This window comes from Mesorhizobium subarcticum, from assembly GCF_055456085.1.
This window is the reverse complement of the sequence record NZ_CM144237.1, coordinates 395,655-452,441: the sequence shown is the minus strand read 5'-3', so window position 1 is coordinate 452,441 and position 56,787 is coordinate 395,655. Positions and strand designations below refer to the sequence as shown.

Here is a 56,787-nt window from a genome sequence, read left to right as displayed (position 1 = left end):
TCGCTACGGGTACCGAAATCGCCACGCGGGCCCGGGTCGCTACGCGAACTTGGATCGTTGCCCAATATGGCGGCGGCGCGGCCGTCGAGATCGGCCATGTCTCCGGTCAGCGGCATGGGTTCGTCGATATCCATCGACGGCGCCTCGACGGCCATCTTGGGCCGCTTTGCGCCGCGCCAGGCATTCGGCTCCGGCGGTGCTGTGTCCAGGAGTTCGCTTATCGCCTCGGACGGTTCGCTGGTTTCCAGCGAACCCAGCCTGTCGACGATCTTCAGCAGCGTGTCATGGATGGCTTCAAACGTTCTCGAATTGCGCTCATCGGAGCGCCGCGTCAGTGTTTCCAGGGTCTTCAGGTCCTGGGCGAGGCCGGAGACGGCCGTCGCGTTGGCGGTCGAACCGGCCAGCGAACGCACCGCGCTCTCCGCTGCCTCGCGTGCCGCGCCGAGGATGGAATCGCGGGTCCCGGCCAGCGCCTTCTCGATCTCGTCGAGGCGCGGGCTGATGTCCTCGAATTCCGGCAGCGGCGTGCTGGGCTTGGAAAGATGGGCGGACAGGCCGGCGACCTGCGCCTCGAGGCTGCGGATCAATGCGGGATCGATGCCGGCCACCTGGGCCGCCGATGCGTCAAGCCGGCTGGAAATGTCCTCGAGCCGGCTTTCCAGCCCACGGATCGCCGCTTCACCGGCCGGATCGGGAGCGCGCGTCTCGATGCGCGTGGCAAGCGCGGTGAAGCGGGCGTCGATGGCATCCATGATGCCGGCGCTGTCGACCTGCGGCATCCGCTGGTCCAGCCGGTCGGCAACTTCGTCCAGCCGGCGCTCGAGATCGCGAAACAGCATGTTGCCCTGCTCGATGGCGTCGCCCTGGCGGCGTTCCATCATGCCGGACAGCACGTCGAAGCGCTGCTCGAGGCCCTGGAAGATGTAATCGGCATCGGGCATGGCCGGTGCCTGGTCGATCTTGTCGGCGATGAGCGTGATCTGCTTGGCCAGCCGTTCCATCGCCTGTTCAGGCAGGTTGGCGCGGCCGGCGAGTTCGTCAACCCGGCTCGACAGCGTGCTCAGGCGATCCATGACCGCATTGCCGGGGTGGTCCTGCGCCACTTCCTCGATCTGCCGGGCGAGCGAATCGATCCGCTTCTCGATGCGCTCAAAGGCTTCATGATCGACCGAATTGGCCTGTGCCGCGACGGTTGAGGCGACGATGGCTCGGGAAATCTCGTCCAGCCGCTCGTCGATCATGCCAAGCGTATCGCTGCCGCGATTGTCCTGCTGGCTGGCGAAGTGCTCGACGGCGCCGGCCAGCGTGCGTACCTTCTCCTCCAGCGAGCGCAGCGACAGCGATTCCGGCAAATTGTTGACGGCGTTGCTGATCTGCTCCAGCCGGTCGGTCAGCGCCGCAAGGCCGGGATCGTCGGAACGCTTGCGCTGGTCGGCGTCGACGCGGTCCTCGAAAGCCGACCAGCGGCGATCGAAATCGTCCCAGCGGCGGTCGACCTTCTGGACGCTTTCCTCACGTGCCAGCGTGTCGAGCGCTGATTTGACCTGCTCAAGCTCCAGTCGCAGCAGATTGACGCTTCTGTCGTCACTCTTCTCCGACAGCGACTTGATGGCGCCGGAAAGTCGTTCAAATTCGACGCCAAGTTCAGCGCTGCCCTTGCCTGACACGCCGGGCTGGGCGTTCGCCTGGAAGGCGCGGTCGATATCCTTGCGCAGCGCATCGAATTCGCGCTGCAGCCCTGATGTCATCTGGTGGCGCAGTTCTTCCCGCATGCCGCGCAGTTCGCCGGCGATCTTGCCGACCATGGCGACGCCGTCTTCCTGGCCGCGCACGCGGTCAATGTCGCGGGCGATGGCCTGGTAATTCTGGTCGAATGAAGGGGCTGGCGCCTGGTTCTGCGGGCGTGGTGCCGGCTGCGGATCCTCGTACCAGCGCTGCTGGCCGGTTGGCTGCGCGGCGGGAGAGCGCGGGTCCGTGGCGGGAGAGCGCGGATCGGTGGCTGGATAACGCGGGTCAGCTGCGGGATAGCGTGGGTCGGCGCCGTATAGGCGCGGAGCGGGACGTGCCGTGACCTCCTCGCGGGTCTGCCCCAGTCGCTGCTCCAGCGTTTCCAGCGAGCGGTTCAACTGCTCGAGCGTGGTCTGCGGCCTGCGCTGCCTGCCGGCGTTGAGTGTGTCGAGATAGGACCGCTTGTTGTTCATTGGTGCGTCCGTCTTTCAGATAGGCCAGCTTGCGGCCAGCTCCCCAAGTCCCCTGCCGGAACGAAGGCGACCGCGCTTCCATGCTACGGTGAAAGACAAGCTTCCCGGGGGTTTCACCCGCGCTCCGAAAAACCGTGAAAAATTCGATACAGGATAAACACGGGTAGCCGACGCGCCCACATTTCCCCCAACGTGGTAAACAACGCGTTAACCAAGCTTAAGAAGTTGCAAGGAAGTTGGCTGGACAGCCTCCGGTGCGGCATAAAGCACATCAAACAGAACGCCCTTGCGTCATGAGGCGGCTATCGGTATAGAATTGACGTAAACGTAAAGGGCGCCTTGAAGCGTGCCGTTTTGCGATTTTGTTTGTCGAAACCACGACTGAAGGCACGCCCCCGCCTTCAGTCCGGCGATGCTGGTGCAAGACCGCGACGCCACAAATGGGGAAAGCCAGTGACCATGAAGCTTATCTCGGCCGGCGAGACCGCGGCCAACACCAACAATATACCTGTCGAAGCCGGCGAGGACCTCGCCCGCATCGGCGAAATGGCCAAGAAATACGGCGTGACGCTGCGCACGCTGCGTTTCTACGAAGACAAGGGCCTGCTCAACCCGCAGCGTGACGGTTCGACCCGTCTCTACACGCGCCGCGACAAGGCCCGGCTGAAACTGATCCTGCTCGGCCGCAAGGTCGGGTTCTCGCTGCGCGACGTCAAGCAGATGATGGATCTCTATGATCCGACCGGTTCGAACACCAAGCAACTGCGGCTGGCGTTGGACAAGTCGGAAAAGCAGCTTGCCCGCCTGCAGAAGCAGCGGGCGCTGATCGACGACGCCATCAATGAGTTGAGTGGCTCGATGTCGGCCGTGCGCCAGATGCTGACCGAACGTTCGGCAACGCAGGCCAGCGTCGCCAGCTAAGCCAGCCTATCTGGTACCAATCGAATTAAGCCGCGTGGCCGCCGCCACGCGGCTTTTTCCGTCTGTTGTGGTGAAAACAACCGAGTGCTCGCAAAATCCCACGCTCATCAAAAGCCTGGCAAATTTTTTTGCGACACAAAGAATTGACGTTTACGCAAACGTCAATATTTGCTATGCGGCTTCGACATTGGCCCGCTTGCCGCGCACGGCTTGATTTCGGGGCCTAATCCGCATGGTGGAGGAAAAGCATGCCGATCTACAGGGCTCCGGTCCAGGACACGCTGTTCGTGCTCAACGAGGTGCTGGGCTATCAGCGCTACTCGAACCTTCCCGGATTTGCCGACGCCACGCCGGATGTGCTTGAGGCGATCCTCGCCGAAGGCGCCAAGCTCGCTGAAAATGTCATGCATCCGCTCAATCGTGTCGGCGACATGGAAGGCTGCGTCCGTCACGACGATGGTTCGGTGACGACGCCGAAGGGTTTCAAGGAAGCCTACGACCAGTATCGTGAAGGCGGCTGGATGGGACTGGCCGCACCGGTCGAGTTCGGCGGCCAGGGCCTGCCCTATGCCGTGCACACGGCGGTCGCCGAATACATGGTGTCGGCCAACATGTCGCTGATGATGTATCCAGGCCTGACGCAGGGCGCGATCGCGGCGATCATCACCCACGGCACTGACGAGCAGAAGGCAATTTGGCTGCCAAAAATGATCGAAGGCGCCTGGACCGGCACCATGAACCTGACCGAGCCGCATTGCGGCACCGATCTCGGCCTGCTGCGCACGAAGGCGGTGCCGAACGGCGACGGTACTTACAAGATATCAGGCCAGAAGATCTTCATCTCGGCCGGCGAGCACGACATGTCGGACAACATCGTCCATCTGGTGCTGGCCCGAATCGAGGGCGCGCCGGAAGGCGTCAAGGGCATCTCGCTGTTCATCGTGCCGAAGCTCAAGCTCGACGCATCGGGCAATCCTGGCGAACGCAACACGCTCTCCTGTGGCTCGATCGAGGAGAAGATGGGCATCCATGGCAATTCGACCTGCGTCATGAACTATGACGAGGCGCAAGGCACGCTGCTGGGCGAGGCCAATGGCGGCCTCAAGGCGATGTTCACGATGATGAACGAGGCGCGGCTCGGCGTCGGCCTGCAAGGCCTGTCGCTGTCGGAGATCGCCTACCAGAACGCTGTCGCCTATGCCAAGGACCGCTTGCAGGGCCGCTCGCTGTCAGGCGCCAAGGCGCCGGACAAGAAGGCCGACCCGATCATCGTTCACCCCGACATCCGCCGCTCGCTGATGACCATGAGGGCCTTCAATGAGGCTGGCCGAGCACTGGCATTGTGGACGGCGATCAAGTCCGACATCGCCCACCGCTCCGGTGACGAAAAGGATCGCCAGGCGGCCGACGACTACACCGGCCTGATGACGCCGGTGGTCAAGGGCGTGCTCACCGACAAGGGTTTTGATCACGCCGTCATGGCGCAGCAGGTGTTCGGCGGTCACGGCTACATCGAAGAGCACGGCATGAGCCAGTTCGTGCGCGATGCCCGCATCGCCATGATCTATGAGGGCGCCAACGGCATCCAGGCGCTCGACCTCGTCGGCCGCAAGCTCGGCCTGAATGGTGGCCGCGCCGTGCAGGCGTTCTTCAAGGAGGTCGGCGAGTTCTGCGAGGAGAACCGCGCCGACGAGAAGATGGCGCCCTTCACCAAGGGTTTGAAGAAGGGCCTCAACGATCTGCAGGCGGCGACCATGTGGCTGGTGCAGAACGGCATGGCCAACCCCGACAATGCCGGTGCCGCCTCGACCGACTACATGCATCTCTTTGGCCTTGTGGCGCTGGGCTACATGTGGGCGCAGATGGCCAAGGCGGCGCAGGGCAAGACCGGCGCCAACGGCTCCCAATCCTTCTACGACAACAAGGTGGTGACGGCACGCTTCTTCATGGAGCGGATCATGCCGGAGACCTCGGCGCACCTCGCCCGCATTTCCAATGGCGCGGACACGCTCATGGCGCTGCCTGCGGAAGCGTTCTAGGTTCGGTGGGCCGGCAGCGCCGGCCCACACTGTCGGAACGCGGAGGAAATCGTGGCGACAAATCCAGCCGAAGTGCTCTCTTTGCCGAAGCCCGCCTGGGCGGCGGACGAGGTCGGCATGCTCTACGACATGGCGACCCGCTTCATGGCGGAGGAGATCGCGCCGCGTTACGACGAGTTCGAGAAGAACGAGATGGTTGACCGCGAAAGCTGGCTGAAGGCAGGTTCCGCCGGCCTGCTTTGCGCTTCGATGCCGGAGGAATATGGCGGTTCCGGCGGCACCTTCGCGCATGAGAGCGCCATCATCGAGGCCATCGGCCATGTCGGCGTCGACGGCTTTGGCATCGGCCTGCACAACGCGATCGTCGCCCCCTACATCCTCCACTACGGCTCGGAAGAGCAAAAGAAGAAATGGCTGCCGAGGTTGGCCACTGGCGAACTGATCGGCGCCATTGCCATGACCGAGCCCGGCGCCGGATCCGACCTGCAGGGCGTCAAGACGCGGGCTGAGAAGGATGGCAACCAGTACAAGATCAACGGCTCCAAGACCTTCATCACCAACGGCCAGCTGGCCAATCTCATTATCGTCGTCACCAAGACCGATCCGGCCAAAGGCGCCAAGGGCACTTCGCTTGTTGTCGTCGAGACCGATGAGGTCGAAGGGTTCGAGCGCGGTCGCAACCTCGACAAGATCGGCTTGAAGGCCAACGACACGTCGGAACTGTTCTTCAACGACGTGCGCGTGCCGACCTCGAACCTGCTTGGCCATGAAGAGGGACAGGGCTTCATCCAGCTGATGCAGCAATTGCCGCAGGAACGGTTGCAGATCGGCACCGGTGCGATCGCCATGATCGAGCGCGCGCTGGCGCTGACCATCGACTACGTCAAGGAGCGCAAGGCCTTCGGCAAGGCGATCATCGAGTTCCAGAACACCCAGTTCAAGCTGGCTGAGCTGAAGACCGAGGCGACCATCGGCCGTGTCTTCTACAATGATTGCGTCTCTCGCCACGTCAATGGTGGCCTCGATCCGGTGACGGCGTCGATGGCCAAATACTGGCTCAGCGACCTGCAGGGAAAAGTGGTCGACGAATGCCTTCAATTGCATGGTGGCTATGGCTACATGAATGAATATCCGATCGCCCGCATGTTCCGCGACGCCCGCGTCCAGCGCATTTACGGCGGCACCAACGAGATCATGAAATTGCTGATCGGCCGCTCTCTCTGAGAGCGACATCAGGCGAACCAAGGAGCAAGAAAATGGCTGACGCTTATGTCTATGACGCCGTGCGCACGCCGCGCGGCAAGGGCAAGAAGGACGGATCGCTGCACGAAGTGCCGGCGGTGCGGCTCGCCGCCAAGACGCTTGAGGCGCTGCGTGACCGCAATGGGCTCGATACCGGCACCGTCGACGACATCATTTTCGGCTGCGTCGATCCGGTCGGCGAGGCGGGTTCGGTTATTCCGCGCGCGGCCGCCTTCGAGGCCGGCTACGACAACAAGGCGCCCGGGATGCAGATATCGCGCTTCTGCGCCTCTGGTCTCGACGCCATCAATTTCGGCGCCGCCAAGATCGCGCAGGGCGCCGACGAGATCGTCATCGCCGGTGGTGTCGAATCCATGTCACGCGTCGGCATGGGCGCCTCGGGTGGCGCCTGGTTCATGGATCCTTCGGTCGGCCTGCCCGGCTGGTTCGTGCCGCAAGGCATTTCGGCCGATCTGATCGCCACCAAATACGGTTTCTCACGTGACGATGTCGACGCCTATGCCGTCGAGAGCCAGAAGCGGGCGGCAAAATCCTGGGCCGACGGTCGCTTCAAGAACTCCGTCATTCCGATCAAGGACCAGAACGGCCTGACCATCCTCGACCATGACGAGCATATGCGGCCGTCGACCGACATGCAGTCGCTGGCCTCGCTCAACCCGTCCTTCATCATGCCGGGCGAAATGGGCGGCTTCGATGCGGTTGCGGTGCAGAAGCACCCCGAGGTGGAAGAGGTCAACCACGTCCACCACGCCGGCAATTCATCCGGCATCGTCGATGGCGCGGCGGCCGTGCTGCTCGGCTCCAAGAAGGCCGGCAAGGCGATGGGCCTGAAGCCGCGCGCGCGCATCCGCACCTTCGCCAATATCGGCTCCGAGCCGGTGCTGATGCTGACCGGTCCGGTCGACGTCACCGAAAAGCTGTTGAAGCGCGCGAAGATGAAGCTGTCGGACATCGACCTGTTCGAGCTCAACGAAGCCTTCGCCTCGGTGGTGCTGCGCTACATGCAGGCCTTCGACATTCCGCATGACAAGATCAACGTCAATGGCGGTGCCATTGCCATGGGCCATCCGCTTGGCGCCACCGGCGCCATGATCTTCGGCACGGTGCTGGACGAACTTGAACGCCGCGATCTCAACACCGCCCTGGTGACGCTCTGCATCGGCGCTGGCATGGGCACCGCAACGATCATCGAACGCGTCTGAAGGGGAGAGAAATCATGAGCTACACCAATTTCACCCTCGACACCGACGCCGACGGCATCGCGCTGGTCACCTGGAATATGCCCGACCGCTCGATGAACGTGTTCACCGAAGAGGTGATGAACGAGCTCGACAGGATCATCGACCAGGTGGTGGCCGACGCCGGTATCAAGGGCGCGGTGATCACCTCGGGCAAGGACAGCTTCTCCGGTGGCGCCGATCTCACCATGCTGCAGAAGATGCTGACGGTGTTTGCTACGGAAAAGACCAAGGATCCGGAGAAGGCGGCGAAGCTTTTGTTCGACAATGCCGGCCGCATGGGCGGCCTGTGGCGCAAGCTCGAAACATCGGGCAAGCCTTGGGTGTCGGCGATCAACGGCACCTGCATGGGCGGCGCCTTCGAATTGTCGCTGGCCTGCCACGGCCGCGTCGCCGCTGACTCAGACAAGGTCAAGATGGCCTTGCCGGAAGTCAAGGTCGGCATCTTCCCCGGCGCCGGCGGCACCCAGCGCGTGCCACGGCTGACCGATCAGCAGCAGGCGCTGCAGATGCTGACCTCGGGCCAGAACCTGTCGCCGCAGAAGGCGAAGGCCATGGGCCTGATCCACGAGATTGCTGAACCGACCAAGCTGATCGAGACCGCCAAGGCGATGATCAAAAATGGCCTGAAAGCCGTCCAGCCCTGGGACGAGAAGGGCTTCAAGCTGCCCGGCGGCCAGATCTATTCGCCGGCCGGCTTCAATCTGTGGCCGCCGGCCATCGCCATCCTGCGCCGCGAAACCCATGGCAATTATCCGGCCGCCGCCGCGATCCTGAAATCCGTCTATGAAGGTCTGCTGGTGCCGTTCGACACCGGCCTGCGGATCGAGCAGCGCTATTTCACCGAGATCATGCAGACCAAGGAAGCGGCGGCGATGATCCGCTCGCTGTTCGTTTCCCTGCAGGAGCTGAACAAGGGCGCGCGCCGTCCGGCCGGCGTGCCGGAAACCAAATTCAAGAAGATCGGCATTCTCGGCGCTGGCTTCATGGGCGCCGGCATCGCCTATGTCACCGCCAAGGCTGGCATCCCGGTGGTTCTGCTCGACCGCGACCTGGAGTCGGCTCAGAAGGGCAAAGCACATTCCGACAGCCTGGTCTCGGATCAGGTCAAGAAGGGCCGCGCCAAGCCCGAGGAGAAGGACAAGCTGCTGTCGTTGATCACGCCAACGGCCGACTATGCCGATCTCGCCGGCTGCGACCTCGTGGTCGAGGCCGTGTTCGAGGATTCGGCCGTCAAGAAGGCCGCCACCGAACAGGCTGAGGCCGTGCTGAAGTCGTCGGCGATCTTCGCGTCGAACACCTCGACCATTCCGATCACCGGCCTGGCCAAGAACTCGGTGCGACCGAAGAATTTTGTCGGCATCCACTTCTTTTCGCCGGTCGACAAGATGATGCTGGTCGAGATCATCCTCGGCAAGAAGACCGGCGACAAGGCGCTGGCGACCGCCATCGACTTCGTCCGCGCCATCAAGAAGACGCCAATCGTCGTCAACGACACGCGCGGCTTCTACGTCAACCGCTGCGTGCTGCGCTACATGTCGGAAGCCTATAAAATGCTGATCGAAGGCGTGCCCGCGCCGATGATCGAGAATGCGGCCAAAGCTGCCGGCATGCCGGTTGGTCCCCTGGCGCTGACCGACGAGACGGCGATCGACCTTGCCCAGAAGATCATGAAGCAGACCATCAGGGATCTCGGCGACAAGGCTGTCGACGCCAAGCAGATGGCGCTGATCAACACCATGGTCGATGACCATGGCCGCTTCGGCCGCAAGAACGGCAAGGGTTTTTACGACTACCCTGCCAAGCCGGCCAGGAAGAAGCTGTGGCCAGGGTTGAAGGAGCTCTATCCGCAGCTCGCACCCGAGAAGGTCGATTACGAGGAACTGCAGCAGCGGCTGCTCGTCACCATCGCGCTGGAAGCGGCACGGGTGATGGAAGAGGGCATCGTCACCGATCCGCGCGAGGCCGACGTCGGCTCGATCCTGGCCTTCGGCTTTGCGCCCTATACCGGCGGTGCGTTGTCCTACATCGACGGCATCGGCGCCAAGCGCTTCGTCAAGATCGCCAAGGGCTTGCAGAAGAAATACGGCGCCGAGTTCAAGGCACCCAAGCTGCTGCTCGATATGGCCGAGAAGGGCGAAACTTTCTACGAACGCTTCGACCCCTACGCCAAGCGCGATGTGAAGCAGGCCGCCTGACGCCAGATTATGTATGTCTGGGCGCGCATGGCGCGCATGCTGGCCACGGCGCGCAGCCGTGGCCCCTATGTGATGGGCGGCGAAAGCCGGCTGGCCTTTCGCTGCCTGCCGACCGACATCGATTTCAACGTCCATCTCAACAATGCGCGCTACATGATGCTGGCCGATCTCGGCCGCATCGACCTCTTCGTCCGCGCCGGCCTGATCACGCTGGCGCGGAAGAATGGCTGGGCGCCGATGATGGGCGGGTTGCAGGCCGTCTATGCGCGCGAGATCAGGCTGTGGCGCCGCTTCGAAGTGGTGTCCTCGATCGAGACCTGGGAAGGCAGCCAGGTCATCGGCAAGCACCGTTTCGTCCTCGACAATGGCGAGACGGCCGCGTTGATCCTGACAACCGCCGGCGTCTACGACCGCAAGGCGCGCCGCTTTGTCGATATTGACGAGGTTGTCGCCGCACTTGGCCGCGCGGTCGCCCCGCGACCGCCGACGCAGGAGGAACGGATTTTCATGACGTCGCATCAGGGTTTGCGCACCCTCGCCAAGGCGGCCGATTGATCCTGGGAATCTCTATGTCCACGGTCGACACGAATGTGTGTCGTGTGAGCGGTGCCGGTGGACAAACCGGTGTTCGCGGACTAGAAGGAAAAGGCATTTTTTCCTGTCTCGAAGGAGAGCACGACATGCTCTCGCACGACCGCGTTTGGGCCGCCATCGATGCTCTTGCCGAGCGTTATTCGCTTTCGGCGTCAGGTCTGGCAAGGCGCGCGGGCCTCGATTCAACTGCCTTCAACAAGTCGAAGCGCCTGTCCTCGGACGGCCGGCCTCGCTGGCCTTCGACCGAATCACTGGCCAAGATCATCGAGGCAACGGGCGCTTCGCTCGACGAGTTCACCGGGCTGATCGAAGGCCGCATCGGCGTCGCATCGGCTCGCAGGAGTTCCGTGCCGTTGCTCGGCTTTGCCCAGGCCGGCGCCGGCGGTTTTTTCGACGATGCCGGCTTTCCGGCGGGGCAGGGCTGGGATCTGGTCGAACTGCCCGCGCAATCAACCGAAAGCTCCTATGCCTTGCAGGTGCAAGGCGATTCCATGCTGCCGCTCTACCGCAATGGCGACGTGCTCATCGTCGAGCCGGGCGCGGTCACCCGCAAGGGCGATCGCGTCGTGGTCAAGACCACCGCGGGCGAGGTGATGGCTAAGGTGCTCGAGCGCCAGACCGTCAAGGCGATCGCGCTGGTGTCGCTCAATCCCGATCATCCAGACCGCGACATCCCCATGCGCGATGTCGAATGGGTGGCGCGGATTGTCTGGGCAAGTCAGTAGGTCCGGCTGGTGCGGGTTCTTCATCTTGCCCTGTCGGTTGTGATGGTCCTGGCGATGGCGGCTTTGGTCGTCGCCGGCGGCCGCACGCTGAAGGGAAGCGGAAGCACTGTTGCGGTGGATCAGATCGATCCCGGCGCTGACACGATCCCTCAAGCAAGCGCCGATGCCGGACTTGAAGAGCCGGCCACATCAGCCATTCCCGCGCCGCAGCCGCCAAAGCCGGCGATGCATTCGCGAGCCATCGACCCAGACGTCATTGCGCCACCGGAGCTGCCCACGGGAGAGCTCGAGCGGATCGAGCCGCGCGAACCGCTGAGCAAGCTGGCGCTGGCCATGCCGCCGAAGCCAAAGATGCCCGACGACTGGAACGGCACGAAGCTGTTCCAGCCGGTCGCGACGGCCGCCGGCCTGATCGAGGCGAAGGGCTATTCGGTCGCGGTTTCCGGCATAGACATCGTGCCGCAGGACGAGACCTGCACCACCGACGGCAAGTCCTGGCCGTGCGGCATTCGTGCGCGCACGGCGTTCCGTGCCTTCCTGCGCGGTCGCGCGGTCGTCTGCACCGTGCCGCCCGAAGGCGGACGCGACCGGATCGCCGCGCAATGCCGGATCGGCAAGCAGGACGTTGGTCAATGGCTGGTCGACAACGGCTGGGCGCGCGCCACCAAGGGCGGCCCCTATGTCGAGGCCGGCGATAAGGCGCTAACAGCAAAGAAGGGCATCTTCGGATCGGCGCCGAACCTGGCCGGCATGCCGGCAGAGCCTGCCGCGCCCGCCCAGGCGCCTCAGGCGCCGGGCTCGATCCTGCAAGAGGGCTCAATCCTAACAGAGGAGGGCGGCGCCCTCAAACCAGCTGACCAGCCAGCGCCTGCTGAATGAGCGCGCGGGTCTCGGCGACGCCGTAGAGGGCTGCGAACGAGCCGAAGCGCGGGCCGCGCTCCTGGCCGATCAGCACCTGGTAGATCATCTGGAAGAAGGCGCCCGAAACGCCCGGGCCGCCTTCCGGGCTCTGCTTGGAATGATCCTGGTAGCGTTCGATCTTGCGCGCCACGTTGAGCGAAGCGTTCTGGATCGCCTCGCCGCTGGCATCAGCCGGCAGCGCGCCGAGCGCCTTGTCGAGGGATTGCAGTGCTTCGCGCTCGACCTCGTCGGCCGGGCGGAAGGTTTTCGTCGGCCTCACGAAATCGTCGAAATAGCGGATCGCATGGCCGACCAACTGGTCGAGCTCCGGGTGGGTCTTCGGCGTCACGTTGGTCGCGTGGCGCGAGATGAAGCCCCACAGCACATCCTTGTTCTGAGCGTTGGAAGCGCTGACCAGGTTGAGCAGCAGCGAGAAAGGCACCGGCATGTCGACATGCGGCGGGTTGCCGTCATGCATATGCCAGACCGGATTGCCCAGCCGCTCCTTCCAGTCCTGCCTGGGGTAGGCCGCGAGGAAGGTGTAATATTCGTCGACGGCCCGCGGAATGACGTCGAAATAGAGTTTTTTGGCCTGCCGCGGCCGCTGGTACATATAGAGCCCGAGGCTTTCGGTCGGCGCATAGGTCAGCCAATCGTCGATGGTCAGGCCGTTGCCCTTCGACTTCGAGATCTTCTGGCCGTTCTCGTCGAGGAACAGCTCGTAGACGAAATGCTCCGGCGCGCGCCCGCCCAGGATGTTGCAGATGCGGTCATAGACCACCGCATTGGTCTGGTGGTCCTTGCCGAACATTTCGAAATCGACGCCAAGTGCCGCCCAGCGCATACCGAAATCCGGCTTCCACTGCAGCTTCACCCGGCCGCCGGTGACCGAAAGCGTGGTCTCGGTGCCGTCATCGTCGAAGGTGATGGTGCCGGCTTTGGCGTCGACATGCTTCATCGGCACGTAGAGCACGCGGCCGCTCTTCGGTGAAATCGGCAGGAACGGGCTGTAGGTCGCCTGCCGCTCGGGCCCCAGCGTCGGCAGCATCACCGCCATGATCTTGTCGTAGCGTTCGGCGGCACGCAGCAGCATCGCGTCGAAGCGCCCCGACTTGTAGTATTGCGTCGCGCTGGCGAATTCGTAGTCGAAGCCGAACGTATCCAGGAAGCGGCAGAGCATCGCGTTGTTGTGGTCGGCGAAGCTCGCATAATCGCCACCGAACGGATTGGGAACCGACGACAGCGGCATATGCAGATACGGCTCGAGCGCTGCGCGATCCGGCACGCTGTCAGGTATCTTGCGCATGCCGTCCATGTCGTCGGAGAAGCACAGCAGCTTGGTCGCGACCTTGTCCTGCGTCAGGACACGGAATGCATGGCGCACCATCGATGTGCGCGCCACCTCGCCGAACGTGCCGATATGCGGCAGGCCCGACGGTCCATAGCCGGTTTCTAACAGGATCGTTTCGGGAAAGTCAGTGCCCTTGTAGCGCTCGATGATCTTTTTGGCTTCCTCGAACGGCCATGCCTTGCTCTCGGTCGCGGCCGCCAGCAGCTCGGGGTTGAGATCGATGATGTTTGATCCCGCCATGTCATTATCTTCCAAATTATTCGCCGACCCGATCCCACGAGGACGGGGCCGGAGCAGGGTTTTTTCAAACCGGTCTCTAGGCGTACGACGCCGGAGCGTCAACGAGCGCAGCGCTTTTTCCTTGCGGGCCTCGAGCCCCGTTCCTACCTTCGAAGCCCGTTCAAGGAGCAAAGAATGCCATCGCCGACCCCGCATGAAGCCCTGATCTACCTGATGGTCATCACCTCGGCCTCCGATCGTGACATGACCGATGTCGAGCTGGCGCGGATCGGCGACGTCGTCCGCTCATGGCCGGTGTTCGAGGATTTCAAGCACGACCGGCTGGTCGGGGTTGCCCAGGCCTGCCAGCAGATGCTGCATGAAAAGGATGGTCTTGAAGGCGTTCTCGCACGCGTTGGTGAGGCCTTGCCGGAGCGCTTGCGCGACACGGCCTATGCCGCCGCCTTCGAAGTGGCTGCCGTCGATCTCGAAATGCGCATGGAGGAAGTGCGGGTGCTACAGCTGATCCGCCGCCAGCTCGATCTCGACACGCTGACCGTCGCCGCCATCGGCCGTGCGGCCAAGGCTCGGTTACGCACGCTCACCTGAATATCAGCAGCCCGTAGAAAGAGCCGACCGGACCGGATCAGAAGAAACTGACCGGAAAGTAGCGCAGGTAGAATTCGGCGAAGGTGCCTTTCATCGAAATCTCCTGCAGCGCGTAGTCGAGTGCTGCAGCCAGCGCCGGATTGTCCGCCCGTGTGGCGATGGTCATGCCCGTGCCCAGATACTCGGGCGCCAGATACGGACCGCCGGCAAAACGGCAGCAGCCGGCCGCGTCAGAGCCGCCCAGCCAGAAGGCGAAGCGCATGCCGTCGCCGAAGGCCGCGTCAATCTTGCTCGCCTTGAGATCGCCGTAGAGAGCTTCAGGCCCGTCGAAGGGGACGATTTGGACCGTCTTGAAATAGTCGCGCAGCATGCGCTCATGCGCCGAGCCTGATATCACGCCGACGCGCTTGCCGCGCAATTCGTCGAAAATCGGTTCCGTCAGTGCCTTGCCCTTCGGCATGATGAAGCGTGCCGGAAACTGCAGATAGGCGCGCGAGAAGGCGTATGTCTGGCGCGATTGCGGCGTCGCGGCAATGCCGGCGATGATCGCTTCGCCTTCGCCTTTCTCGAGCGCCCCTTCGAGCTCGGCCCAGGGCAACGCCTGGATCTGGCATTTGTCGACGATGCTGAGTTCGGCGCAGATGGCGCGCGCCAGGTCGATGTGGAAACCGGACAGCTTTCCCGCGCCATCGAGGAAATTGAAGGGTGGAAAGTCCGTGGTGGTCAGGAATCGCAGCCGTGGCAGTGCCGAAAGGTCGGGCTTGGGCAACCGTTCCTTGGCGTCCCACAACACCGGCACCTGCGGTTCGGCCGCGCGCGCGCCAAAGGTCGATGACAGCGCCGCGATCAGCAGCGACGCCAGGACCAGCGACCTCATTGGAACACCACGATAGAACTCCGCCGCACGCGTGCTTGCGTCGTTTTTGGTACGAAAATGGTACAGGCACAATGGTTTTTGATTTCAACGCGCCGATTTCAGGATATGGTTTGGTGCGTTTGCAAACAGCGGTGGCTGCCTTGGTCGGGGGACCAGGGCCGAGAACCACAACCGGAAATGAGCGCGTTGCAATCGGCGGTCGGTGGCAAAGTGCGGATAACGCATGGACCATCGATCTCAACGGATGAGGCAACATGGGGTTGATGTTGCGATGGGTCAATTCGATCGTACGCTGGGATACATAGACCAACTGCAGCACGCCGGAACGGCGGCGGTGGTCTGCGAAAAGCTGTTGGGCATAACGTCGGATTTCGGTCTGACCGCGCTGATGGCCGGAACCGTTCCGCAGCCGGGCACGCCGACCGGGCAGCAAAAACAGCATGTGCTGCTTTGCGACTGGCCTGTCGAATGGCTGGAGCGCTACGTGGCGCGCAACTATGTCGATCACGATCCCGTGGTCAGCCACATGAAGCAGCTGCAGGCGCCGTTTCAATGGCGCGAAGCCGCTCAAGGCGTTCGCATCGACAAGAGCAGCGGCGAAGTGATGGGCGACGCCGGCGCTTTCAAGCTGCGCGATGGCCTCGCCTTCCCGCTGATCACGCTCGATGGCCAGATCGTCATGGTGTCGCTCGGTGGCGAGGCCGTGCAACTGTCGGCGGCCGAGTTCGGCCTGGTGTCGCTTGTCGCGACCTATGCCGTTGGCCGCGCCATGCAACTCCACACCATGGCGACGAAGACCATCGACCATATCGAATTGACGCCGCGCGAACGCGAATGCCTGAAATGGGCCGCCGTCGGCAAGTCCGAATGGGAGATTTCGCAAATCCTCGGCATCTCCGAGCACACCTCGGAGAAACATCTTCTTAACGCCAAAAGCAAACTCGGTGCGGTCAACCGGGTCCAGGCCGTCGCGGAAGCGATACGGCGCGGCTACATTAGTTAGGTCGGCCGTGCCGGCCTAGAACTTCTCGCCTACGTGATCACGCAATTTTCTCATCAAAGCACGGCCGTATCTTCCTCTTAAACCCAGGAGACGACGGAATGCTTTTTTGTCTTACAACCCAAGAACTGATGGAACGTCCCGACCTTTGGGAGGCCGTCCATCGACTGCGCTACCAGATATTTGTCGAGGAGATGGGATGGGAGGACTTGCGGCGCCCGGACGGATTCGAAGTCGACCAGTTCGACCATGACGAGGCGGTGCATCAGATCGTCATCAGAGGCAACGAAGTCGCGGGCTATCAAAGGATGCTGCCGACCACGCGGCCCCATCTGCTGACCGAGGTCTTGACCGAACTGGCCGAAGGAACGCCGCCTTCCGGTCCCAACATCTGGGAGTTGACCCGTTACGCGGTGGCTGCCGGCTATCGTGATGGCCGTCGCGGCGTCTCGACCGTCGGCACCGAATTGATCGCTGGCTTCGTCGAGTGGGGGCTGAAGCGCGGCGTCGACAAGGTGATCATCGAGATCGAGCCGATGTGGGTGTTGCGTGCCTTGCAACTGCATTTCCTGGCTACGCCGCTGGGCTATCAGCGCACCTACGGCAAGCAACAGGTCGTGGCGACCTTGCTCTCCTTCAACGAGCACACGCTGGACGTGGTGCGTGAGCGTCGCAATCATCATGCCCCCGTTCTGGCCAGGGGGTATCCTGACATGTTCGGGCAAAGGCGGGCGTCATGAGAGCGGAGATCACCATGCATCACCCGCAACCCGAACTGCGCAACCACACACTGATCGTTACTGTATCGTCGGCCGACGGCCGGCCGGTGCTCGACAGAAGGGCCTATGAAAGCCTTGCCAGGACGTTCCATGAAGCCGCCGACAATGACGAGGTGCGTGTCGTCGTGCTGCGTGGCCTGGCAGGCTGCTTCTGTCTTGGCGGTGACTTTTCCGAGTTCCTCGACGCCAGCAAGCACCAGAAGCTGATTGCCGCCGTCACCGATATGTTCCGCACGCTGGCGACGTTCCCCAAGCCCATCCTGGCCTGTGTCGACGGCGATGCCGTCGGCGTCGGCTGCACCATCCTGTTCCACTGCGACATGGTGATCGCTTCCAATGAAAGCACGTTCCGGGTGCCGTTCGTCGATTTCGGCCTCGTGCCGGACGCGGCGACCAGCATCCTGGCGCCACAGAAGCTCGGCTATGCCGGCGCCTTCCGCTTCTTCTGCCTCGGCGACACGCTTCGCGCCGAGGACGCCAGGGCGCTCGGCCTCGTCGCCGAGATCGTGCATGACGGCGTGGAGGACGCGACGCTTGGCCGGGCAAGGCAGCTCGCCAAGAAGCCGGTAGCCGCCCTGCTGCAGACGCGCGGCCTGCTCAAGGGAAACACCGGCGCGCTGTGCGACCGCATCGACCAGGAGATATCGCTGTTCCAGCAGGCGCTGCAGGACGACACCACGCTTCGTCGCCTGCAGCGTATCGCCAGGCTGGCTGCCTGAGCGACGGAAAACTGCACCGCGCGGCTCAATGGCCGCGCGGTGCAGAAGCATCAGCCTTCCTTGCCGAGGAATGATGGCCCGTCGCCAATGATCTTCTTGTCTTCCTTGCCGATGATATCGAGATCGCGACCGTCATAGGGCAGTGACAACAGGATGCGCCGCATCACCGCCAGCCGCGAGCGCCGCTTGTCGTTGGCCCGCACGATGATCCACGGCGCGAACTCCTTGTGGGTGCGCTCGAACATGGTGTCGCGCGCCTTGGTGTAATCGCCCCATTTGGTGATGCCGGCGACATCCATCGGCGAGAACTTCCAGCTCTTCAACGGGCTGTAGCGGCGATCGTGAAAGCGCTCGAGCTGTGTTTCCTGGCCAATGTTCAGCCAGAATTTGAAGAAGTGGATGTCGTCGTTGACGATCATCCGTTCGAAATGCGGCGTCTCATCGAGAAACTTTTCGTGCTGCTCAGGCGTGCAGAAACCCATCACCGGCTCGACACCGGCGCGGTTGTACCAGGAGCGGTCGAAGGTGACGAATTCTCCCGACGTCGGGAACTGGTCGACATAGCGCTGGTAGTACCATTGTCCCACTTCGGTCGGGGTCGGCTTGGTCAGCGCCACGTTGCGTGCCGTGCGTGGGTTGAGATACTGGCGCAGCACGAAGATCGTGCCGCCTTTGCCGGCGGCGTCGCGCCCCTCGAACAGTGCCATCACTCGCTTGCCGGTCGCCTGCAGCCACGCCTGCGCCTTGACCAGCTCGATCTGCAATTTCTCGAGCGTCTGGTCATACTCTTCGCTTTTCATCTTCTTGTCGTAGGGGTAGCCGCCCGCGGTCAGCTTGTTGTCCTCGACCCAGTCCGGAAGCTCGGGATTTTCGATGTCGAACTCCCGTTCCTTGCCGTCGATCCTGATCTTCAGCGGACCTGACGTCGGCGTTGCGGGAGTTTCCTTGGCTTTTTTCATCGAGACGAACCCTTTTAAGCTTGTGGACTCATGCTATTGGGAGCCTCCACGCCGGTCTAGCAGGAAGTTGCCATACGGCCGGACAGCGCCCGAGAGGGCTATAGGACGCGCGGATGGCTGAGCAAAGCGCAGAGCAGGCAAGTGTGGCGCAAGCCATGGCCATCCGGCTGTGGAACAGTCGCTGGCTGCTCGTTGCCGGCGTTATAGGTATCCTGATCGCTTTTGCCTTCGCGGGGATCTCCGCCTATGTGCTGGTCCCGGCGCTGCTTCTGCTGCTCGCTGCCGCACTGTTGCCGACGACCGGCACCCGCCAATCGGCCGATGGAGCGGCTGCAATCGAAGCGATCGGCCTGCAGCGCCTGTCGGGTGAATATCTGGCTGCGGCCGTCGCCGACCCGCTCATCATCTTCGACCATGCCGCAACCATCGTCCATGCCAATGCCGCCGCCTTTGCCGCCTTTGGCGGGATCGCACCTGGCCTGTCGCTGCCGCTGAAATTCCGGGCGCCGGAAATGCAGGCCCTGCTCGACAGCGTGCTTTCGGGCACTATCGCCTCCGATGTCGTCGACTATACCGAGAAGCTGCCGGTCGAACGGGCCTACCGGGTCAGCGCATCCTCGGTCGGACACGCCACCGACCTCTATGTGCTGGTGTTCAAGGACCAGAGTGAGGCGCGGCGCATCGATCGCATGCGGGCCGACTTCATCGCCAACGCAAGCCACGAATTGCGCACGCCGCTCGCGTCCATCGCCGGCTTCATCGAAACCCTGCGCGGACCCGCCCGCAACGACCCGGCGGCGCGCGACCAATTCCTGCAGATCATGCAGAGCCAGACCGGCCGCATGGCACGGCTGATCGATGATTTGCTGTCGCTGTCGCGGCTCGAGATGAAGCCCTATCTGAAGCCAGGCACCGAGGTCGACCTGCGCGAGACGGTCGACAGCGTCATCGATTCACTTGGACCGCTGGCCAGGGAAAACAGCGTCGCCATCGAGCGGAACTACGCCGACGGCCCGCTTGATGTGCCGGGTGATCGCGACGAGCTGTTCCAGGTTTTCGAAAACCTTCTGGAAAACGCCTGCAAATACGGTCAGTCGGGCGGCCGCGTCCTGGTGTCGGTCGCGCGCAGCGATGCCGATTCCGAACCCGGCATCGACGTCACGATCCGGGATTTTGGCCCCGGCATTCCCGAGGAGCACATTCCGCGCATCACCGAGCGGTTCTACCGGATCGATGTCGAGACCAGCCGGACCCAGAAAGGTACCGGCCTTGGCCTGTCGATCGTCAAGCATATACTGACGCGCCACAATGCCAGGCTGACGATCAAGTCCGAGGTCGGCAAGGGCGCCGCCTTCTCGGTTCATTTGCCGACGCACTGATATCGCCCTAGTTTTCCTAGGGACCGTTTCTTTTTTCTGTCATCCGGCTAGCGTATCAGCGGGGATTCGAGGAAACGACTCAAGATCAAGAACCCGTGGGAAGGCATTCATCCATGCAGTCCGTGCACATCATGAGCGCCTATGACGAGGAGCTGAAATATCTGTCGAAGCGCATCGCGGCGATGGGCGGCCATGCCGAGCGCATGGTCGAGCAGGCGGTCGCCGCTCTCGTCAATGCCGATCCGGGACTGGCCCAGAAGGTCATTCGCGACGATGCCGTGCTCGATGAGGGACAGCGCGAGATCGACGACAAGGCAATCATCATCATCGCCAAGCGCCAGCCGATGGCGACGGACTTGCGCGAAATCGTCGGCGCCATCCGCATTTCCGCCGACCTCGAGCGGGTCGGCGACCTTGGCAAGAATGTTGCCAAGCGCGTGGTCGCCGTCATCGATGGACGCCAGCCGACCAGCCTGTTTCGTGGCCTGGAGGCTCTCGCCAATCTGGCGCTCACCCAACTCAAGGAAGTGCTCGACGTCTATGCATCGCGCTCGGTCGACAAGATCGGCTTCGTGCGCGACCGCGATGATCAGATCGACGCGATGTACACGTCGCTGTTTCGCGAATTGCTGACCTACATGATGGAAGATCCACGCAACATCACGCCCTGCACGCATCTTCTGTTTTGCGCCAAAAACATCGAGCGCATCGGTGATCATGCCACCAACATCGCCGAGACCATCTACTACATTGTCACCGGCGACCAGATGCCGGCCGACCGGCCGAAGGGCGACAAGACCGACAAGATCAGCGTTTCGGCAACACTGCCGGCGCATTGAACGCCCTTGCTCTCGAACGCTTGATCATATTGCGCTAAACTATCCCGACGTTAAGCTTCTCAGGCGTTGATGAAGGCCGTGCTTTCCGGAGGCTGCGATGGAATATGTCCGAGAGTTCAAGCCCGCGGCGCCGACGTCAGGCATCATCGCCTGCGGTGTCTATACGGCCGGCAAGCGTATCGCCGACATTCCAATCGAGGAAGCCGGCGAATGGGCGAAGAAATCGGGACACGTCGTCTGGATCGGGCTGCTTGAGCCCGACCGCGAACTCCTGCTGCGTGTCCAGGCGCAATTCCACCTGCATGAGCTGGCGATCGAGGATGCCGAGCACCCGCACCAGCGGCCGAAGATCGAGCAGTATGGCGACGCACTGTTCATCGTTGCCCGAACCGCGCAATTGATCGAAGGACGGGTGACCTTCGGCGAGACGCATCTGTTCGTTGGCTCGGGCTATATCGTCAGCGTCAGGCATGGCCCGTCGACATCCTACGCCGCGGTGCGTCAGCACTGGGAAAGCTGCCCGCATTCGCTGGCCAAGGGCGAGGATTTCGTCCTCTACGCCATTCTCGACTTCATCGTCGACAACTACATGCCCGTGCTCGAGCAGATCGAGGACGAGGTCGAGGCGATCGAGGACAAGGTTCTCTTGAAGCCGATGACCGGCCCCGACATCGAACGGCTGTACATGCTGCGCCGCGATCTCCTGCGCCTGCGCAATGCGGCGTTGCCGCTGGTGGAAGTCTGTCGCCGGCTGACCAGCGCCGACCTGCCGCAGATCCATACCGCCATGCACCCGCTGTTTCGCGATGTGACCGACCACATCCGCACCGTCCAGGAAAAGATCGACAGTTTGCGCGAGGTGCTGGCGTTCGCCTTCGAGGCGAGCCTGCTGGTTGGTCAGAGCCAGGAAACGGCGATCTCGAAGAAACTCGCCTCGTGGGCCGCTATTCTGGCCGTGCCGACAGCCTTCGCCGGCATCTACGGCATGAACTTCAGCGACATGCCGGAACTGAAGATGGAATATGGCTACCCGATGGTGCTGACCGTCATCGCGCTGATCTGCGCGTTTCTCTACTGGCGGTTCAGGAAGAATGGCTGGCTGTGAAGATAGGGCAGTAGGTTAAGATAGGGCGCTCATCAGCGCAGCTCGAAACATATTGCCCTACTGCCTTACTGCCCTATTCCCCTCAACGATTGCGCCGCCGCTCCGCTGCCGGCTGGAACGCCACGCGGGCGTGATACTTGCAGTAGGGACCGGTTTCGGCAGCCTCGTTGCCGCAGAAGTTGAAGTCTTCCGACAGCGGGTCGCCGTTCGGCCATTTGCAGGTGCGCTCCGTCAGATCGACGAGGTGCAGATGCCTTGAAACTGGCACCACGACGTTCTCGACCGGGCGGATGTAATGATGGCGTGTGACCGGCTCGGCATCGAACTGCGTTTGCAAGGCCGTCGCGCCGATCGAAGTCGTGACGTGGCGTGCCGTGCTTGCGGCGCGCGCCACCGATTTCTGCACGGTCGATCCCTGTGCCGTCTTCTTCTGACGTGCCGGCGTCGCCGTTGCGCGACCACGGCCCGACAGCTTCAGGCGATGCACCTTGCCGATGACGGCATTGCGGCTCACCCCTCCAAGCTGGGCAGCAATCTGGCTTGCGCTCAGACCCTCCGACCACAATTTCCTGAGAAGTTCGACCCGCTCGTCAGTCCAGTTCATGAGACCGCGCTCCTGCTATTCGTGCGGCAATCGGAATCCATCCCCGACCCAGCACCACTGCTGGGGCAGACACCACATATATCTAGTGATTAGGTCCGCCGCACGAAATCTAGTTATTTCTCGCTTACAACTACTCTATGCGCTGACTCGGTGACAAGAGTCCCAAGTGCAACACGAATCGGTTTTTTCGGTTTTCCCCAACTTGCCCGGTCGCTGATGAGCCGGCGTCTTGTTGGAGGGCTTGCCGCGCGCCACTACGTGACGTTTTCGTTGACTTCATGGCCGAAAAACACGATAAGCCGCACAGGCCGCCGCTTTGGCGGCTTTTTTGATTTTCCGGTACCGGAGACGCATATAATGAGCGGTTCGGCGCTTTACGAGACCTTTGCTCGCGCACCCCTGGCCTTCGACCACGGGGAAGGCACCTGGCTGGTTACCGACAAGGGCGAGCGATATCTCGATTTCGCCGGCGGCATCGCAGTCAATTCGCTCGGCCACAGCCATCCGCATCTGGTCGCGGCTCTCACCGAGCAGGCGGCTAAACTCTGGCACGTCTCCAATCTCTACGAGATTCCGGGGCAGAGCCGGCTTGGCGAGCGCCTGGCCGATGCCACTTTCGCCGACAAGGTGTTCTTCACCAATTCCGGCGCCGAGGCGCTGGAATGCGCGATCAAGACGGCGCGGCGCTACCAATTCGTCAAGGGCCATCCCGAGCGCTTCCACGTCATAACCTTCGAAGGCGCATTCCATGGCCGCACGCTGGCGACCATCGCTGCCGGCGGCCAGTACAAATATCTCGAAGGCTTCGGTCCCAAGGTCGAAGGCTTCGACCAGGTCGGCTTTGATGACATCGATGCCGCCGAAAAGGCGATCACGCCGGAAACCGCAGCGATCCTCATCGAACCGGTGCAGGGCGAGGGCGGCATCCGTCCGGTGCCGACGCAGTCGCTGAAGCGGCTGCGCCAGCTCTGCGACCAGCATGGCCTGCTCCTGATTTTCGACGAGGTCCAGTGCGGCATCGGCCGCACCGGCAAGCTGTTCGCACATGAGTGGACGGGCGTGACGCCGGATATCATGGCGATCGCCAAGGGCATTGGCGGCGGCTTCCCGATGGGCGCCTGCCTCGCCACCGATGAAGCGGCTGTCGGCATGACGGCGGGCGTGCATGGCACCACCTTCGGCGGCAACCCGCTGGCCATGGCGGTTGGTAACGCCGTGCTCGACGTCGTTCTGGAAGACGGCTTCCTGGAAGACGTCCAGCGCAAGGCGCTGCTGATGAAGCAGGGCCTGGCGGCGGTCGCCGATGAGTTCCCCGATGTCATCGAAGACATCAGGGGCACCGGGCTGATGCTTGGCCTCAAATGCGCCATGCCCAACACCAAGGTGAACATGGCGCTGCGCGACCAGCATTTGCTGGCGGTTCCGGCCGGTGACAACGTCATCCGCCTGCTGCCGCCGCTCACCGTCACCGACGCCGAGATTCACGAAGCGCTCAACCGCATCCGCGCTGGTGCCAAAGGCCTGGCGGATGCCATCGCCGTGGCCGCCGCGAAGTAATTCCGGAATATTGCTGATGTCAGTTCGCCATTTCACCGACCTCTCCACCGTTTCCGAGGGCGACCTGCGCTTCATGCTGGACGACGCGGTGGTGCGAAAGGCGCGCCTCAAGGCCGGCGAACGCACCAAGCCGCTCGAAGGCAAGGTGCTGGCGATGATCTTCGACAAGCCGTCGACGCGCACGCGCGTCTCCTTCGACGTTGGCATGCGCCAGCTTGGCGGCGAGACCATCATGCTGACCGGCACCGAGATGCAGCTCGGCCGCTCCGAAACCATCGCCGACACCGCCAAGGTGCTGTCGCGCTACGTAGATGCGATCATGATCCGCACCACCTCGCACGACCGGTTGCTGGAGCTGACCGAGAACGCCACCGTTCCAGTGATAAACGGGCTGACCGACGACACCCATCCTTGCCAGCTGATGGCCGACATCATGACCTTCGAGGAGCATCGCGGTCCGGTTGCCGGCAAGACCATCGCCTGGACCGGCGACGGCAACAATGTTCTGCATTCGCTGCTCGAGGCCTCGGCGCGATTTCGCTTCAACCTCAACGTCGCCGTGCCCGAAGGCAGCGAGCCGGCGCAGAAGCATATCGATTGGTCCAAGGCGCATGGCGGCAAGCTGCACTTCACCCGCTCGCCCGAGGAAGCCGTCGATCAGGCGGACTGCATCGTCACCGATTGTTGGGTATCGATGGGCCAGGAGCATCGCGCCCGCGGCCACAACGTGTTCTCGCCCTATCAGGTCAACGCCAAGCTGATGGCCCATGCCAAGCCGGACGCGCTGTTCATGCACTGCCTGCCGGCGCATCGCGGCGAGGAAGTGACCGACGAGGTCATCGACGGCCCGCATTCGGTGGTCTTCGACGAAGCCGAGAACCGGCTCCATGCCCAGAAGGCGGTGCTTGCCTGGTGTCTTGGTGCTTGACGTGTCTTGCTGTTTGAAGTGCTTGGGCGCTTGACGTGTCTTGGCGCTTGATCCTTGGGCGCTTGATCTGCGGCGGCGCGATGCCTATCTGCGCCGCATCACGCAAATCAAGCGCGTTTGGACGCATGTGGCCCTCCGGGCCGCATGGCCGCGCCCCGGAGCTTTGTCATGTTGGAAACCTATCAAGTGACTGAACATCACCCCAAACTCGGCGAGTTCGGCTATGCCGGCGACGACCATGTCGTGCCCTTCGAGGTCGGCCCGCTCGACGTGCGCGGCCGCACGGTCCAGCTCGGACCGATGCTCGACGCCATTCTCACCCGCCACGATTATCCCGAGCCGGTTGCCCGCCTGCTGGCAGAAGCCTGTGTGCTGACGGTGCTGCTTGGCACTTCGCTCAAGTTCGAGGGCAAGTTCATCCTGCAGACCCGCACCGACGGGCCGGTCGACATGCTGGTGGCGGATTTCTCCACGCCTTCGGCGCTGCGCGCCTATGCGCGCTTCGATGCGGATCGGCTTGAGGCGTTGGTCGCGGCAGGCGAGACTTCCCAGCAGACGCTGCTCGGCAGCGGCGTGCTGGCGCTGACCATCGACCAGGGCGCCCACACGCAGCGCTATCAGGGTATCGTCCAGCTCGACGGTGAAACGCTGGAGGACGCGGCACGCACCTATTTCCGCCAGTCGGAACAGATCCCGACGGATATAAGGCTTTCGGTTGCCAAGCTTTTGACGCCCGGCCCTGGCGGCGCGCGTGAACAGTGGCGTGCGGGTGGCATCCTGGCGCAGTTCCTGCCGCAGTCGCCCGAGCGCATGCGCGTTCCGGACCTGCCGGGCGGCGATGGCGATCCGCGCGAGGAGATCCATGATCCCTCAGACAATTCCTGGCAGGAGCTTCTGGCGCTGCTCGGCACCATCGAACCGACCGAACTGATCGATCCGACGATCGGCGCCGAACGGCTGCTCTATCGCCTGTTCCACGAGCATGGCGTGCGCGTCTTCGGCGGTGTCCCCGTCGCCGACCAGTGCTCATGCTCCAGGGACAAGATCCGCGGTATCCTCGAGGGGTTCTCCGCACAGGAGATCAAGGACTCGACCGAGGATGGCGGCATCCACGTCGCCTGCGAATTCTGCTCGACGCAATACGACTTCGACCCAGCGGAATTCGCGGCGCAGTAAGGGATCCTTCCTTCTCCCCGTATAGTGTCGGGGAGAAGGAGGCTAATTCACTGTCCGCCTTGTCCCCGGTAGATCCAGCGAAAACGCCGGTATGGCGATGTCGAATGTCTCGCCGCGCTTGTTGCGCATCGTATAGCGCCCGACCATGATCCCGGACGGCGTCGAGAGCGGGCAGCCCGATGTATACTGATAACTGTCGCCGGGATTGAGTTCGGGCTGGTCGCCGACGACGCCCGGGCCGCGCACTTCCTCTATCCGGCCGGTACCATCGGTGATGTGCCAATAGCGCGACAGAAGCTGCACGAATTCGTCCGACTGGTTGTCGATCGTTATCTGATAGCCCCAGACATAGCGGTTCTCGGAAGGGTCCGAGCGATCCTCAAGATAGAACGGCCTGACCTGAACTTCGATCTTGCGCGTGACGGCGCGATACATAAGCGGCTCCAAAACAATCCGGTAAGTTTCGGCGCTCCCGGCAAGCAGGTCAACGTGCGCGTCTTGTCGCGGCTGCCCTTGAAGGGCAGGTGCCGGCAAAGAATGTCATTTAAGTGACACATGACAATGGTGGTGTGCACGAACCGGGCGACTCGGCGCTCTGTCGACTGTTGAAAACGCCTGTCATGCGGGCCGTCTTTTCTGGAGTGACCAGATCTCGATGGAACTCACTGTCATAGCCGCCTCGCTTTCGACTGCTCTCATTGTCGTAAATGCTGCCAGCATCACGCTCGCCGCTTCACAGCTGAAACGGCGCGCCACGATCGTGCCGCCGGCGAGCAAATCGCAACCGGTGTCCATCATTGTCCCGTCGCGCGGCGTCGAGCCATTCACGCAGGAGACGCTGGAGCGCGCCTTCTCGCTCGACTGGCCGCGCTACGAGCTGATCTTCTGCGTCGCCCATGCCGACGATCCGGTGGCCAGGCTGATCAGACAAGCCATCACCCATTTCCCGCAGGTTCCGGCCCGGCTGTTGATTGGTGACGACCGCGTCAGCGCCAATCCCAAACTCAACAATTGCGTCAAGGGCTGGGAAGCCGCGCGCCATGACTGGGTCATCCTGGCCGACTCCAACGTGCTGATGCCAAGAGACTACGTCCAGCATCTGATGGCGGCGTGGCGGCCGGATACCGGCCTTGTATGCTCGACACCGATCGGCTCGCGGCCTGACGGCTTCTGGGCCGAGGTCGAATGCGCCTTCCTCAACACGCTGCAAGCCCGCTGGCAGTATGCCGGCGAGGCGCTCGGCCTCGGCTTTGCCCAGGGCAAGAGCATGCTGTGGAACAAGCCGATGCTGGATGCCAATGGCGGCATCCGTGCGCTGGCCGCCGAAATCGCGGAGGACGCCGCGGCGACCAAGCTGGTCAACGGGCTTAGCCTGCGCGTCAATCTCGTCGCCGCGCCCTTCGAGCAGCCGCTCGGCCGGCGCAGGCTTGGCGAGATCTGGTCGCGCCAGGCTCGTTGGGCGCGCCTGCGCCGCGTCACCTTCCCGCTGTTCTTCGCGCCCGAAATCCTGACTGGCGCAGTGGTGCCGCTACTGCTTGCACTGGTTGCGGCGGCAAGCGTCGGCCTCAGCCTGCCGCTGACGGCCATCGCCGTGCTGGCGGCCTTCTATCTTCCGGAATGTGCCTTGGCCTGGTCCAAGGGCTGGTACCTGTCGCCGCGCATGGTCGCGGCGATCATGGCGCGAGACCTGATCCTGCCGGCGATGTGGGCGCGCGGCTGGCTCGGAGGTGCCGTCGACTGGCGCGGCAATGCTATGACCATCGGCACCAAGGCAGCCGAGCTGGAAGAGGCGTCGTCGAGCGCGTAGGTTCCGGCGCCCGAGTCGCCTCTATTTAGCGGCCTTCAGCGCCTGCGCGACATCTTCCAGCAGATCATCGGTATCCTCCAGCCCGACCGACAATCTCAGCGTCCCCGGTCCGATGCCGAGTTCGGCGCGGGCCTCGTCGCTCAAATTCTTGTGCGTGGTCGTTGCCGGATGGGTGATCAGGCTCTTGGCATCGCCGAGATTGTTCGAGATCAGCACGATGTCGAGCGCGTTCTGCAGGGCGAACGCTGCTTGCTTGCCGCCTTTGACATCGAGGCAGATCAGCGTCGAGCCGCCCGACATCTGCTTCTTGACGATGTCGGCCTGTGGGTGGTCGGCGCGGCCGGGATAGATGACGCGGGCGATCTGCGGCTGCTCGGCCAGGAAGTCGGCGATCTTGCCGGCGCTTTCGGTCTGCTGGCGCACGCGCACCGGCAGGGTCTCCAGGCCCTTCAGCAGCGTCCAGGCATTGAACGGCGACAGGCTGGGCCCGGTGTGGCGGAAATAGTCGTGCAAATTCTCGTCGATCCATTTCTTGTCGGACAGGATGACGCCGCCAAGACAACGGCCCTGGCCGTCGATGTGCTTGGTGGCCGAATAGACGACAATGTGGGCGCCGAGCTGCAACGGCTTCTGCTGCAAAGGCGTGGCGAAGACATTGTCGACGACAAGCCGCGCGCCGATCGAATTGGCGAGCGATGCGACGGCTGATATGTCGACCACTTCCAGCGTCGGGTTGGTCGGGCTTTCCAGGAAGAACAGTTTTGTGTTGGGCCTGACCGCCTTTTCCCAGTTGGCGATGTCGGTACCGTCTACCAGCGTCGCCTCGATGCCGTAGCGCGGGGCCAGCGTCTCGACCACCCAGCGGCAGGAGCCGAACAGGGCGCGCGCCGCCACGATATGATCGCCGGCCTTGACACTGCACAGCAGTGCCGCGGTCACCGCTGCCATGCCCGATGCCGTGGCGCGCGCGTCCTCAGCACCTTCCAGCGCGCACATGCGCTTTTCGAACATGTCGACGGTCGGATTGGCGTAGCGCGAATAGATGAAGCCGGGTTCCTCGCCCTTGAAACGGGCTTCGGCGGCCTGGGCAGTTTGATAGACATAGCCCTGCGTCAGATACATAGCCTCGGAGGTTTCGCCGAATTGGGAACGCAGGGTTCCGCCATGCACGAGGGCTGTCTGAGGCTTCCAGTTACGCTTCTTGCTGCTCATCGCTTTTGTTCCAGACACAAAAAAACCGGCCGCGAAAGTCGCAACCGGTCCATACGGCCTTGCGGCCAACGGTCCTTTAGCGACTTGTTTAACGTGGCTGCAAGCCGACCGGCCAAATCACCACGGGATAACGACCCTTTAGACCCGTCCCACGCTTGCGTCAATTGCCGGCTTCATTAAGAGGTTTGTACCAGTTGGAACGGAGCCAGCCTTTGCGGCAGACAGGCATTCTTCCTGATCAGGACATTGCGGCGCTGTTCCAGTCCGGCGCGCTGAAGTCGTCGCGCGCGCTTGATGCCGACCAGATCCAGCCGGCGAGCCTCGATCTGAGGCTCGGCGACAAGGCCTGGCGGGTGCGGGCGTCCTTCCTGCCGGGCCCCAACCACAAGGTTTCGGAAAAGCTCGACCGGCTGAAGCTGCACGAGATCAATCTTGCCGACGGCGCGGTGCTCGAAACCGGCTGCGTCTACATCGTGCCGCTGCTCGAAAGCCTGGCATTGCCGGCGGAGATTTCCGCCTCGGCCAATCCAAAGAGCTCGACCGGGCGGCTCGATATTTTCACCCGCGTCATGACAGACCGTGGCCACGAGTTCGACAAGATCGCCGCCGGCTATACCGGCCCACTCTATCTGGAAGTCAGCCCGCGCACCTTCCCGATTGTCGTGCGAACCGGGTCGCGCCTGTCGCAGATCCGTTTCCGCACCGGCAATGCGCTGCTCTCGGAAGCCGAACTGCACGACTTGCACCGCGCCGAAATGCTGGTTGCCACCGAGCCGCCGAACATTTCCGGCGGCGGCATCGCGCTGTCGATCGATCTCAATGGCGACGGCGACGGGCTGGTAGGCTACCGCGGCAAGCACCATACCGGCCTTGTCGATGTCGACAAGCGTGCCGCGCAGGATGTCGTCGATTTCTGGGAGCCGATCCACAAGAGCGGTGCCGGCGAGCTGGTGCTCGATCCCGACGAGTTCTACATTCTCGTCAGCCAGGAGGCGGTGCATGTGCCGCCGCTCTATGCTGCCGAGATGACGCCCTTCGATCCGCTGGTCGGCGAATTCCGCGTCCACTACGCCGGCTTCTTCGATCCGGGGTTCGGCCATTCGGCGTCAGGCGGCACCGGCAGCCGGGCGGTGCTCGAAGTGCGCAGCCACGAAGTGCCGTTCATCCTCGACCATGGCCAGATCGTCGGCAGGCTGGTTTACGAGCACATGCTGAAGCGGCCGCAGGCGCTCTACGGCACCGATCTCGGCTCCAATTACCAGGCGCAGGGCCTGAAACTCTCCAAGCATTTTAGAGCAGCGCGCTAATCCTCGCTGCCGAGGCTGTAGTCAGCCGCGAAAGAGATATTCCTTCGCGGCGCCGAGGCAGGCGTGGAACTCACCGACAAAGAGCAGCTCGCGCACCGTCAGGCGCTTTTTGCCCCAAAATCCCTTGGCCTGGTTCTCGTCGTCGAGCGACACGCCTGTGCCGTACTTCAACGGGAACAACTGCCTGTCGAGGCATTCAAGGACATAGGCCCGTGCAGACTCGATGCCGCAGGCTTTGGCTTTCCCGTTGAGCTTGTCGGCGCGCAACTCCGATGTCATGCGGTTCGCATTGCGCATCAGAAAGCCGACCTGCGTCTTCGAGTAACCGGTAGCCAGAAGCCGGCTGGTCATTGCCGACCGAGCTTCGCGATAGGATTCCGGACTGCAGCGCGCCGCGCTGTAGGCCGTCGAGGAGAAACAGGCAAAGGCAAGCACCAGGCCGATGAATGCAATACCAAGCCGTATCCGGTTCATTCCTCGTCCCAATTCTGCTCTAACTCAAAGCGCCTTCACCGCCACCTTCACCGGCTTTTCGATCTCGAGCGGGTTGCGCAGCGGCAGGCCGAAATCCCCGGCTTCGATCTCGAACACGTCGCCGGCCTCGGTCTTGATGCCGTCGGCGAAGGAGAGCGTCGCGGTGCCGAACATATGCACATGCACATCGCCCGGCTGGCGGAACGCCGAATATTTGAAGTGATGGTGTTCGAGATTGGCGATGGTGTGCGACATGTTCGCTTCGCCCGACAGGAACGGCTTTTCCCACAGCAGATTGCCGTCGCGCAGGATGCGCGATGAGCCCCTGATGTCAGCCGGCAGGTCGCCGATCAGGATCTCTGGTCCGAACGAAGCATTGCGCAGCTTGGAATGGGCCAGGAAGAGGTAGTTCACGCGCTCGGTCACATGGTCCGAGAATTCGTTCGACAGCGTGAAGCCGACACGGAAGGGGGCGCCGTCGTCGCCGATCACATAGATGCCGGCCACCTCTGGCTCTTCGCCGGCGTCCTTGGCGAAGGCCGGTGACAGGAGTGCGGCACCCGGCGCCACGGCCATCGTGCCGTTGCCCTTGTAGAACCATTCCGGCTGCACGCCGACCTGGCCCTTGGCGGGCTTGCCGCCTTCCAGGCCCATGCGGAACATCTTCATGGAATCGGTGAGTTGCTCCTCGCCATCGGTGCTCAGCTTCTTGTGCATGGAATCGCGCGTCGCCGCCGAACCGAGATGCGTCAAGCCGGTGCCGGTGAGATGCAGATGCGCCGGATCGGGATGATTGATCGGCGACAACAGCCGCCCCTTCTTGTAGGCGGCATCGAGATCGACCGTTTCGCCAAGTCCCTTGCGCTCGATTAGCGCGGCAAGGCCGACGCCGGTGCGGGCAGCCTCCATGGCCAGCGAATAGACGCTGCGGGCGCCGTTGATGATGCGGGTCTTGCCACCGCTGCGGGCAACGACACGAATGGTCTCGGCGTCGTCGAGAATCTGCGAGATCAGCATGGTCAGTCCTCTCTCATGTGTCTTGGCCCGGTTGCCTCTTGGCAAACCTTGACCTGCGCGGCTCGGACCTAGCCGCGCCACGGGTTGAACTCTTCGTCCGGATTGCGCTCGCGGGCTTGATCCCCCGGGGGACTTCCTGATGCCGACAACTCGCCGGCAGCGCCGCGATCGTATGCCTCCTGCTTGCCTCGCCTAAGCCTGTCAGGCCTTGTTCTTGTTGTAGACGTCGAAGATCACGGCGCCGAGCAGAACCAGGCCTTTGACCACCTGCTGCCAATCGACATTGACGCCCATGATCGACATGCCGTTGTTCATCACACCCATGATGAAGCCGCCGACCACCGCGCCGATGACCTGACCGACGCCACCCATCGCCGAGGCGCCACCGATAAAGACGGCGGCGATGACGTCGAGCTCCGAGCCGAGGCCCGCCGCCGGCACAGCTTGGCCGAGGCGCGCCGCGATGATCAGACCGCCAAGCGCCGACAGCACGCCCATGTTGATGAACACCAGCAGCGTCAGCCGCTCGGTGTTGATGCCCGACAGTTGTGCCGCCTTGGGGTTGCCGCCCATCGCGTAGATGCGGCGGCCGATGGTCATGCGCTTGGTGACGAAGACGAACAGCGAGATCAGCACGCCCATCACGAGCAGCACCACCGGCAGGCCTCGGTAGCTGGCGAATTCATAGACCAGGAACAGCGCCAGCGCGCTGGCGACCAGCGTCTTGATAACGAACAGCGGGAAGGGCTCGGCCTCATAGCCATGGCGCTCGCGCTTGCGCCGTGTGCGCAGCCCGAAATAGGCATAGGCCACCACGGCGATGAGGCCCAGCACGATCGTCGTCATATGCAGCGTCAGGCCGCTGCCCATGATGGTCTTGCCGGCGGCATTCACCGTCGGCGGGATCAGCGTCAGCGGGCCGATCACATCCGGGATGAAGCCGGAGCTGAGCATTTTGAAGTCGTCTGGAAGCGGACCGACGGAGGATCCGCCGCCCAGCAACGCCTGGCAGATGCCGCGGAAGATCAGCATGCCGGCCAGTGTGACGATGAAGCTCGGTATCCGGTGATAAGCGATCCAATAGCCTTGCGCCGCGCCGATCAGGCCGCCCACGACCAGGCAGACAATGGAAACGACCAGCGGATTGCTGAGCGGTCCGAGCTGCCAGATGACCATCATGTTTGCCGCCAGCGCACCGATGAAACCGGCGACCGATCCGACGCTGAGGTCGATATAGCCGGAGACGATCACCAGCAGCATGCCCAGCGCCATCACGATGATGAAGGAGTTCTGTTGCACCAGGTTGCTGAGGTTGACCGGCTTGAACAGCGTTCCCGACGTGGTGAACTGGAAGAACAGCATGATGACGATCAGCGCGATGATCAGACCGTATTCGCGCAGGTTCGTCGTCAGCGCCGAGACGGCGATGCGTGGACGCTGTTCGTCAGTGACGTTGCCCTGCGGGGCGGGCGCGCTTTCGGTGCTCATGCTGCTTTTCCTTCTCCCCGAACGATGGCGCGCATTATTTTTTCCTGGCTTGCGTCCGCCGCCGGCATTTCGCCGACGATGCGGCCTTCGTTCATGACATAGATGCGGTCGGTGATGCCGAGGAGTTCCGGCATTTCCGACGAGATGACCACGATCGCCTTACCCTCCGAGGCGAGGCGCGCGATGATCGTATAGATTTCATATTTGGCGCCGACATCGATGCCGCGTGTCGGCTCGTCGAGGATAAGCACTTCCGGATCGGCGAACAGCCATTTCGACAGCACCACCTTCTGCTGGTTGCCGCCCGAAAGATTGCCGGTCAACTGATAGACGCTGGACGCGCGGATATTGGTCTTCTTGCGATAGTCGTTGGCAACGGCGAGCTCGCGCATGTCGTCGATCACGCTGTGGCGAGACACGCCGCCGAGATTGGCCAGTGTGATGTTGTGCTTGATATGGTCGATGAGGTTGAGACCATAGGTCTTGCGGTCCTCCGTCACGTAGGCGATGCCGTGTTGGACCGCCTTGCTCACCGACGAGACATCGACAGGTTTGCCCTTGAGAAGCACCTCGCCGGTGATGCGGCGGCCATAGGAGCGGCCGAACAGGCTCATGGCGAATTCGGTGCGGCCGGCTCCCATCAGCCCGGCAATGCCGACCACCTCGCCCTTGCGCACGTTGATGTTGATACCCTTGATCACCTGCCGCTCGGCATGGATCGGGTGATAGACCGACCAGTTCTTCACTTCGAACACGACCTCGCCGATGTGAGGTTCGCGTGGCGGATAGCGGTCGTCGAGCGAGCGGCCGACCATCGAGGTGATGATGCGGTCTTCCGAAATGTCTTTCTTGGCCAGCGTTTCGATGGTGCGCCCGTCACGGATGACGGTCACCTTGTCGGCGACCCGGTTGATCTCGTTCAGCTTGTGCGAGATCAGGATCGAGGTCATGCCCTGGCGCTTGAATTCGAGCAAAAGGTCGAGCAGTGCCTGGCTGTCTTTCTCGCTGAGTGACGCCGTCGGCTCGTCGAGGATCAGCAGCTTGACTTCCTTGCTCAGCGCCTTGGCGATCTCGACCAGTTGCTGCTTGCCGACGCCGATATTGGTGATCAGCGTCTTGGGGTCCTCCTTGAGGCCCACCTTCTTCAACAGCGCAGCGGTGCGCGCCTCGTTGGCGTTCCAGTCGATGACGCCATATGTTGCGTGCTCGTTGCCGAGGAATATATTTTCGGCGATCGACAGCATCGGCACCAGCGCAAGCTCCTGATGGATGATGACGATGCCCTTGTGTTCGCTGTCCTGGATGCCCTTGAACTGGCATTCCTGGCCCTGAAAGATGATCTGGCCGTCATAGGTGCCGGAGGGATAGACGCCCGACAGCACCTTCATCAGCGTCGACTTGCCGGCGCCGTTTTCGCCGACCACGGCGTGGATCTCGCCTTCCTCGACGCTGAGGTTGACGTTCGACAGCGCCTTCACGCCAGGGAACGTCTTGGTGATGTCGCGCATCTCCAAAATCGTCGTCATCAGGGCAAGCTCCTCCTGTTGCATGTCGCTCAAAAGTGCCTGCGGTTTTGAGACGACGACATGCACGGAAACAAAGACTTAAAGCGCGTCACATGGGACTGGTTCGAAGCGACGCGCTTTAAGTTCGGCAGAAACAATACCGGGGTCGCTCGTGAACGGAAAGGGGCCCTGCGTTACGCAGGACCCCTGTCTTTGTAACCGAGATTACTTCAGGTCTTCGGCCTTGATGTAGCCCGAGTCGACGACCAGCTTCTGGTAGTTCGACTTGTCGACCTCATGCGGCGTCAACAGGATCGAGGGAACGACCTTGACGTCATTGTTGTAGGTCTTTTCGTCGAGGCCGTCGGGCTTGCCACCCGAGAGCACCTTGTCGACCAACTGGACAGTGGCCTTGGCGAGGTCGCGGGTGTCCTTGAACACGGTCGAGTACTGTTCGCCAGTGATGATCAGCTTGACCGAGGCAGTCTCGGCGTCCTGACCGGTCACGATCGGCCAGGGCTGTGCGTCGGTGCCGTAACCGACGGCGCGCAGCGAGGCGGTGATGCCGCGCGACAGGCCGTCATAGGGCGACAGAACGCCATCGACGCGGCTGCCGTCCGAGTAGTTGGCCGAGAGCAGATTGTCCATGCGCGCCTGGGCGGTGGCAGCGAGCCAACGCAGCGTGCCGACCTTGTCCATGCCGGTCTGGCCGGACTTGATCTTGATCGAGCCGTCGTCGATCAGCGGCTGCAGGACGGAAATCGCGCCATTGTAGAAGAAGAAGGCGTTGTTGTCGTCCGGCGAGCCGCCGAACAGTTCGACGTTCCAAGGCTTGGTGTTCGGGAAGCGCTCCTTGAGGCCCTTGACCAGCGAATTGGCCTGGATCACGCCGACGCCGAAATTGTCGAAGGTGGTGTAGTAGTCGACATTCTTGGTCTTCTTGATCAGGCGGTCATAGGCGACGACGACGACGCCCGCGTCAGCGGCCTTCTGCAGCGCATCCGACAGGGTGGTGCCGTCGATCGAGGCGATGATCAGCGCCTTCGGCCCCTTGGTAATTTCGTTTTCCAGCTGGCTGAGCTGGTTGGGGATGTCGTCCTGCGCGTATTGCAGATCAACGGTGTAGCCGAGAGCCTCGAGCTGGGACTTGACGGCGTCGCCGTCATTGATCCAGCGCTGCGAAGTCTTGGTCGGCATCAGCACGCCGACGAGACCCTTGTCGGCTGCGTGTGCCGAGTAGGTCATGGCAGCGATGCCAAGCGCCGCGACTGCGGCCAGTGTCTTGATGATTTTCACATAACTCTCCCTGGTTGATGGACGCGGCACCCCGGGGGTCGCGGGCCGCGCAATCGTGCAGAAGCGCCAAGGCACTGCTGCCGTCATATCGATCTCCGGTATCCTCCCATGTCCCCGAGGCGCTGATTTCAATCGATACGATTTTTATCGTCGTCGATTGTCACGTCTCGAAACGCGCTGAAGTTGCGACCCTTTTGCCATAACTGTCAAATGCGATCTTTGATGGTTGCTATACCGCAGGTGGTATATGTTATGACGGGATCACGGGTCGCTGGAAAATGTTGGCGGGTCGCAGGCGGAGGCAAGAAAAAACCATGGCGGCGTTGCGGAATCCGGCTGCGGTTTCAAATGGTTACAACGAGACCCCGGGCGGCGGCGAAACCCTGCTGCGCAGCGGTCTCAGCCTGCGCCACATGCGCATGATCGCCGCGCTCGACGATCATGGCCGGGTGAGCGCGGCGGCGCAGGTCATGAACATCTCTCAGCCGGCGGCCTCGCGCATGATCGCCGAGATGGAGGCGGTGCTCGAGGTCAAGCTGTGTGAAAGGTTGCCGCGCGGCATCACTTTGACGCCCTACGGCAAGGCGCTGGCAAGGCGCGCGCGTTCGATCCTGCTGGAGATGCGCGAGGTCGATCGCGAGATTTCCGAGCTCAAGGCAGGGAAGGGCGGCTCGGTGTTTCTTGGTGCCGTGACGGCGCCTGCGATCGAGCTGGCGGTGCCGGCGATCCGCGAAATCCGCCGCATCTATCCGCGCATCGAGATCACCATGCAGGTTGAGACCTCGAATGTGCTGGCGCGCGAACTGATCGCCACGCGCCACGACTTCATCATTGCGCGCATTCCCGACGATCTCAATCCGCGGCTGTTCGAGTCGCGCGTCATCGGCGTCGAGAAGGCCTGCCTGATCGTGCGCCGCGGCCACCCGCTGACCAGAGGCGACGTGGTGCGGCTGGAAGACACCGCCGCCTATGACTGGGTTTTCCAGTCGGGCGGCTCGCCCTTGCGCCAGGCAATGGAGAGCAATTTCCTCAACCGCAACATCGCGTTGCCGGACCGGATCCTCAACACCAGCTCGCTGCTTCTGACGCTGGTCATGGTCGCACAGTCCGACGCCATCGCCCCGGTATCGGTGCAAGTGGCGAAATTCATCCAGAATCCCGACGGGCTCGCCGGCGCCATCGATGTCGTCCAGACCGAATTCGACATCGAGGTCAGGCCCTACAGCCTGATCACGGTCAGGAATCGCGCGCTGTCGCCGGCCGCGAAGATGCTGCACGATTTCATCCTGCGCGAAGTGGGGTGATGGAACCGGAAGCACGCGCGAGCGTTCATTCTAATCGGCATGCTCGCAGGAGCCCGTTTTGGGCGAGGGAACGAGGTGTCGATGGTCGACAACTCGGGAGGTTTTGATGGAACGTCGGTTGTTTCTCACTGGACTGCTGGGCGTTGCGGGGGCGGTGGCGTTTGCGGGCGTGGTCGGACCGGGTCGCGCGGTTGCCGGTATTCCCCAGGGCAACGGAATTCTCGATCAACTGGACAAGCCGGATCCGGCTGTCTTCGAAGGCGATGACGCGGTCGAGGTGGAGCAGGTTTCCCATCGTCGCTGGCATCACGGCCATCGTGGCCACTGGCGTCGTCGTCATGGCGGGCGGCGCCGCGGCTGGAGACGGGTGTGCCGCAGCTACTGGCGTCATGGCCGCCGTCATGTCCGCTGCTGGCGCGAACGGGTATGGCTCGGCGTTTGGCTGTGACGAACCATTGACGAAAGGCCGGCCACCGCAGCGTGGCCGGTGTCGTCTCTGCGCAGACGCGCAGGGCAAGGGTTGCGTGTTGCAATCGGTGCCCGGCTCGGCACCGATCGCCCAACCGTAACGGAATCGTCCGTCCCGCTTGGCCTAAGATCGAATTGACGGAATCATATTAGACTTTACTAATTAAATTGCCCGTCAGATAGGCGTGTGACCGTACCGAGGGCCATCAAGGAGCAGAACCATATCCCGTAACACCGGCTACACGTCTGCAGACAAGGGGCAATCGGCACCCATAAAAGGCGTGGCGATACTGACCGAGGCCCGCAGCGGCTCTGAATGGCTTGGCAGCCTGGCAAACAGCACCGGAATATTGGGGCAGTCGGGCGAATGGCTCGACTCCAGCAAGCTGGGATTCAAGCCAAAATCCTTCGACGAACTTCTTTGCGCGGTGATTGATCGCGGCAAGACCGCGAATGGCAGGTTTGCCGTAAAAGTGTTTTCGCGGCACCTTGAGACGACGCAGGCGAAGTATGGAGTCGACTTTCTCACCGAATGCATCAGGCGCCATGGCATCGGATTGGTCTTGCTGGAACGGAGAGACCGACTTCGTCAAGCAATTTCTTATTGTCGGGCGAAAGCGTCAGGCCGTTGGCAGAGTACGACAAGCGGTACTGATCCGATCCCGGAGTACGACTTCGCCAGCATCTGCCAAGTCTACTTCCGGATCGAGCAGAGCCATGCCTTCTGGGGAGCCTACCTGCGCATGGCCGATCTGCCTTACGACCATTTTTTCTATGAAGATCTGTTAAGTGACCCCCGGCCGTATGTCGTCTCGTTGGCGCGCCAGTTGTCGGTTGAAATGCCGAACTGCGAGTTCAAGACGAATTTGCGGTTGCAGCGGGACGCCTACACGGAGGAATGGGTTGAGCGGTACCGCAACGACGCCAGGTCGAAGAATCTGCTAGCGTATCTCCCCGAAAAGATGGCGCCGCGCACCATCGACAATCTCGCTCGGTTGCTTCTGAAGAAGCAGATGCGAATTAGTCAACTTTAGAGCGATTCGGAGTTTGACAGGGTCGCTGATCCGCTCCAACTCCGGAGGGGAAACCGTTGCGCACTTTCCTGGAATTGCTCCAGGTTGGGACCAAATGATATAAAACGTCGAGGTGGAAAGCTCTCAACATCAGGCGCAATGCCTTGCGCTTAACTGGAGCGGGTAGAGGGAATCGAACCCTCGCGTTCAGCTTGGGAAGCTGACAAGCTACCATTACATCATACCCGCGCGCGTCCTCGTTACCATGAGGTTCGGCCTTCGGGCAATCGCAAAGCGGCGATTGAAACGAGGCTTTCGCGATCGGGCCTGCGCTGGTCTGCGATCTTATTTTGCCTTCGCGACTTTGCTGCTGGCGGCAAAGCTTGGCCAATATTTCGAGATGGCGAGCGTCGCGCCCGCGGACGAGAAATGGCCATAGTCGAAGTAGAGAAATTGCCTGGTACCGGCGTCGGCATAGGAACAGCCGGCCGTGTCGCACAGATAGGCCAGCGGGTCTATGAAATCGGCCCCTTTGGTGAACGGCAGCACCTGCGTGTTGATGTCCGGATCCATGGCCATCGGCCAGGATGTGCTGGCGACATGCTCCCGTCTTGCGAAGAAGGCGATTTTCTGGACGTCGGCGATGAATTCCGGAGACTGGCCGATGACATAGACCTTGACGCCCATGTCGCGCAGCCGGTCGACCGTCTTCTGCAGGCCATCGAAGCCCCTGGCCTGATAGTCGGTCCAGCGGCCGCTCAGGATCACGGCCTGGACGTTGGCATCGCGGATGATCGACAGCGCCCGTTCGTTGAAGCGCGTGCAGGCCGGTCGGGCATAAGAGAAGTAGCTCAAATTGGGCGGGCAGCCGGCATATGTATACTGGATGACATTGGCCTGGATCGTTTGGATGTTGGCCTCCAGCCCCGACACATAGTGAGCGGCGAAGGAATCGCCCCACAGCAGCACATTGGTGGGAAAGCCATGCGTGCGCGTGCAGTCGGCGAGGTTCCAGTCCTCGATCGGGCTCCCGCCTTCGTTGAAACAGACACCGTTGCGCCAGTCACCCACCTGCACCCGCTCCGTCGAGAAGTCCGGGAACCGTTGCGGAAAACCTTCGCCGAGCGCACCGGCCAGGCCGCCGACACAAAGCAGGGCGATCGCTGTCGCTGAAAAGGCGAAGATGGGCAGTGGGGCGGTGAAGGCCCCCTTCCGGCGGAAGGGCTGCTCGACATACTTCCACGAGAATGTCGCCAGGGCGAAGCTTGCCACCATCATCGCCATGATCATCGGCACGCCGACGGCTTTCAGCGAGAGATAGTGGACGAACGAATTGATCGGCCAATGGACGAGGTAGAGCGAGTAGGAGATGAGGCCGACCCAGACCAGCGGGGTGAATCGAAGCACGCGCGTCGCGACAGGCTCCGGCCTGTCGGCGTGGGGCTGGCCCGCATAGATGAGCAGCGCCGTTCCGATGCAGGGGAACAGCGCATTGTAGCCCGGAAACGGGTCGCTCTCCGAAATCGTCAGAAAGCCGAATGCGATCAGGCCAAAACCGGCCAGGCCGATCAGTTCCGTCAGCGGACGGCTGGCCAGCGCCGGCGGCTTTTTCAGCATCAGCATGGCGCCCAGCGCCAGCTCCCAGATGCGTGTCGGCAGCAGGTAGAAGCCGGCGGTCGGCGCCAGGGAGGTTGCCATGACCGCCAGGGCAAAACTGGCGACGGCTATCGGCAGCAATATCGTCAACCAGCGCTTCGAGGCATATCGGTAGGTCAGATACACCAGGATCGGCGCGAAGATATAATACTGCTCCTCGACGGAAAGCGACCATGTGTGCAGCAGTGGCCGCAGCTCCGCGTCGATGGAGAAATAGTTCGTCGTCTTCCAGAAATAGATGTTCGACCAGAAGGTCGAGGCCGCGATCACGCTGAGGCTGAATTCGTGGAGGTCGGACGGCAACAGGATGAACCAGGCCGCAATACCCGAGAGCAGGATGACGAAGGTTAGTGCCGGCAGGATGCGCCGCGCGCGGCGCCAGTAGAAGCGACCGATCGAGAACTGGCCGCGCTCGAGATCGTCGAGCAGGCTGCCGCTGATCAGATAGCCGGATATGACGAAGAAGATGTCGACACCGGTGAAGCCGCCGGGAATGGCTGATACGCCGAAATGGAAGAGCACGACGGGCAGGACCGCAACAGCCCGCAGACCATCGATGTCGCGCCTGTAGTTCATCTGGCCGGTCCGCATGGCGCGGCCGGCGGTATTCGCATGCCGCAGCTTGGTGCACTGCTCATGCGGCGATGTCCTGATACTCTGAAAAATGCCGGTTCGTTGGTCGCACGGGCTCATCCTCTACCATGCAACTTTGCTGCACTGCAACATTAGTGTCAAGGCGGGAAACCGGAGGTTCGATTGACGAACCCGATTGATACAGATTTGGAAATCAGGCGCCGGGCAGGTAGATCACGGCATAGTCGTCCGCATAGGCCTGCTTCCAGCCCAGCTCCGCGAAGAAGGGGATGCGGGTGTCGTCTGATGTGAGGAGTGCCCAGCCGATGGCGTATTTCTTGAGCTGGGCCTCGAGCAGCGGTTTTCCGTCACTGTGGCCTGTCGCTTCGTCGGTTTTCGTGAACCCGCCCAGGAACAGCTGGTCCGTCCGGCCGTCGATGTAGGTCTTGATGCCGTGGAAAATCAGCGTGCCGCCGAAATTGTAGGAATTCATCACGTTGCCGGTGAGGTGCTGATCCCTTGCGAAGGCGAGGGCGCCGCTGGCGGCTGTCTTCGGGCTCGGCGCGACCTGGTAGGTGCTGCCGAGGATCACGACCGAGCCGACCAGCAGCACAGCCATCGCGCCGCAGATCGTGTAGAACCGGCTGGCGAAAATCTTTTCCAGCCCGTCACGCTTCTCCGCCAGCCAGGTCGTGGTTGAAAGCGAAGGATATTGCAGTGCAACCTCGACCGCTGTCACCAGGGGGATCAACAGGAAGGGCAGATATACGAACCGCAGATGGGCGAGATAGACATGGACGGCGAAGACGATGAACAATGCCTTGGCCCAGCCGATCCGCAGCCTCGATACCAGCAGCCCGAAAAGCGCCAGCAACATCGCCGCTTCCTGGAAGAGCTGCTCCTGGGCATTGAACGGCCGCCACTCCAGGATGAGCGGCACCGCCTCGTTGCCATAGGCCACGGTAAGCGTGGCCAGGATGGCCTTCACCCCATAGGGATGCATGAGGCTGACCAGTGGGCAGAGCAGGCCGAAAGCGATCCATTTTGCCAGAAGGGCGGGCTTCGACAGGCCCGAGCGCGCCAGCAGATCGAGCCCGGCAAAGCCGGCGATGACGAAGCTCAGCGTGAATGTGGCATGCAGGTTCGCCCACAAGACGACAAGCACCAGCAGCCACAGCGGCGGGGCTTTCTCCTCTTGCGCGGCACGAAACAGCATTGCCGTCCAGACGACGATGATCGGCAAGGTGAAGACGTGGGGGCGCGCCGTATAGATGGGAGCGATCAGGAAGGCGGCGGCGAAGGCCAGCGCGATAGCCAGTATCGGCTTCAGCCATGCGCTGAGGAACCACCCCATCAGGAAAACCGTCAGGCCGATCGTGGCGATGATCAGGGTGACGACGCCATTCCAGCCGCCGGCGCTGTAGGCAAGGGCGAGAAGCACTTGCCCCAGCCATTCCTTGGCGATCCAGGGCTGGCCGGCGAAAGTATAGGAATAGGGGTCGGTGGTCGGAAACGTCCGGTTTGCCAGGAAGTCCAGCCCGACCTTCACCTGCCACCAACTGTCCGGGTCCTGGAGGGTGGCGCCGGCAAAGGCAGCGAGCAGATAGGCCACGACGCAGGCGCCGAGAAGGCAGAAGATCAGCCTGATGCGTTGCGCGTCCCCAAGCGATGGCGCTGTCATCGCGATTGCTGCGGCCTGACTCATGTCGCGACTCCGAGCGACGGTGTCGCCGTTGCAATGACAGCGGCCTGGTTCATGTCGCGGCTCCAGGCGACGGCATGGCCGTCGCGATTGCTGAGACCGGGGTTCGTGTCGCGGCTCCAAGCGTTGCCGTTGCGGCATCCTCAGCACCGCCGACGAAGACGAACCGGGCCGAGCCGAGATAGAAGATGACCGAGTAGAGGCAGTTTCCCGCCAGATGGACGAACGGGTTTTCGATGAAGCCGGCAGACATGGCGGCGACCACGACGCCGAGGTTGGCGCCATAGGCGACGACGAAGGTGATCGCGTATCGAACGACCACGCCGGGGCGAAAGCCGCCGGCACGTCCGAACGTCCATTGGCGATTGAGGAAGAAGCCGAGGGTAAGGCCCGCGGCATAGCCTGCCGCATTGGAAAGGATATCGCCGAGGCCCAGCGCCAGCCCGGCCAGGATCAGCGAATATCCAAGCGCCGTGTTGAGAAGCCCGACGGCGCCAAAGCGCAGCATCCGCGAGACATCAGACGGAAAAGCCGACCGCATCCTGCCCATGCCGTTCCCGTTGCATCCGGTCGATCTTCGCTTCAGCCACGCGCGGCTCTTTTCGCCATCTCCTGCAGGCGATGGATGGCCAGGTCATTGTCCTTGGCCTGCTGGTCGGTCTGCTCGTCGCGCGAAACGATCTCGTTGACGAAGTAGAGTGGCCGCCGCTTCGTCTCCATATACATGCGGCCGAGATACTCGCCGAAGATGCCGAGCACCAGAAGCTGGACGCTGCCCATGATCAGCATGATCGCGGCAAGGCTCGTCCAGCCAGGCACCACATTACCCCTGGACCATTCCAACAGCGTATAGCCAAGCACGACCAGTCCGAGCAGGCCGAACATCATCCCCAGCAGCGAGGCAAACCGCAAAGGCACGATCGAAAAGCTGGTCATGGCGTCGACCGCCAGAAGAACCATCTTCTTCAGCGGGTAGTGAGTGGTGCCGGCAAAGCGCCGGTGCCTTTCATAGGGGAAGGCGACCTGCCTGAGCCCGATCCAGCTCACCATGCCGCGAATGAACCTGTAGCGTTCGGGCATCGCGTTCAGATGGTCGAGCGCCCGGCGGCTCATCAGCCGGAAGTCCCCGGAGTCCGGCGCGATCTCGACATCGACCATGCGACCCAGCAACCGGTAGAACATCGAGGCGGAAGCCAGCTTGAACCAGCTTTCGCCGTCGCGTTTCACCCTCTGGCCGTAGACGACATCGAAGCCTTCATCCATCTTCGCCATCATCGCGCCAAGCAGTTCGGGCGGATCCTGGAGATCGGCGTCGAGAATGAGAATGCGCTCGCCGCGGCAGAACTCCAGCCCCGCGGTGAGCGCGATCTGGTGGCCGTAGTTGCGGGCAAGGTCGATGGCGACGACATGGTCGTCCTTGTCGGCCAGTTCGAAAATGGCCTCGCGGGTGCCGTCGGTCGCTCCGTCGATGACAAGCACGATCTCGTACGAAGGGCCTTGCTCAAGGCATACGGCACTGACGCGTCGATGAAGCTCGGCCACGCCGTCGCGCTCGTTGTAGCATGGCACGACGACCGACAGCGTGATTGCGCGGTGCGCGCCGATTTTTCCCGTTCCCACCAAAGCCTGGCTCCCGCTCTTGGGAATGGCAATAGCGGCAATTGGTTAGAAAACAGATAAGCCAGGGATCGACGTGGGGTTATCGGGCAGCCGACCGCCATGGGTTCGGCGCCGTTAGAGCAATTCCAGGAAAAGTGTAAAACGGTTTTTCGTCCGGAATTGCGTCAAAACGATCCAACGGCCACCGTCACGGACGCACCGGCAACTCCATGCGGATACGGGCGCCGCGCCATGAGCCGGTCAGGATCCGGATCGTTCCGTCATGCAGCAGCGCGATCTGCCGGGCAAGGTTCAGTCCCAGTCCCGCCCCGCGCGACTGCGGCTGCAAGCGGTAGAAGGGTTCGAAGACATTCTCGCGCTCTTCCGCGGGAATGCCCGGACCCTCGTCGCGCACCTCGATGCCGCCGGTCCCGTCGATGGCGATCGTGATCGTGCCACTGCCGCCGCCATGCTCGATTGCATTGCGCACGAGGTTGGCCAGCGCCCGCTCGATCTGCAGGACATTGACCTCCACTTGGGCCTTGCCTGGGGGAGGCTCGAAGGCAAGGTCATAGCCAGCCTCGATGGCCAGCGGGGCAAAGTCGGCGGCGACCCGGCTGACGAGATCGCGGAGATCGACGAGCTGGCGCTGGTCCGTCGGCCGGTCGAGCATCTGATGGTCGAGCAGTTGCTGGGCAAGATGCGACAGGCGCTCGATGTCATGCAGCAGGCGGGCACTCTGCGGCTCCTGCTTCAGCAGCTCGGCGCGCGTGCGCAAGATGGCGATCGGCGTGCGCAGTTCGTGCGCCGCGTCGGTGAGGAAGCGATTGTGCCGGTCATAGCCCTGCGCAAGGCGGGCCAGTGCCTCGTTGAAAGCGTGCACCAGCGGCGCGATCTCCTGCGGCACATTCTTGACCGGCAACTGCATGGCTCGGGTGCCGATATCGATGCGCGCGGCCTGGCGGACGGTCTCGACAAGGCCGGCGAAGGACCGGCGCACCACCGCCGGTGTCGTCACCAGGGTCGTGGTTCCCATGACCAGGACGATCGGCAACAACAGGATGAGGATGATGACCGCAAGCGCCGGCAGCGCCTTCTCCCAGTTCCTGCTGCCGTCGGGATTCCTGGCGACGTCGACAGTGGCCGAAATGCTGAGCTCAAGGCCGTCGGTTTCTCGCGACGACCGCGTCCCGGCGATGATCTGTACCGTGCCGGCCCTGGTCGCGGCCTTTTCGAGATAGGCCTCCGGCCTCAAATCATCTTCGGAAAATCCGATGGTGGCGTGATCGGCCTCGCCCAGCAGGTCGCCAAAATTCCTGGCGTAGACGTCAGGCACGTTGCCGAAGCGCACGCTCTGGCCGCTGCCGTCACGAACGATGTACCAGACATTGGGGAAGCCCTCGCGAAAACTGGCAAGCTCCTTGGTCTCGTTGACGATCAGCTTGCCGCTTTCGTCGCGGCCGACCGCTTCCTTGATAGCGGCGACGGCCGCCTCGTTGTCGATCAAGAGCCGAGGATTGGCGATCCAAAGTGCTGCCGCGCAAAGCACGATGAAGATCAGCAATGTCGCCGCCTGCAGCAGGATCATCCGGCGGACCAGGATCCATTGCAACGAGCGCGTGCGCACCTTCTTCAAGAGGCCGCCCGCAAGAGATAGCCGAGGTTGCGGATCGCCCGGATCTCGATGCCGGCGGCGACATCGTCGAGCTTGCGACGCAGCCGTGAAATATGCGCATCGAGCGCATTGGAGCCGATCTCGTCGTCGAGTGCGTAGACGGCTTCCTCCAGCGCGCTGCGCATGATCGTACGGCCCGGCCGGCGGATCAGCGTTTCAAGCACGAGCCTTTCGCGTCGCGGCAGGTCAAGCGCCTGATCCTCGACCAGTGCCTCACGGTGGCGGAAATCATAGGTGAGGCGGCCGACCATGGTCTGGTTGGCGCGCGAGGTGAACGAGCGCCGGTGCAGGGCATGGAGCCGCGCGACCAGCTCCACCGTGGCGAAGGGCTTGACCATGTAGTCGTCGGCGCCGGCATCGAGCCCGGCGACGCGCTCATCCAGCCCGCTCATCGCCGTCAGCGCGATGACAGGCACATCCAGGTGCAAGGCGCGCAGGCGCGGTATCAGGCTGAGACCGTCGCCATCCGGCAGCCGGCGGTCCAACACCACCGCGTCGTGATAACCCAGACGAGCCATGGCCTCGGCGTCAGCCAACGTCGCGGCATGGTCGACGATGATGTCCAGACGCTCGAGCGCGGCCTTCAGCACGGAGGCCATTTCCGGTTCGTCCTCGATCAGCAGGACGCGCATGGGTATTCTCCTTTGTCCGCGGCTGGTGGAGATCTGCGGCCGCGGCAATTCATTCGCACTCCAGCTTTGGCTGGCGGAAATTGGTGATCAACCAGCGGCCGCCGGAAGCGCGGGCGTAGAATGTGTAGAAGCATTCCTGGCGCTCGATATAGCCGGGCGTTTCGGTCTCTTCATAGACCGTTCCGTGTTTTGTGTGGCGAACCTCACCGCTCGATGTTCCGGAAACCGCTGACGTCGATACCTTGCGCCACTGATAGGCGCGTTCGCCCTGGCCGAGATCGACGATCGCCGTTGGCGGGCCGTAATCCAGAATGACCGATTCGACCGGCTGTCCGACATAGTTCTTCATGATGTCGGAGGCACAGCCCGCGATCGCCAGCGCGATTGCGATGAACACCATCTTCGAGCCCCGTATGAAAAGGCCGGCGTCATGCGTGGTCATAACAGATTCCCATACGAAAATTCATGCGGGACCTAGCCCGAAAAATTCAGGGTGGTTGGCGGATGTGGCGCAAGCCGTTGAAATGACGTAGGATTTGGTTGCTAAAGCCGATCCGAATCATTTCCCGGAGACCACACCCGCCATGAATGATCTTACCCTGCCGCTGAGCGGTTTGTCATCAGTGGGCGGCAAGTCCGTCGTCGCCCGTTTCGACGGCGGCATGTTGTCCTCCAACTGTGGCGTTCTGGTGCTGGCCGAGGTGGAAAAACGACTGCGGGTGGCCGACCGTCTGGCGCGTTGCATCGATGATCCGCGCTGCCCGGACCAGGTCGTCCACAGCCTGGCGGACATGATCGGCTTTCGCATGAAGATGATCGCCGCCGGCTATGAGGATGGCAATGACGCCAACCGGCTGCGCTCCGATCCGGTCTTCAAGATGGCCCAGGATGCGCTGCCGTCGGGTCGGGATCTGGCCTCCCAGTCGACGCTGTGCCGGCTGGAGAACCTGCCCGGCGTGCGGGAGCTGGTCGCGATGGGGCGGGCGATGGTCGACCTCTATTGCGCTTCCTTCCGGCAGGTGCCGAAGCGGATCGTGCTCGACATCGACGATACTTTTGATGCCGTACATGGCGGCCAGCAATTGCGCCTGTTCAACGCGCATTACGACGAATACGGCTTCCAGCCGATCGTAGTGTTCGACGGTGCGGGCCGGTTCGTCAGCGCGATCCTGCGACCGGCCAGGCGGCCGAGCGGGGCAGAAATCCGCCCCCACCTGCGCCGCCTGGTGCGGGCGATCCGGAGCAATTGGCCGAACACACGGATCCTGATCCGGGCCGACAGCCACTACTGCGGTCCGCAGGTCATCGACTGGTGCCGCGCCAACGGTGTAGACTTCATCCTCGGCGTGGCGCCCACCACGACGCTGCGCGAGCATGTCGCGGACCTGGAAGCCCGCACGATGGCGCGCTTTGAAGCGTCGAAGACGAACAAGGTCCGCCGCTTCAAGGAGTTCTTTGACGGCGCCGCCAGTTGGAGCCGCGTGGAGCGCATCATCGCGCGCGTCGAGGTCGGCGCCAAAGGAGCTGACACCCGCTTCATCGTCACCAATCTGGCCAGTGGCAAGGCCAAGGCGCTCTACGAGGACCTCTACTGCCGGCGCGGCGCGGCCGAGAACCACATCAAGTCCTGGAAGACGCATCTTGCCGCCGACCGCACATCCTGCACAAGAGCGACGGCCAACCAGTTCCGGCTGTTCCTGCATGCCGGCGCCTACTGGCTGATGTGGGGCCTGCGCGCTGCGATGCCGAAACGCTCGAGCTTTGCCGTCGCCCAATTCGACACGCTGCGTTTGCGCCTCATCAAGATCGCTGCGCGGGTGGTCGAGATGAAAACGCAAATCCGCCTGCACCTGCCGACATCCTGCCCCGACCAGCGTATTCTGCGCATCGTCCTCGATCGCATCCCCCAACTCGCGACATAACGATGGGGCGCAGGCGCCCCGAAACGAACCCGCCGACCGCAACCTGCAAACCCCGCCTGCCTTCACGACGGATCATTGCCGGCGCCCGACGAGGCTTGTCAAAATGCACCCCGAGGGCGGCCAGATCGCCGATGCAGGCCGCCGAAAGCCGATCGCCGTGCATCAAGGCGGCTAGATCGCGAAGATTGCATCGACATTGCAACGAAACGCGCAAACGTGGGTCCGCTGCGGAAAAAGCCGACCGGCTCTGGCACTGGCGCACACTGAAACGCCGATTGCGCGATGCCCCCGGCGGGAATCGCGCAATCCAGTTCGCCCGCTCTAGAAGCGGTAGTTGATACCAGCCTTCAGCTCATGGCTGCCGATCGTCGTCTTGGACGTGCCAAGCGCCGATGTCGCCTCGACGCCAGGGGTGCGGACATAGTCGTACTCGACCTTGGCCGACAGCCCGCCGGCAAAGCCCTGCTCGATGCCGGCGCCCAGGAGATAGCCGACCTTCCATCCGTCGGCGCTGCTGACATTGTCGCCCTTGTCGAACTTGGTCAGCGCAACACCGCCGGTTCCAAACAGCAGCGTCTGGTCGAAGCTGACGCCTGCCTTGGCCTTGGCGGCCCCGCGCCATTTCTCCTTGATCTTGCCGCCGCGGACATCGTGTTCGGCGCCGCCCAGATACGAGCCCTCGATCTCGGCACCGAGAACGGCGGGACCCATCTGCTCGTTGTAGCCGGCCTGAACGCCGCCGCTGAAGCCGTTTCGGTCGGCGAACGGATTGGGCATCTTGGTGAACGCCGTGCCGCCATGGACGCCGACATAGGCGCCGCTCCACTGGAAGGCCGGGGGATCATTGTAGGTCGGTGAAAGGTCGGCGGCCATCGCCGGCCCGAGAAGGCACACAGCGAGGGTAGCCGCCGTCAGGACGATCTTTGCTTGAGAGGACACGAGCATTACTCCAACACAAACGCGCATCCGGCAAATCGGTACGCAGGTTAATTTCCGGGAGCCTGGCCGTTGGGGCGGTCGGGCTCCGTTTCGGTGTCTTTCAGGGATGGCTGCACTGTCCTGAACTGGCGTTCGCCAGTTGCGGGTAGGGGGTCAGGGCGCCGCGCAACCAGTCACCTGAAAGACGCCTGATGTCTCGCAGGTGAAAATTGCACGCACATTGCGCGAAATTCGAAAATGACGATTTTGTGTTTTATTTTCAATAAACTAAAACGATCTTGTTTACCTATATTTAAGAATTGCGGGCCTTCGCAAGCCTAGAATTTCGATCACTTGTTCGAGATGAACAGTCCCTCCAGTTGCTCGACTCCCATGCGGCAGCGTACAAAATCCGTGGGCAACTGGCCTCCGGCCGGAGGCTTAGGTTCGCTGTGCCCAGGGCAATTCGGGGGAATTTGCTTTGCGGATCATCTATTTCCATTCGGACACGCATCCGTATGACAAGGCGATCTACCCGGGTGTGGGCCCGGCCTTCGCCAGGCCGTTGTCGTGGGAGGCCCGGCCGATCAGCCAGATCGGCCAAGGCGATTGCGAGGCCGCTATCGTCGACAATCGTCTCGAACCCGGCGATGTGGAGGTGCTCACAGAGCATCTGGCGGTTCCCGCCAGCCGTCGGCCGCTGCTCTTCTTCCGGGTCAGCGATCCGGACATGCCGGAGACGGCCAATCCCTGTGTCAGGTTCATCTTCGATTGCGCCGACCATCCCGGCGTCCACTATGCCACGACCTACGATCCCGAGGGACCATTCCTGGCGTTCGTGACGACGCTGAAAGTCTCTCGCGTCGTCCACTTGCCCTATCCCTACGATTCCTCGCGAGAGGTCGAGGTCCGCCTGGCTTACCGCCGCCGCAAGATCTTCCTGTCGGGCAGCAATTCCAAAACCCTGTATCCGGTGCGCTATGCTCTGCGCCGCAAGCGCTCCCGGTTTCCCTGGTTGCGACCGTTCCTCTTCGACCTCAAGCATCCCGGATATCCGGAGGATGGAAAACCGCCGCGTCACGACATCACGCATGCGCGCTTTGTCAGCCTTGCCTCGCAGTTCACCCATTTCTTCCTTTGCGGGACGCTCCATAATGTCGAGCTGATGAAATATGTCGAATGCGCCTATGCCGGCTGTGTGCCGGTTGGCGTGCCCGCAAACTCGTTGAAGGCGACCGCAGGGCGGTATTTTCGACCCTACACCGCACGCGGGTTCGATCTTCTCAGCGATGTTTTTCAAGCAATGCCAGCCCTTGAGGAACGGGCGGCGGGTTACAGGGCCGTGATGCGTGAGCTGAGATCGCCCGCCAGGATCATCCGTGATCTGACGGCCGAGATCAGGGGGATCGAGCGCCGGTGATCAGCATGGGCCGGGAGTATCCAGAGGCACGGCCGGACGATCCAATCGAGCCGGTTGTCAACGCCGTCTGGATCGGCGCGTCCCTGGATGATCTTCATGCAGCCTGCCTGCGCTCTTTCGTGCTGGCGGGGCACCGGATGGTTCTCCATTGCTATGATATCCCGCGCAATGTTCCGCCCGGTGTGGAAACCGCCGACGCATCGAAACTGATGTCGAGGGAGCGGGTCGTTTATTACAAGTCGAACGGAAGCCCGTCGCTGTTTTCCAATCTTTACCGTTTGAAGATCCTGGAGGCGGGGCTCGGTCTGTATGTAGATTGCGATGTGTTTTGTGTCAGACCAATTCCGAAGCAAGACTATATTTTCGGCTATCAGACAAATGATCAACTCAACGGCGCGGTGTTGAAATTACCGGTCGGCAGCCAGACTCTGCTCGAGATGCTGAAGTTCGCGGACGATCCCTATTACATCGTGCCGTGGCTCGTGCGCTCGAAGCTGCTGCGCTACAGGTTCCGCAAATTTATAGGCCTGCCCATCCACGTGTCCAATTACAGCTGGGGCCAGCTGGGGCCCGAGGCGATCACCTATTTCGCCCGCGAGGCCGGCACCATTCATCACGCGGCACCCATCGATGTTTTCTATCCGGTCCACCACTATCAGGTCGCGATGTTGCTCGATCCGGCCCTTCCGCTTTCGCAGATAGGCACGCCACGCACCCTGTGCATTCATCTGTTCGACCACACGCTCCGGAAATGGATGGCGGGCCGCGCCGTTCCGGCGCGTTCACCGCTCGGTCAGATGCTCGAGCGTTGTGGGCTTTCTACCGCAGGCAACATCTAGCGGCGGCCTACCGTCCCAGGTGCAGACCGCGCCGGCTTGATGGATCGCCACCAAGCACGTATCTCTGGGCCGTGCCCTTGAGTCCGGGCACCTGAATCTGGAGACAGGCCTTGTCCGCACTGACACGCTTTCTCGGCGACTCGCCGCTCAGGGTGATCCTGAAGCTGCTGGTGGTGTCGTTCCTCGTCGGCCTGGTCATGCACGCCTTCGGCTGGTCGCCGTGGGATGTGTTCTACGCGATCCAGAAATTCTTCATGGACCTTTGGAACCTGGGCTTCAACGCCATCGACCGTTTCCTCGGCTATATCCTGCTCGGTGCCGCGATCGTTGTCCCGGCCTTCATCCTGCTCAGGATCGCCAACTACCGGAGATAAGCTCTCAGGCGTAGTTCGAGGCGACCTCGAACAGGATGGCGTGGCGCGCGGCGAGCGCGGGCACGTCAGTGGAATAGCCGCCGCCGATGACGCCGCAAAAGGGAATACCGAGCGCGCGGAAATGATCGATCACCATGGTATCGCGACCGCGTAGCCCGTCATTGGAAAGCGCCAGCCGGCCGAGCCGGTCCTGCGCATGGACGTCGACGCCGGCATTGTAGAAGACGATATCCCAGCGCGCTTTGACGGATAGGTCCGGCAGGATGGCCGCGAGCCTCTCGAGATAGGCGGCGTCGCCCGTGCCGTCGGGCAATGCAATGTCGAGATCGGAAGCGATCTTGCGCACGGGGTAGTTGCGGTCGCCATGCATGGAGAAGGTGAACACGCGCGGATCACCGGTGAGAATATCCGCCGTGCCGTCGCCTTGGTGCACGTCGAGATCGACGACCAAGATGTTTTGCGCCGCACCCTCTTCGAGCAGCACCAGCGAGGCGACGGCGACATCGTTGAAGGTGCAGAAGCCGGCACCTTGCGCGCGCCGCGCATGATGGCTGCCGGCGGTGTTGCAGGCAATGCCGTGGCGCAAGGCAAGCCGCGCTGCCAGCACCGTGCCGCCGGTGGCAAGCTGGGCGCGCAGCGAAACGCGTGGACCGACCGGAAAGCCGATCTCGCGTTCGATCTTTTCAGGCACGCAACAACTGATGACTTGATCGACATAGTCGGCCGCATGGGCAAGCTTCAGCCATGAGGCCGGCGCTGGTTCCGCTGTGTTGAGCGCATCGGCTCCGGCCAGGCCGCGTGCGCGCAAGGCCTCCATGAGCAGCGGATACTTGCTCATCGGGAAGCGATGGTTGGTGGCGAAGCCGGCGTCGTAGTCGGGGTGGTGGACGATCTGCAGGGGCATGAACAGGATCCGGCGGCTTCGCGCCAGACCGGGATTTCGGTTGGCCGTCACGGGAAGAATGATTGCGCGGTGGCCGGAAAATGGGGCACATCGGCTCCTCGATCAAGCAGCAATCAGCAAGGCAGCAATCCCTTGGACAAGGGTGCAACCCCAGCCGACGCCAGATCTTTTGTCGTCACCAACCGTTCCGTGCTCGCCATAGCGGTGCCGATGACGCTCGCCTATCTGACGACGCCGATGCTTGGCCTGGTCGACACGGCTGTGATCGGCCAGTTTGGCGACGCCGCCTTGCTCGGCGGCCTGGCGGCGGGTGCGTTGATCTTTGACGTCGTCTTCGCCAGCTTCAATTTCCTGCGCTCCGGCACCACCGGTCTCGTCGCCCAGGCTTTCGGGCGTGGCGATGCGCTTGAGGAGCAGGCCGTGTTCTGGCGCGCCGCCCTCATTGCCATTGTCGCCGGCGTCGTGCTGGCGGCGCTTTCGCCACTGATCGCCGTCGGTGGCGAGTGGTTCATGGACGCCGGACCGCGCGTCAGCGAGGCGATGGGCATCTACATCAGGATCAGGCTGCTTGCCGCACCCTTCTCGCTGATCAACTATGCCATCCTCGGCTATGTCCTTGGGCGCGGCGAGGGCGGGCTCGGCCTCGTGCTGCAACTGGTACTCAACGGCATCAACATCGCGCTCTGCTTCCTGCTTGGCCTGAAGCTCGGCTGGGGCGTTGCCGGCGTCGCCTGGGCGACCGTCACTGGCGAGTTCCTGGCCATGCTGCTTGGCCTGGCTATCGTAATCCGTCGCTTCCGCGCAACGCCAGCCTTGCCACGCCATCGGCTACTCGACATATCAGCCTTCCTGCACATGCTGTCGCTTAACCGCGACATCATGATCCGTTCCTTCTCGCTGCTCGCCGCCTTCGCGCTGTTCACGCGCCAGGGCGCACAGTTCGGCACCGTGACGCTGGCCGCCAATGCGGTCCTGATGAATTTCTTCCTCGTCGCCGGCTATTTCCTCGATGGTTTTGCCACTGCCGCCGAGCAGCTTGTCGGCCGGGCCATCGGCGCGCGCGCCGAGCATCCCTTCCGTCGGGCGGTGCGGCTGACCCTGTTCTGGGGCTTTGGACTGGCCGGCGCCGCAACGCTGGTGCTGCTCGTGGCCGGTGCCAATCTGGTCGCCGTCGTCACGACCTCGCAGGAGGTGCGCTCGGTCGCCGACATCTATTTGCCCTGGGCGGCATTCACCGCGCTGAGCGGTGTGCTGGCGTTCCAGATGGATGGTGTCTTCATCGGCGCGACCTGGTCGCGCGACATGCGCAACATGATGCTGCTGTCATTCCTGGCCTTCGCCGCTGCGCTGCTCACGCTTGCGCCGGCCTTCAGCAATCACGGCCTGTGGGCGGCGCTGCACGTTTTCCTGCTGGTGCGCGGCTTCAGCCTGCTGGCGATTCTGCGGCTGCGGGTGCGCACGGCGTTCAGCTGAGCGGCTTCGAAGCCCACTGGTCAAGACGACTGTCGCGCAACGCGCGAATGGACTTCAACCGTTCCGTCTCGCAAAAGCGAGCCATCCCGGCGACGATGCGGCCCGGCAGGGCCGGCCCGGCATAGATCATGCTGGTGTAGAGCTGGACGAGGTCTGCACCCGCACGGATCTTGTCCAGCGCCGTCTCTGCGGAATCGATGCCACCAACGCCGATGACAGCCATATTCGGACCAAGCAGCTTGCGCATCTTCGCCAGCACGATGGTCGAGTGTTCGAACAGCGGTTTTCCCGAAAGCCCGCCGGTCTCTCCTGCGGCGCCGGTGCTGCGCAATGCCGGCCGCGAGATGGTGGTGTTGGAGACGATGACGCCGTCGATCCGTTTTTCAACGACCTCGGCGGCGATGTCCTCCAGCTCGGCCTCGACCAGGTCCGGTGCGATCTTGAGAAAGATGGGCGGTTGAACTGTTGCGGCGGCCCGCGCGGCCATGACCCGCGACAGGAGTTCGCCGAGCTGCTCGCGCGCCTGCATGTTGCGCAGGCCGGGCGTGTTGGGCGAGGAGATGTTCACGGTCAGGTAGCTTGCATAAGCAGCAAAACGGGCAACGCCGCGCTCATAGTCACTGACGCGGTCAGCACTGTCCTTGTTGGCGCCGATGTTGACGCCGACAATACCAGGGCGCCCCTTGCGGGCGGCAAGGCGTTTTTCGGCCGCGGCATGGCCTTCATTGTTGAAGCCCAGCCGGTTGATCACTGCCTCGTCCGCCGTCAGCCGGAAGATACGGGGCTTCGGATTGCCTGCCTGCGGCAGCGGCGTGACCGTACCGACCTCGGCAAAACCAAAGCCGAGGCCAAGCAGCGCGTCGGGCACCTCGGCATTCTTGTCATAGCCGGCCGCCATGCCGAGCGGGTTGGGGAAATCGATCCCGCAAAGGCTGACCTTCAATCTGATGTCGCGCACCGTCCGCGCGCCGACCGGCAGGCCGCAGCGCAGCGCCGTGATCGACATGCCGTGCGCGGTTTCCGGATCAAAGGTGAACAGCAGTTTTTGGCCGAGCCGGTCGAACAGACTCATTCGGCCTCCAGTATCGGAAAGAGGTGGATGCCATCAGCGCCGAGCGGCAGCGGCATGACCCACACGACGTCTTTCAACTCCAGCACGCCGTAAAGATGCGGAAACAGCGCGCCGCCGCGTGAAACCTCGTATTTCAGGGCAGGCCCCAGGCTGGCGCCGTCGATGGCGACCAGCAGAAGGTCGCTCTGGCCGGCAAAATGTTTTGCTGCCGTTTCCCTGGCCTGCGCCGCCGTCGAGAAATGGATGAAGCCGTCGGCGATGTCGACCGGCGCGCCGGTGAAGCGGCCCTTGGCTTCGGCCTCGCGCCAAAGCGCTTGCGGGGTTATCTTGTAGATAAACTGAGACATGTTTGCGCTATAGAGCAATTCCAGGAAAAGTGTGAAACGGTTTTCCGTCCGGAATTGCGTCAAAAAGATTCCGAACCAGTCGTGCGGGGAAGGCCACGCCAAGGGTCTTCCCCATTTCCGGCGCAAACATGCGATATTTCAAGCCTTGGCCATGGAGGACAACATGCGTCTGCAACACATCTTGATCTCCGCCGCGCTGGTTTCGCTGGTCGCGGCATCAGCCTATTCGGAAGAAACCGACCGCTACCGGCTGGAAAAATCCGCCAATGGCTATGTCCGCATGGACACGCAGACCGGCGCGATGTCGATCTGCGAGGAACACTCCGGCCAACTCGTCTGCAAGGTGGCGGCGGACGAACGCGCCGCTTACCAGGACGAGATCGACCGCTTGCAGACCTCGATGAAGGCAATGGACGAGCGCGTCACCAAGCTGGAGAATTCGCTCTCCGCCCGCCTCGAATCGAAACTGCCGAGCGAGGAGGATTTCGACAAGACGATGAGCTACATGGAACGCTTCGTGCGCGGCTTCATGGGCATCGTCAAGGATATGGACAAGGACAATGGCGGCGGCGCCAAGCTCAATTCGCAGAAGACCTGAGCTGCCAAAAGT

Annotated in this window: 52 protein-coding genes, 1 tRNA gene and 1 riboswitch (1 of these 54 cut by a window edge); of the genes, 29 read left to right on the top strand and 24 right to left on the bottom strand. The window is 62.5% G+C overall.

Annotated elements, in window-relative coordinates; translation table 11 throughout:
• Window positions 1-2,201, bottom strand: partial view of a peptidoglycan-binding protein gene (locus tag ACZYHG_RS02095; protein WP_464612327.1) — the 5' portion only. It extends 1,954 nt beyond the left edge of the window; 2,201 of the gene's 4,155 nt are visible here — the first part of the coding sequence; it begins with the start codon at window positions 2,199-2,201; its stop codon lies beyond the left edge, outside the window.
• A 459-nt stretch (window positions 2,202-2,660) separates the two neighbouring features.
• Here ACZYHG_RS02095 and ACZYHG_RS02090 point away from each other — a divergent pair, with 459 nt between their 5' ends.
• From ACZYHG_RS02090 to ACZYHG_RS02055, 8 genes are all read left to right on the top strand, one after another.
• Window positions 2,661-3,122: a MerR family transcriptional regulator gene (locus ACZYHG_RS02090; protein WP_080680924.1), complete on the top strand. Its 462-nt coding sequence runs from the start codon at window positions 2,661-2,663 to the stop codon at window positions 3,120-3,122.
• 248 nt (window positions 3,123-3,370) lie between these two features.
• Window positions 3,371-5,161 carry an acyl-CoA dehydrogenase gene (locus ACZYHG_RS02085; RefSeq protein ID WP_464612326.1) on the top strand — a complete coding sequence of 597 codons (1,791 nt, stop codon included), beginning with the start codon at window positions 3,371-3,373 and terminating at the stop codon, window positions 5,159-5,161.
• A gap of 51 nt (window positions 5,162-5,212) precedes the next feature.
• Complete coding sequence (locus ACZYHG_RS02080) at window positions 5,213-6,385, top strand: acyl-CoA dehydrogenase family protein (RefSeq protein ID WP_464612325.1); 1,173 nt, start codon at window positions 5,213-5,215, stop codon at window positions 6,383-6,385.
• 32 nt (window positions 6,386-6,417) lie between these two features.
• Window positions 6,418-7,626: an acetyl-CoA C-acetyltransferase gene (locus tag ACZYHG_RS02075; RefSeq protein WP_027060980.1), complete on the top strand. Its 1,209-nt coding sequence runs from the start codon at window positions 6,418-6,420 to the stop codon at window positions 7,624-7,626.
• A gap of 14 nt (window positions 7,627-7,640) precedes the next feature.
• Window positions 7,641-9,860 (top strand): 3-hydroxyacyl-CoA dehydrogenase NAD-binding domain-containing protein, encoded by a 2,220-nt coding sequence (locus tag ACZYHG_RS02070; protein ID WP_464612324.1) that lies wholly within the window; start codon window positions 7,641-7,643, stop codon window positions 9,858-9,860.
• A gap of 9 nt (window positions 9,861-9,869) precedes the next feature.
• Window positions 9,870-10,415 carry a thioesterase family protein gene (locus ACZYHG_RS02065; protein ID WP_464612323.1) on the top strand — a complete coding sequence of 182 codons (546 nt, stop codon included), beginning with the start codon at window positions 9,870-9,872 and terminating at the stop codon, window positions 10,413-10,415.
• 125 nt (window positions 10,416-10,540) lie between these two features.
• Complete coding sequence (locus ACZYHG_RS02060) at window positions 10,541-11,179, top strand: S24 family peptidase (protein ID WP_027033041.1); 639 nt, start codon at window positions 10,541-10,543, stop codon at window positions 11,177-11,179.
• Between the two features lie 9 nt (window positions 11,180-11,188).
• Entirely contained in the window at window positions 11,189-12,058 is an 870-nt protein-coding gene (locus ACZYHG_RS02055; protein WP_464612322.1) for a thermonuclease family protein, read from the top strand.
• On the opposite strand, the gene ACZYHG_RS02050 is transcribed toward ACZYHG_RS02055, so the two are convergent.
• Complete coding sequence (locus ACZYHG_RS02050; protein ID WP_464612321.1) at window positions 12,024-13,670, bottom strand: lysine--tRNA ligase; 1,647 nt, start codon at window positions 13,668-13,670, stop codon at window positions 12,024-12,026. The genes ACZYHG_RS02055 and ACZYHG_RS02050 overlap by 35 nt on opposite strands.
• Window positions 13,671-13,844: 174 nt before the next feature.
• Here ACZYHG_RS02050 and ACZYHG_RS02045 point away from each other — a divergent pair, with 174 nt between their 5' ends.
• On the top strand, window positions 13,845-14,258 hold the full coding sequence (locus ACZYHG_RS02045) for a tellurite resistance TerB family protein (RefSeq protein WP_464612320.1): 414 nt from the start codon (window positions 13,845-13,847) through the stop codon (window positions 14,256-14,258).
• A 37-nt stretch (window positions 14,259-14,295) separates the two neighbouring features.
• Here the strand turns inward: ACZYHG_RS02045 and ACZYHG_RS02040 are convergent, their stop codons facing one another.
• Window positions 14,296-15,135 (bottom strand): transporter substrate-binding domain-containing protein, encoded by an 840-nt coding sequence (locus tag ACZYHG_RS02040; protein ID WP_464612319.1) that lies wholly within the window; start codon window positions 15,133-15,135, stop codon window positions 14,296-14,298.
• A 271-nt stretch (window positions 15,136-15,406) separates the two neighbouring features.
• Between ACZYHG_RS02040 and ACZYHG_RS02035 the strand changes: the two genes are divergently transcribed.
• The 3 genes from ACZYHG_RS02035 to ACZYHG_RS02025 all read left to right on the top strand — a co-directional run bounded on the left by ACZYHG_RS02035 (window position 15,407) and on the right by ACZYHG_RS02025 (window position 17,633).
• Window positions 15,407-16,138 carry a helix-turn-helix transcriptional regulator gene (locus ACZYHG_RS02035; RefSeq protein WP_464612318.1) on the top strand — a complete coding sequence of 244 codons (732 nt, stop codon included), beginning with the start codon at window positions 15,407-15,409 and terminating at the stop codon, window positions 16,136-16,138.
• 98 nt (window positions 16,139-16,236) lie between these two features.
• Window positions 16,237-16,875: an acyl-homoserine-lactone synthase gene (locus tag ACZYHG_RS02030; RefSeq protein WP_464612317.1), complete on the top strand. Its 639-nt coding sequence runs from the start codon at window positions 16,237-16,239 to the stop codon at window positions 16,873-16,875.
• On the top strand, window positions 16,872-17,633 hold the full coding sequence (locus ACZYHG_RS02025) for an enoyl-CoA hydratase-related protein (RefSeq protein ID WP_464612316.1): 762 nt from the start codon (window positions 16,872-16,874) through the stop codon (window positions 17,631-17,633). The genes ACZYHG_RS02030 and ACZYHG_RS02025 overlap by 4 nt, the downstream gene beginning before the upstream one ends.
• Window positions 17,634-17,683: 50 nt before the next feature.
• On the opposite strand, the gene ppk2 is transcribed toward ACZYHG_RS02025, so the two are convergent.
• Entirely contained in the window at window positions 17,684-18,592 is a 909-nt protein-coding gene (gene ppk2 / locus ACZYHG_RS02020) for a polyphosphate kinase 2 (RefSeq protein ID WP_464612315.1), read from the bottom strand.
• A 113-nt stretch (window positions 18,593-18,705) separates the two neighbouring features.
• Between ppk2 and ACZYHG_RS02015 the strand changes: the two genes are divergently transcribed.
• From ACZYHG_RS02015 to ACZYHG_RS02005, 3 genes are all read left to right on the top strand, one after another.
• Window positions 18,706-19,971, top strand: coding sequence for an ATP-binding protein (locus ACZYHG_RS02015; RefSeq protein ID WP_464612314.1), 1,266 nt, complete (start codon window positions 18,706-18,708; stop codon window positions 19,969-19,971).
• A gap of 113 nt (window positions 19,972-20,084) precedes the next feature.
• The gene (gene phoU / locus ACZYHG_RS02010) at window positions 20,085-20,810 is read left to right on the top strand and encodes a phosphate signaling complex protein PhoU (RefSeq protein WP_464612313.1); all 726 of its coding nucleotides are present in this window, start codon (window positions 20,085-20,087) and stop codon (window positions 20,808-20,810) included.
• Between the two features lie 97 nt (window positions 20,811-20,907).
• Complete coding sequence (locus ACZYHG_RS02005) at window positions 20,908-21,915, top strand: magnesium and cobalt transport protein CorA (RefSeq protein ID WP_464612312.1); 1,008 nt, start codon at window positions 20,908-20,910, stop codon at window positions 21,913-21,915.
• An 82-nt stretch (window positions 21,916-21,997) separates the two neighbouring features.
• Here ACZYHG_RS02005 and ACZYHG_RS02000 read toward each other — a convergent pair whose 3' ends face one another.
• On the bottom strand, window positions 21,998-22,519 hold the full coding sequence (locus tag ACZYHG_RS02000; RefSeq protein WP_027033053.1) for a GcrA family cell cycle regulator: 522 nt from the start codon (window positions 22,517-22,519) through the stop codon (window positions 21,998-22,000).
• A gap of 357 nt (window positions 22,520-22,876) precedes the next feature.
• On the opposite strand from ACZYHG_RS02000, the gene ACZYHG_RS01995 reads away from it, so the two are divergent.
• From ACZYHG_RS01995 to ACZYHG_RS01985, 3 genes are all read left to right on the top strand, one after another.
• A complete protein-coding gene (locus tag ACZYHG_RS01995) occupies window positions 22,877-24,076 on the top strand; it encodes an aspartate aminotransferase family protein (RefSeq protein ID WP_027033054.1) in 1,200 nt (399 codons plus the stop codon).
• Between the two features lie 16 nt (window positions 24,077-24,092).
• Window positions 24,093-25,004 (top strand): ornithine carbamoyltransferase, encoded by a 912-nt coding sequence (argF, locus tag ACZYHG_RS01990; RefSeq protein WP_096453423.1) that lies wholly within the window; start codon window positions 24,093-24,095, stop codon window positions 25,002-25,004.
• 144 nt (window positions 25,005-25,148) lie between these two features.
• A complete protein-coding gene (locus tag ACZYHG_RS01985; protein WP_464612311.1) occupies window positions 25,149-26,180 on the top strand; it encodes an Hsp33 family molecular chaperone in 1,032 nt (343 codons plus the stop codon).
• 42 nt (window positions 26,181-26,222) lie between these two features.
• On the opposite strand, the gene apaG is transcribed toward ACZYHG_RS01985, so the two are convergent.
• On the bottom strand, window positions 26,223-26,615 hold the full coding sequence (gene apaG / locus ACZYHG_RS01980; RefSeq protein WP_464612310.1) for a Co2+/Mg2+ efflux protein ApaG: 393 nt from the start codon (window positions 26,613-26,615) through the stop codon (window positions 26,223-26,225).
• 220 nt (window positions 26,616-26,835) lie between these two features.
• Here apaG and ACZYHG_RS01975 point away from each other — a divergent pair, with 220 nt between their 5' ends.
• Window positions 26,836-27,987: a ceramide glucosyltransferase gene (locus tag ACZYHG_RS01975; RefSeq protein WP_464612309.1), complete on the top strand. Its 1,152-nt coding sequence runs from the start codon at window positions 26,836-26,838 to the stop codon at window positions 27,985-27,987.
• A 21-nt stretch (window positions 27,988-28,008) separates the two neighbouring features.
• Here ACZYHG_RS01975 and ACZYHG_RS01970 read toward each other — a convergent pair whose 3' ends face one another.
• A complete protein-coding gene (locus tag ACZYHG_RS01970) occupies window positions 28,009-29,199 on the bottom strand; it encodes an O-succinylhomoserine sulfhydrylase (RefSeq protein ID WP_464612308.1) in 1,191 nt (396 codons plus the stop codon).
• 56 nt (window positions 29,200-29,255) lie between these two features.
• Window positions 29,256-29,333: riboswitch (SAM riboswitch) on the bottom strand.
• A 78-nt stretch (window positions 29,334-29,411) separates the two neighbouring features.
• Here ACZYHG_RS01970 and ACZYHG_RS01965 point away from each other — a divergent pair.
• Window positions 29,412-30,506, top strand: coding sequence for a 2'-deoxycytidine 5'-triphosphate deaminase (locus ACZYHG_RS01965; RefSeq protein WP_464612307.1), 1,095 nt, complete (start codon window positions 29,412-29,414; stop codon window positions 30,504-30,506).
• Window positions 30,507-30,527: 21 nt separating this feature from the next.
• On the opposite strand, the gene ACZYHG_RS01960 is transcribed toward ACZYHG_RS01965, so the two are convergent.
• From ACZYHG_RS01960 to chvE, 5 genes are all read right to left on the bottom strand, one after another.
• Window positions 30,528-30,980 carry a hypothetical protein gene (locus tag ACZYHG_RS01960; RefSeq protein ID WP_464612306.1) on the bottom strand — a complete coding sequence of 151 codons (453 nt, stop codon included), beginning with the start codon at window positions 30,978-30,980 and terminating at the stop codon, window positions 30,528-30,530.
• Between the two features lie 24 nt (window positions 30,981-31,004).
• A complete protein-coding gene (gene araD1, locus ACZYHG_RS01955; RefSeq protein ID WP_464612305.1) occupies window positions 31,005-31,997 on the bottom strand; it encodes an AraD1 family protein in 993 nt (330 codons plus the stop codon).
• Window positions 31,998-32,198: 201 nt separating this feature from the next.
• Entirely contained in the window at window positions 32,199-33,485 is a 1,287-nt protein-coding gene (gene mmsB / locus ACZYHG_RS01950; RefSeq protein WP_027033062.1) for a multiple monosaccharide ABC transporter permease, read from the bottom strand.
• Window positions 33,482-35,014: a multiple monosaccharide ABC transporter ATP-binding protein gene (mmsA, locus tag ACZYHG_RS01945; protein WP_027033063.1), complete on the bottom strand. Its 1,533-nt coding sequence runs from the start codon at window positions 35,012-35,014 to the stop codon at window positions 33,482-33,484. The genes mmsB and mmsA overlap by 4 nt, the downstream gene beginning before the upstream one ends.
• A 201-nt stretch (window positions 35,015-35,215) precedes the next feature.
• Window positions 35,216-36,286: a multiple monosaccharide ABC transporter substrate-binding protein gene (chvE, locus tag ACZYHG_RS01940; RefSeq protein WP_027060955.1), complete on the bottom strand. Its 1,071-nt coding sequence runs from the start codon at window positions 36,284-36,286 to the stop codon at window positions 35,216-35,218.
• A 314-nt stretch (window positions 36,287-36,600) separates the two neighbouring features.
• Between chvE and ACZYHG_RS01935 the strand changes: the two genes are divergently transcribed.
• From ACZYHG_RS01935 to ACZYHG_RS01925, 3 genes are all read left to right on the top strand, one after another.
• On the top strand, window positions 36,601-37,590 hold the full coding sequence (locus ACZYHG_RS01935; RefSeq protein ID WP_464612304.1) for a LysR family transcriptional regulator: 990 nt from the start codon (window positions 36,601-36,603) through the stop codon (window positions 37,588-37,590).
• A 106-nt stretch (window positions 37,591-37,696) separates the two neighbouring features.
• Window positions 37,697-38,038 (top strand): hypothetical protein, encoded by a 342-nt coding sequence (locus tag ACZYHG_RS01930; RefSeq protein WP_080680925.1) that lies wholly within the window; start codon window positions 37,697-37,699, stop codon window positions 38,036-38,038.
• A 301-nt stretch (window positions 38,039-38,339) separates the two neighbouring features.
• Complete coding sequence (locus ACZYHG_RS01925; RefSeq protein WP_464612303.1) at window positions 38,340-39,092, top strand: Stf0 family sulfotransferase; 753 nt, start codon at window positions 38,340-38,342, stop codon at window positions 39,090-39,092.
• A gap of 154 nt (window positions 39,093-39,246) precedes the next feature.
• On the opposite strand, the gene ACZYHG_RS01920 is transcribed toward ACZYHG_RS01925, so the two are convergent.
• From ACZYHG_RS01920 to ACZYHG_RS01885, 8 genes are all read right to left on the bottom strand, one after another.
• Window positions 39,247-39,320 (bottom strand) — tRNA-Gly (locus tag ACZYHG_RS01920).
• A 96-nt stretch (window positions 39,321-39,416) separates the two neighbouring features.
• Complete coding sequence (locus ACZYHG_RS01915) at window positions 39,417-41,303, bottom strand: acyltransferase family protein (RefSeq protein WP_464612302.1); 1,887 nt, start codon at window positions 41,301-41,303, stop codon at window positions 39,417-39,419.
• 211 nt (window positions 41,304-41,514) lie between these two features.
• Entirely contained in the window at window positions 41,515-43,005 is a 1,491-nt protein-coding gene (locus ACZYHG_RS01910; protein ID WP_464612301.1) for a hypothetical protein, read from the bottom strand.
• Window positions 43,006-43,054: 49 nt separating this feature from the next.
• Window positions 43,055-43,552 carry a GtrA family protein gene (locus ACZYHG_RS01905; RefSeq protein WP_464612300.1) on the bottom strand — a complete coding sequence of 166 codons (498 nt, stop codon included), beginning with the start codon at window positions 43,550-43,552 and terminating at the stop codon, window positions 43,055-43,057.
• Window positions 43,553-43,584: 32 nt separating this feature from the next.
• A complete protein-coding gene (locus ACZYHG_RS01900) occupies window positions 43,585-44,622 on the bottom strand; it encodes a glycosyltransferase family 2 protein (RefSeq protein ID WP_464612299.1) in 1,038 nt (345 codons plus the stop codon).
• A gap of 187 nt (window positions 44,623-44,809) precedes the next feature.
• A complete protein-coding gene (locus ACZYHG_RS01895) occupies window positions 44,810-46,228 on the bottom strand; it encodes a sensor histidine kinase (protein ID WP_464614859.1) in 1,419 nt (472 codons plus the stop codon).
• A 5-nt stretch (window positions 46,229-46,233) separates the two neighbouring features.
• Window positions 46,234-46,908: a response regulator transcription factor gene (locus tag ACZYHG_RS01890; protein WP_464612298.1), complete on the bottom strand. Its 675-nt coding sequence runs from the start codon at window positions 46,906-46,908 to the stop codon at window positions 46,234-46,236.
• Between the two features lie 49 nt (window positions 46,909-46,957).
• The gene (locus ACZYHG_RS01885) at window positions 46,958-47,308 is read right to left on the bottom strand and encodes a hypothetical protein (RefSeq protein WP_464614858.1); all 351 of its coding nucleotides are present in this window, start codon (window positions 47,306-47,308) and stop codon (window positions 46,958-46,960) included.
• 184 nt (window positions 47,309-47,492) lie between these two features.
• On the opposite strand from ACZYHG_RS01885, the gene ACZYHG_RS01880 reads away from it, so the two are divergent.
• Complete coding sequence (locus ACZYHG_RS01880; RefSeq protein WP_464611998.1) at window positions 47,493-48,830, top strand: IS1380 family transposase; 1,338 nt, start codon at window positions 47,493-47,495, stop codon at window positions 48,828-48,830.
• Window positions 48,831-49,151: 321 nt separating this feature from the next.
• On the opposite strand, the gene ACZYHG_RS01875 is transcribed toward ACZYHG_RS01880, so the two are convergent.
• Window positions 49,152-49,769, bottom strand: a complete 618-nt coding sequence (locus tag ACZYHG_RS01875; protein WP_464612297.1) for an outer membrane protein — start codon at window positions 49,767-49,769, stop codon at window positions 49,152-49,154.
• A 460-nt stretch (window positions 49,770-50,229) separates the two neighbouring features.
• On the opposite strand from ACZYHG_RS01875, the gene ACZYHG_RS01870 reads away from it, so the two are divergent.
• The 3 genes from ACZYHG_RS01870 (at window position 50,230) to ACZYHG_RS01860 (ending at window position 52,381) form a co-directional block, all read left to right on the top strand.
• Window positions 50,230-51,168, top strand: coding sequence for a hypothetical protein (locus tag ACZYHG_RS01870; protein WP_464612296.1), 939 nt, complete (start codon window positions 50,230-50,232; stop codon window positions 51,166-51,168).
• On the top strand, window positions 51,165-52,007 hold the full coding sequence (locus tag ACZYHG_RS01865; RefSeq protein ID WP_464612295.1) for a hypothetical protein: 843 nt from the start codon (window positions 51,165-51,167) through the stop codon (window positions 52,005-52,007). Before ACZYHG_RS01870 ends, ACZYHG_RS01865 begins: the two co-directional genes overlap by 4 nt.
• Window positions 52,008-52,117: 110 nt before the next feature.
• Window positions 52,118-52,381 carry a DUF6460 domain-containing protein gene (locus ACZYHG_RS01860; protein ID WP_464612294.1) on the top strand — a complete coding sequence of 88 codons (264 nt, stop codon included), beginning with the start codon at window positions 52,118-52,120 and terminating at the stop codon, window positions 52,379-52,381.
• A 4-nt stretch (window positions 52,382-52,385) separates the two neighbouring features.
• Here ACZYHG_RS01860 and ACZYHG_RS01855 read toward each other — a convergent pair whose 3' ends face one another.
• Complete coding sequence (locus ACZYHG_RS01855) at window positions 52,386-53,285, bottom strand: histone deacetylase family protein (protein WP_464612293.1); 900 nt, start codon at window positions 53,283-53,285, stop codon at window positions 52,386-52,388.
• A gap of 132 nt (window positions 53,286-53,417) precedes the next feature.
• Between ACZYHG_RS01855 and ACZYHG_RS01850 the strand changes: the two genes are divergently transcribed.
• Window positions 53,418-54,758: an MATE family efflux transporter gene (locus tag ACZYHG_RS01850; protein ID WP_464612292.1), complete on the top strand. Its 1,341-nt coding sequence runs from the start codon at window positions 53,418-53,420 to the stop codon at window positions 54,756-54,758.
• On the opposite strand, the gene ACZYHG_RS01845 is transcribed toward ACZYHG_RS01850, so the two are convergent.
• Both ACZYHG_RS01845 and ACZYHG_RS01840 read right to left on the bottom strand, forming a co-directional pair.
• Entirely contained in the window at window positions 54,751-55,830 is a 1,080-nt protein-coding gene (locus ACZYHG_RS01845) for a quinone-dependent dihydroorotate dehydrogenase (RefSeq protein WP_464612291.1), read from the bottom strand. The two genes, ACZYHG_RS01850 and ACZYHG_RS01845, sit on opposite strands and share 8 nt — an antisense overlap.
• Entirely contained in the window at window positions 55,827-56,177 is a 351-nt protein-coding gene (locus ACZYHG_RS01840) for a DUF952 domain-containing protein (protein ID WP_464612290.1), read from the bottom strand. The genes ACZYHG_RS01845 and ACZYHG_RS01840 overlap by 4 nt, the downstream gene beginning before the upstream one ends.
• A 163-nt stretch (window positions 56,178-56,340) precedes the next feature.
• On the opposite strand from ACZYHG_RS01840, the gene ACZYHG_RS01835 reads away from it, so the two are divergent.
• Complete coding sequence (locus tag ACZYHG_RS01835) at window positions 56,341-56,775, top strand: hypothetical protein (protein ID WP_464612289.1); 435 nt, start codon at window positions 56,341-56,343, stop codon at window positions 56,773-56,775.
• Window positions 56,776-56,787 lie beyond the last annotated feature (12 nt).

Excerpts from the sequence above, each read along its gene's own strand:
- ACZYHG_RS02090 (WP_080680924.1), top strand. The coding sequence starts at position 2,661 with ATGAAGCTTATCTCGGCCGGCGAGACCGCGGCCAACACCAACAATATA.
- ACZYHG_RS02085 (WP_464612326.1), top strand. The coding sequence starts at position 3,371 with ATGCCGATCTACAGGGCTCCGGTCCAGGACACGCTGTTCGTGCTCAAC.
- ACZYHG_RS02075 (WP_027060980.1), top strand. The coding sequence starts at position 6,418 with ATGGCTGACGCTTATGTCTATGACGCCGTGCGCACGCCGCGCGGCAAG.
- ACZYHG_RS02070 (WP_464612324.1), top strand. The coding sequence starts at position 7,641 with ATGAGCTACACCAATTTCACCCTCGACACCGACGCCGACGGCATCGCG.
- ACZYHG_RS02065 (WP_464612323.1), top strand. The coding sequence starts at position 9,870 with ATGTATGTCTGGGCGCGCATGGCGCGCATGCTGGCCACGGCGCGCAGC.
- ACZYHG_RS02060 (WP_027033041.1), top strand. The coding sequence starts at position 10,541 with ATGCTCTCGCACGACCGCGTTTGGGCCGCCATCGATGCTCTTGCCGAG.
- ACZYHG_RS02050 (WP_464612321.1), bottom strand. The coding sequence starts at position 13,670 with ATGGCGGGATCAAACATCATCGATCTCAACCCCGAGCTGCTGGCGGCC.
- ACZYHG_RS02045 (WP_464612320.1), top strand. The coding sequence starts at position 13,845 with ATGCCATCGCCGACCCCGCATGAAGCCCTGATCTACCTGATGGTCATC.
- ACZYHG_RS02040 (WP_464612319.1), bottom strand. The coding sequence starts at position 15,135 with ATGAGGTCGCTGGTCCTGGCGTCGCTGCTGATCGCGGCGCTGTCATCG.
- ACZYHG_RS02035 (WP_464612318.1), top strand. The coding sequence starts at position 15,407 with ATGGGTCAATTCGATCGTACGCTGGGATACATAGACCAACTGCAGCAC.
- ACZYHG_RS02030 (WP_464612317.1), top strand. The coding sequence starts at position 16,237 with ATGCTTTTTTGTCTTACAACCCAAGAACTGATGGAACGTCCCGACCTT.
- ACZYHG_RS02025 (WP_464612316.1), top strand. The coding sequence starts at position 16,872 with ATGAGAGCGGAGATCACCATGCATCACCCGCAACCCGAACTGCGCAAC.
- ppk2 (WP_464612315.1), bottom strand. The coding sequence starts at position 18,592 with ATGAAAAAAGCCAAGGAAACTCCCGCAACGCCGACGTCAGGTCCGCTG.
- ACZYHG_RS02015 (WP_464612314.1), top strand. The coding sequence starts at position 18,706 with ATGGCTGAGCAAAGCGCAGAGCAGGCAAGTGTGGCGCAAGCCATGGCC.
- phoU (WP_464612313.1), top strand. The coding sequence starts at position 20,085 with ATGCAGTCCGTGCACATCATGAGCGCCTATGACGAGGAGCTGAAATAT.
- ACZYHG_RS02005 (WP_464612312.1), top strand. The coding sequence starts at position 20,908 with ATGGAATATGTCCGAGAGTTCAAGCCCGCGGCGCCGACGTCAGGCATC.
- ACZYHG_RS02000 (WP_027033053.1), bottom strand. The coding sequence starts at position 22,519 with ATGAACTGGACTGACGAGCGGGTCGAACTTCTCAGGAAATTGTGGTCG.
- ACZYHG_RS01995 (WP_027033054.1), top strand. The coding sequence starts at position 22,877 with ATGAGCGGTTCGGCGCTTTACGAGACCTTTGCTCGCGCACCCCTGGCC.
- argF (WP_096453423.1), top strand. The coding sequence starts at position 24,093 with ATGTCAGTTCGCCATTTCACCGACCTCTCCACCGTTTCCGAGGGCGAC.
- ACZYHG_RS01985 (WP_464612311.1), top strand. The coding sequence starts at position 25,149 with ATGGCCGCGCCCCGGAGCTTTGTCATGTTGGAAACCTATCAAGTGACT.
- apaG (WP_464612310.1), bottom strand. The coding sequence starts at position 26,615 with ATGTATCGCGCCGTCACGCGCAAGATCGAAGTTCAGGTCAGGCCGTTC.
- ACZYHG_RS01975 (WP_464612309.1), top strand. The coding sequence starts at position 26,836 with ATGGAACTCACTGTCATAGCCGCCTCGCTTTCGACTGCTCTCATTGTC.
- ACZYHG_RS01970 (WP_464612308.1), bottom strand. The coding sequence starts at position 29,199 with ATGAGCAGCAAGAAGCGTAACTGGAAGCCTCAGACAGCCCTCGTGCAT.
- ACZYHG_RS01960 (WP_464612306.1), bottom strand. The coding sequence starts at position 30,980 with ATGAACCGGATACGGCTTGGTATTGCATTCATCGGCCTGGTGCTTGCC.
- araD1 (WP_464612305.1), bottom strand. The coding sequence starts at position 31,997 with ATGCTGATCTCGCAGATTCTCGACGACGCCGAGACCATTCGTGTCGTT.
- mmsB (WP_027033062.1), bottom strand. The coding sequence starts at position 33,485 with ATGAGCACCGAAAGCGCGCCCGCCCCGCAGGGCAACGTCACTGACGAA.
- ACZYHG_RS01935 (WP_464612304.1), top strand. The coding sequence starts at position 36,601 with ATGGCGGCGTTGCGGAATCCGGCTGCGGTTTCAAATGGTTACAACGAG.
- ACZYHG_RS01930 (WP_080680925.1), top strand. The coding sequence starts at position 37,697 with ATGGAACGTCGGTTGTTTCTCACTGGACTGCTGGGCGTTGCGGGGGCG.
- ACZYHG_RS01915 (WP_464612302.1), bottom strand. The coding sequence starts at position 41,303 with ATGAACTACAGGCGCGACATCGATGGTCTGCGGGCTGTTGCGGTCCTG.
- ACZYHG_RS01910 (WP_464612301.1), bottom strand. The coding sequence starts at position 43,005 with ATGAGTCAGGCCGCAGCAATCGCGATGACAGCGCCATCGCTTGGGGAC.
- ACZYHG_RS01905 (WP_464612300.1), bottom strand. The coding sequence starts at position 43,552 with ATGGGCAGGATGCGGTCGGCTTTTCCGTCTGATGTCTCGCGGATGCTG.
- ACZYHG_RS01890 (WP_464612298.1), bottom strand. The coding sequence starts at position 46,908 with ATGCGCGTCCTGCTGATCGAGGACGAACCGGAAATGGCCTCCGTGCTG.
- ACZYHG_RS01885 (WP_464614858.1), bottom strand. The coding sequence starts at position 47,308 with ATGGTGTTCATCGCAATCGCGCTGGCGATCGCGGGCTGTGCCTCCGAC.
- ACZYHG_RS01880 (WP_464611998.1), top strand. The coding sequence starts at position 47,493 with ATGAATGATCTTACCCTGCCGCTGAGCGGTTTGTCATCAGTGGGCGGC.
- ACZYHG_RS01855 (WP_464612293.1), bottom strand. The coding sequence starts at position 53,285 with ATGCCCCTGCAGATCGTCCACCACCCCGACTACGACGCCGGCTTCGCC.
- ACZYHG_RS01845 (WP_464612291.1), bottom strand. The coding sequence starts at position 55,830 with ATGAGTCTGTTCGACCGGCTCGGCCAAAAACTGCTGTTCACCTTTGAT.
- ACZYHG_RS01840 (WP_464612290.1), bottom strand. The coding sequence starts at position 56,177 with ATGTCTCAGTTTATCTACAAGATAACCCCGCAAGCGCTTTGGCGCGAG.
- ACZYHG_RS01835 (WP_464612289.1), top strand. The coding sequence starts at position 56,341 with ATGCGTCTGCAACACATCTTGATCTCCGCCGCGCTGGTTTCGCTGGTC.